A 56399-nucleotide genomic window follows, 5' to 3' on the forward strand; every position below is an offset into this window, starting at 1 on the left:
GAGCGTCCGGCTGATAACCGGGAGGTCACAAGTTCGAATCTTGTCAGGTCCACCACTTTCTTTCGCAATAAACACCCCAGCGAGAGCCGAGTCGCCGCTGGGGTGTTTATTACTGTCTCCGTGGGGGTTTAGCTCAGCTGGGAGAGCGCGGGCTTTGCAAGCCTGAGGTCAGGGGTTCGATCCCCCTAACCTCCACCATGATGGACCTGTAGCTCAGTTGGTTAGAGCGTCCGGCTGATAACCGGGAGGTCACAAGTTCGAATCTTGTCAGGTCCACCATCAAAACTGTGAAGAGCCCCGGGGCGTTGCCTCGGGGCTTTTTTCTTGTCTGCGATAAATCTCATTTTGGTTTTGTGTGCTGGGCGAAAGATTGGGTAGTATAGCTATTCAATGCGGCGGGCTGCCGCGTGTTAACCGCTACGTACCGGAGGTGTTCCATGGTTCGTGTCGACATAGAGACCATCGTCATGGCCGCCGGTCCCGTGCCATCGCTTATCGTACTTCGTGAGCGCAGCAGCAAATCGGACTCGCCCGCGCCGCTGCGTTCCCTTTCCATTCAGACTGGTTCGTTTGAAGCTGCTGCCATCAGCCGCGGCATCGATAGCGGCCGCGCCGAGCGCCCGATTACCCATGACCTGCTGCTCGATACCGTTGACGCCCTGGGCGCCAAGCTCGAGCGCATCGAGATCGTTCGCGCCGAGCCGCCGGTGTTCTACGCGACGATCGTCGTACTGGCCGATGGCGAGGAGCGCAAGATCGACGCCCGCCCCAGTGACGCCATTGCCCTGGCCGTGCGCAGCAATGCCCCCATGTTTGTGGAGGACGACATCATGAATCGCCTGGGCACTGTTTCCACCCACGCCGAGGATGTCGACGACGAGCAGGAGTTCGAGAAGTTCGACGAGTTCGTCCATACGCTCTCCCCCGATGATTTCTAAATGTCTGGCACGCGAGCGGAGAGGTCGCTGATGGGTACCCGCGTATCGGCTGAGGCGGCTGCGATCGCCCGCGAGGCCCAGATGCGCTCGGAGGCATCCGAGGCGGCACGCATTGCCTATGTGACGCAGGCCCGCACGCTTCGCGAGCGCCGCGGCTCGTTTATCAAGATGGTTGTCGTCTCCGCCCTTGTCGCGGCAATCTGCTCGCGCCTTCGTGGTACAGTTGGTGCGCTTGGGTTTTCGATTTCAACAGGCTTGGTAATCTGGGGTGTGGTCGATGCAGTAATGCTGACCAACCAGATCAAGGTACTCGACAAGCGCGCGATGGATATGATGCGCGCCCGCGACGCTGCCGCCAAGATCGCTGCCGAGGCACAAGAACTGTAACGACGCCAGACTCGATGGGAAGGTCTAAAGATGGCACAGGATATGCAGGACGCCGGTAACGTCTCCGCCGAGCTCGACGCCATGGTGTGTGACCTGATTGGTGCGTTCTTGGACGACCTTGCCGCCGGCGAGAACCCGGGCGTAGTTGTGGCGATCGAGGACGCTGCTTCCAACCGATATCTGGCGGCGCTCGACGAGGACGGCGAAGAGGCATGCCTCGAGGCGGCCACCAACTTTATCTCCGAGCACAAGATGGGTCTTAAGGACGAGGGCCTGGGCCGCATCGCCCGCTATGCCATCGGCTACACCGGTTGTGTCGAAATTGACGGCGGCTATCACGACGCCCTGCTCGTGAGCTTCTTCGAAACCACGCTCGAGAGCGGTTTTTCGGCATACGTGCTGTATGAGGGCATGGGTGCCGGCGATGGTTTTATGTGGAGCGACCCTGAACCTGCAGGTGAGGAAACCCCTCTTATCTAAAATCGCTAAAATAAACGAGTTTTCGGTAAAAGGCTCAATATTCCCGCTGAGCGTTGTATCGCTGGGCGGGCCGCATACGCGTGCCGTTTGTATATGGATAGAAGATAGGGGAACTACATGCGCGTAGACAATCTGAGGAACATCGCCATCATCGCCCACGTCGACCACGGCAAGACGACGATGGTCGACAAGCTCCTGCGTGCCACGGACGCCTTCCGTGCCAACCAGCAGGTCGAGGACCGCGTCCTGGACTCTAACGACCAGGAGCGCGAGCGCGGCATTACGATTCTCGCCAAGAACATCTCTATCGAGTACAAGGACGTCAAGATCAACGTCATCGACACCCCGGGCCACGCCGACTTTGGCGGTGAGGTCGAGCGCGTGCTGCGTATGGCCGACGGCGCCCTGCTGCTGGTCGACGCTTTTGAGGGCCCCATGCCCCAGACCCGCTTCGTGCTGCGTCACGCTATCGACACCGGCCTTAAGATCATGATCGTTATCAACAAGATCGATCGTCCGGGCGCCAACCCCGAGAAGGCCTACAACGACTGCCTGGACCTCATGGCCGACTTGGGTGCCACCGACGACCAGCTCGAGTTTGCCATGGAGCACGTGGTCTACGCCAGCGCCATGAATGGCTTTGCCCGCCTTGACCCCAACGACGGCAACATGGACATGTATCCGCTGCTCGACATGATCATCGACGACATGCCCGCGCCCGAGGTTGACGAGAACGCCCCGCTGGCCATGCAGTGCGTGACCATCGACCACTCCAACTTCGTTGGCCGTATCGGCATCGGTCGCGTGTACTCCGGCACCATCCATCAGGGCGATCAGATCCTGGTCGTCAAGAACGACGGCTCCAGCGCCACCGCTACCGTCAAGCAGCTCTTTACCTTCGACTACCTGGGCCGCACCGAATGCCAGGAAGTCGGCGCCGGCGACATCGCCGCCGTCGTGGGCATCGACCGCACCGATATCGGCGATGTCTACACCGATCCCGAGAACCCCGTCGAGCTCGAGCCCATCGAGATCGACCCGCCGACTCTGTCCATCGTCTTTGAGGCTTCGACCTCCCCGCTCGTCGGTCGCGACGGCGACATCGTGGGCGCCCGTCAGCTCAAGGAGCGCCTGTTCAACGAGGCCGAGAACAACGTGACCATGAAGATCGAGGAGCTCGAGGACAAGAGCGGCGTCGAGGTCTCGGGTCGCGGCATCCTGCACCTGTCCGTTCTGATGGAGTCCATGCGTCGCGAGGGCTTTGAGTTCCAGGTTGGCCGTCCCCGCGTTCTGTTTAAGAAGGACGAGAACGGCAACAAGATGGAGCCCGTCGAGCAGGCCGTCGTCGAGTGCCCGGACGAGTACTCGGGCAAGGTCGTTGAGGTCTTCGGTACCTCCGGCGGCATCATGACGAGCATGGATACCTCGGGCATCGTGACGCACCTCGAGTTTAAGATCCCGACCCGCGGCATCATGGGCCTTAAGAACCGCATCATGAACGTCACCCACGGCGAGGGCGTGTTCTACCACACCTTCTTGGAGTATGGCCCCTACGCCGGCGAGATCGGCAACCGTCAGAACGGCGCCATGATCTCCATGACCACCGAGAAGGCCGTTGCCTACGCTCTGGGTACGCTGCAGGAGCGCGGCCAGCTGTTTGTTGAGCCGGGCACCGAGTGCTACGAGGGCATGATCGTGGGCGAGCGCAGCAAGGCTGGCGACATGGTCGTCAACATCGCCCGCACCAAGAACCTGGGCAACCAGCGTTCCTCGACCTCCGATATCTCCGTCCAGCTGGTGCCGCCTCGCACCTTCTCGCTGGAGGAGGCGCTGGAGTACATCGCCGACGACGAGCTGGTCGAGATCACCCCCAAGAACATTCGCCTGCGCAAGCGTCTGCTCAACGCCACCGACCGCAAGAAGGCTGCCGTCCGCGCCGGCCAGGTCAACAAATAAGCGCTGGGGCTTATAACCGCCAATAAGAAAGGGCGTCGACCGCGATGGTCGGCGCCCTTTTTGGTGCAAGGGGGACAGGTTCGCTTGCACCACCACAAAGGTGCCTGTCCCCTTTGTGGTGGTTGGCGGCTAGGCGGTGGGGAGTTCCGGCGTATTAGCCGGCTGTTGCGACTTGAGGTGAGCGTTGCGCCAGATGATCTGGATAACATAGCCGAGCGTGAAGACAAAGGCCACGCCGCTGATGAAATCGCCTACGAGGGGGATTGCCGTAAGTGCACCTGCGATCACGCCGCCGGCGGCCGCCATGGCGTAGCGGTTCTGGCTGTGTCCGACCATGCGCGCGATCGCGCACCCTGCAAAGGCACTCGACACCAACGCGATGCCGATGACGCCGCACAAGAGGGCTCCGGCAAGCGACAGGCCAGCGATAGAGATAATCAGCAGCAGGACGGTGGGGACGACAGCAATCGTACCCAGAAGACCGCTCACCCACAGTGGCGTGGGGCGCTGGTGGAGCATGCCGGCGGCACTGGCGGTCGCACGCGGAAAGACGAGCTCGAGCAGCAGAGCGACAAAGCAGGTCGAGAGTGCCGCGGCGACGATGCCGCCGATGACATCGTTAACGGTGGAGGTGTCCTCGTTCTCGGTGCGGTCGATCTTGAGCGCGCCGACCTCGGCTCCCGCGGCGCGTTCGGGGTCCTCGGAGACGTGCGCGTTCACGGTGCCGGTGATGTGGGCGTTCTTGCCCAGGATGAGCTTATCGGCCCAAACCTCGACATCGCCCTCGACGGTGCCATCGATGGTCACCGTATCGCCCGCAAGCGCTGCCGACTTGGTAGAGCCGCGCAGGGCAACCGTCTCGCCTATCGCGTAAAAACAGTTGGCAGAGCTGTCGGTGTTGAGCACAACGTGCTGACCGACGACCGTGACGCTGCCATCAACCGTGGTCTTGGCGATATCGATAGTGCGTGCCGCCAAGCGGACGGCGCCGCCCACCGTGCAGTCGCGGATGGAGAGGCTCTCGCCTGCTGCAATTATGTCGCGGCCGATGGACGCATCATCCAAGTTGAGGGCCTGTCCGGCCCAGTACAGGTCACCCTCGACGCCAGACGGATTGGCGTCATTGTCGGTCGCAAGGACATTGCCTGCGGTGTCCGTGCCGGCGAACGACGCCGTGGGAAGAGCGGTGAGCGCGAGCGCGATGAGCGCGAATGCCATAAGCAGGCAGCGACGCATCTTGTGTGACGGCGCCGTCGCGGTTTGATTGAAAGCCATGGTTGATCCTTTTGTTAGGTGTTCGGCATATATCTAACAGGGTACCCAACGTGCGAGCGCTCTAAAAGAACCTCTCGGTTGCATTTCGAAGGGTCGTGCCGTGCTGTCTACTTTTTACGGTGCAAGAAGCGCGCGATATCTTCTTCGGTGGGGCTTTTGATGTCAAAGCGCAGCGAGAGCCAGCGCAGACCCATGGTCACGACAACGCATACGACCAGCGCGGCGACATTGCTCATGATACCGCTCATAACGAGACACACATAGCTTGTCGATCCGGCGATGGCGGCGATGGCATAAAAGTTAGTACGTTGGAAAATGCCCGGAACCACGCCCATAAAGCCGTCGCGCAACATGCCGCCGCCCACCGCGGTGAAAAAGCCCATCATGATGCACACCGCCGGCGCAAAGCCGTAGACTAGCGCCTTGTCTGCTCCAGTGGCGGAGTAGATGCCGACCGAGATGATGTCGAGCAGGGGAATGAGTTTTTCGGGTTTGTCGACGATTGCCGGGAAAATATAGATGATGGCTGCCGTGGCAATGGAAAGCGGCAGCGCCATCGGCTGGTTGAGGATGTAGACGTTGCCCACCTGCAGCGTCATGTCGCGCAAAAGACCGCCGCCCAGACCGCAGACCACCGCGAGCGCGACCGCGCCCACCAGGTCGAGCTTGTGCTCGCGCGCAACCAGCACACCCGAGATCGATGCAGCGACAACAGCGAACATCTCGAGCCAAAACGGAATAGCGACCATGGCATCCGATGCATGCGAGGTAATGGTCATAGCGGCGACGACGGGCAAGATGGGGTCCTTTTGGTTGCGGGTTTAGACAATGCCCGTACATAGTACATGGTTGGCGGGCGTGGTGACCCTATTGCTCGGTAAACGGTCGGGGCTGGATGCTGACATGGCATTGCTGGAATGCCAGGGATCCAAAACATGTACGTCACCCTCCAAAAACGGCATTTTTCGACATCTTTGGAGGCGGACGTACATGTTTGGATTGAGCTCACAGCATGAGTGAGTTGATTTACTCACATCCGGTATATTTCCCCACTTCAACGGACATAAGAGTTGGATACCGGCTCAGAGCGAGAGGCCCTCAATGGATACCCCTGTTCTCATTTCGCATAAAACCGCATGGCTTGTCCATCATGCACCCCAGAATTTGGTTCAGTCTCTTGCGCGGCACGACTACCAGATAGGCGCACAAGGCATCTCCACCCAGCAACGTGTTGCACGCATACGACAGGCTCTTACCGACTGCGGCATTCCGTCCGATATGCTTAAGACTATCGATATCGCGGTTGTATTCGAATTCGAGCGAATTCGTACCAAAGGCGTCGTTTGTCACATTCTTGGACAAAATCTTCCCTACGAGCATATTAACGAGTTGACGCCCGGAATCTTCATCACCGACGAAGCCTTCACCTTTGTGCTCGCTGCCGAGTGGATGGATAGGATCGAATATCTCGAATATGGCTATGAAGTTTGCGGCGATTATCGCATGAGGCTCAATCCCGCCGACCCTTATACCGGGCAACCAGCCACTACCTCCAAGGATGAAATAACCAAACTGCTCGATCGGCACCCCGGCAAACCCGGTGCCACACGTGCACGGCTCGCGCTCAGGCACATCTACGATCACTCGGCCTCGCCTATGGAGACCGCTTCGGCAATCGCCCTCTCGCTCCCAACAAGCGAAGGCGGCGTTGGTATCCGAGGTATCGAACTCAACAAACCGCTCGAGATCCCTCAACGTCTCTGGCATTGCACAAAAGCCCGAACACTCAAAATCGATGCCCTCATTACCTATAAGCGCAGGGAGCTCGGTATCGAATATAAGGGCGGTTTTCACGATGAGTTCGAGCGCAAGGGGGCAGATGCGGAACGAGAGGCCGTTCTCTCCCAAATGGGATATCGAATCGTTACGCTCACTTCGGCTCAGTTCGGCAGCCAGCTCGCCTTTCACCGCGCCATGAACAACATTCGCGAAGCACTCGGCATGCCTCGCTGTACCGACACCGGGTACCAGCGAGAGCAAAACGAACTACGCAAGGCGCTTATCCGCAACTGGAAGGGCATGCGAGACGAAGAGGCACCTTCCGAATAGTGCCACTCCCGTGAACTCAATCCAAACGTGTACGTCAGCCTTCAAAGATGTCGAAAAATGTCGGTTTTGGAGGGTGACGCACATGTTTGGGGAAGCGTGGGATCGAGACGTATTTCGATAACAAAAAAGCCCCATTGCTGGGGCTCATACCATCTAATGGCGGAGGAGGAGGGATTCGAACCCTCGTGACCTTATACAGGCCAAACGGTTTTCGAGACCGCCGCATTCAACCACTCTGCCACCCCTCCGCGTGGGGTAAAAACAAAGCAGGCTCGAAGGCCTGCTTTGGAATTAACTGGCGGAGAGTCAGGGATTTGAACCCTGGAGACGCTTTTGACGCCTACACGATTTCCAATCGTGCTCCTTCGGCCACTCGGACAACTCTCCGTTAAATGCGAAAGTCAGTATACACGAGGAATCGCAAAGTGCAAACAGAAAAGTTGGCATTTTTTAAAACGCTTGGCCGCGCTTGGCGTTGCAGTGGGGTTTGAGGTGCCAAAAAACGGCTTCCGACCAGCGTGGTTGATCAACTCAATTGTTCAAAAGGGGTATTCATAAGCGACTTGGCAATGAATTTAAAAATCTTTGGGTGGTGCTGTGGACCACTGGTATGCATTTTGCGACCACAACCTTGTGCCCGTTGACCTGCGGATTGGCTTTGCTTGTCCCAGCAGCACCGTATCTTGTCCACAAATCCGTCAAGCTCTTGGTCGGCATTTGGTTGGAATGCGCATGAAACGTGGTGCGAGCATGGACATATGTGGAGGTCATGAGGTTGTAGCTGCATATTCTTGCAGCCTAGGAGGTTGAAAGATATTATTACCAAGTCTTTTCCTGCTTCAGGCGCACCTTCACGACCTGAAGCCACATTTGCCCAGAGGAGGTGACAATATGAAGGCTTATGAACTGCTGTTCTTTGTTGACCCGTCGCTCGACCCCGAGACTCGTCTCGCTGTTATGAAGCGTATCGATACCACGATCGCTGAGGGCGCTGGCAAGGTCGACTCCGTTGACGAGTGGGGCAAGCGCAAGCTCGCCTACGAGATCAACGACCTCACCGATGGTGACTACACCCTCATCAACTTCCACGCAGATCCTACCCAGATCGCCGAGCTTGATCGCGTCCTGCGCATCACCGACGCTGTGGTCCGCCACATGATCGTCCGTCGCGACGACCAGGAGTAAGACTGTCGTTTTGGACTGGGCTTGTGCCCCAAGAGGAAGTAGTGAGTTATGAGCATCAATCGAGTGAACATCACCGGTAACCTCACCCGCGATCCCGAGCTGCGCGCCACCGCCGGCGGAACCCAGGTTCTGTCCTTTGGCGTCGCCGTGAACGATCGTCGCCGCAACCCGCAGACTGGCGAGTGGGAGGACTATCCCAACTTTGTCGACTGCACCATGTTCGGCACCCGCGCCGAGGCCGTGAGCCGTTTCCTGGCAAAGGGAAACAAGGTCGCGATCGAGGGCAAGCTGCGCTACAGCTCTTGGGAGCGCGACGGCCAGCGCCGGAGCAAGCTTGAGGTCATCGTCGATGAGATCGAGTTTATGAGCTCCCGTGGTGGCCAGGGTGGCTACGATCAGGGCGGTTACGCCCCCGCAGCTCCCGCGCCCGCAGCACGTCCCGCCGCGCCGGTGGCTACGCCGCCTGCGGTCGACGTCTACGATGAGGACATCCCGTTCTAGGGGTTGTTCACCTATTTTTGAGTGAGAGGCGGCTTCGGTTCGCCGAAGTTGCCAAATGAAAGGTATTTTGACATGGCTAATGATTTTTCTGCACGTCAGCCGCGTCGTAAGTACTGCCAGTTCTGCAAGGAGAACACTGAGTTCATTGACTATAAGGACACTCAGCTTCTCCGTAAGTACATGACCGACCGTGGCAAGATCAAGCCCCGTCGCGTCACTGGCGCTTGCACGCAGCATCAGCATGACATCGCCAACGCCATCAAGCGCGCCCGCGAGATGGCTCTCCTGCCGTACACCGTCCCCGTGGTTTCCTCTCGTGGCAACCGCGACCGCGGCTAAGAAGGGAGACGCATCATGAAGGTTATTCTTCTCGATGAGATCAAGGGCAAGGGCGGCGAGGGTGACGTCGTAGAGGTCGCTCAGGGTTACGCTGAGAACTTCCTGTTCCCCAAGAAGCTCGCTGTTGCCGCCACCAAGGGCAACCTCAAGCAGCTTGACGAGCGTCGCAACAACATCGCCAAGCGCGAGGCCGTCCGTCTGGCTACCGCCAACGAGACCAAGGCTGCCTTCGAGGGCAAGACGGTCACCGTTGACGTCAAGGTCGGCGACGAGGGCATCCTCTTTGGCTCCGTTACCGCCGCTATGATCGCTGATGCTATCAAGGCTCAGCTCGGTATGGACATCGACCGCAAGCGCGTCGAGCTCGGTAAGCCCATCAAGGTTGCCGGTGCCCACACCGTTGCCATCTCGCTGTACCGCGAGATCAAGGCCGAGGTTGTCGTTCTCGTCGGCGTTACCGCCGAGGAGCTCGCTGCCGAGGCTGAGGTCGAGGAGGCCGCTGAGGTCGCCGAGGCCGAGACCGCCGAGGTCGAGACTGAGGCTGCTGCCGAGTAGCATTTGCTGCAACGCAACAATCTTGTTCTAAGAAGGGCGCTCTGGGAAACCGGGGCGCCCTTTTGTTTTTTGCGCTGAGTGGGTGTCATGGTGAACGTTGCGTCGACGTCCTATATGCAGGACCGTTCATCCGTTTGGTTCGGTGATGATTGGCGGCGCGCGGCGCGTTTTGGGACCGTGGCTGATACTATGGATGCTCGCAAGCGATATGAATGAGGATGCTCATGGCATATGACGATAGGGAGACCGGGCTGACGGTTGAGGACCGCGGCTCAAAGTTGGGTCTTCCCCAAAACCAAGATGCAGAGGCCAATGTACTGGCCGCTATGCTGCTATCGCCCGAGGTGGTCGAAGAGGCCCAGGTCGAGCTGCAGCCCGATGACTTCTACCGGCCCATTCATAAGACCATCTATACCGCGATGGTCGATATGTACAACAGCCGCATTCCCATCGACTCCATCTCGCTGATTGATTACCTGCGAAGCATCAACAAGCTCGATGCCGTGGGTGGCGAAGCGTACATTTTGGAGTTGATGGGTCAGACCCTGTCGCTCGTGAACTGGCAGCACCATGCCGCCATCGTCCGTCGCGACTCGATGCTGCGCGAGCTGATCGGCGCCACCAACGAGATTAACGCGCTGGCCTATAACGCCCCCACCGACACCAAAGAGGTCGTGGAGCTGGCCGAGAGCAAACTGCTCAAGGTTACGGCACGCGAGGTCAAGTCGAGCTACAAGACACTGACCGAGTTTATGGTCGAGGCCTATAACGAGGCCGAGGAAGTGTGCCAGGCCGGTGGTCAGGCTGCGGGCGTGCCCACCGGCTTCCCGTCACTCGACCGCATGCTCATGGGTTTTCGCGAGGGTCAGCTCATCATCATCGGCGCCCGCCCTGCTGTGGGTAAGACGTCGTTCGCCCTGAACCTGGCACTTAACGCTGCCGCTGCTGGTTATACCGTCGGCTTCTTCTCGCTGGAGATGTCGGGTAAGGAAATTGCCCAGCGTCTGATTTGCGCCTATGCCATGATCTCAATCAGTGACTTCCGCATGGGTCGCATTAGCCCCGAGCAGTGGGCCAATATCAACGAGGCCACGCAGACCTTGTCCAAGCTGGATATTCTGATTGACGATACGCCCGGCACCACAGTGACCGAGATTCGCGCCAAGAGCCGCCGTATGCTCCATAACAAGGAGAAGGCAATCATCATCCTGGACTACCTGCAGCTGGTGAGTCCTCCGCCGGGACGCCGCTCCGAGAGCCGTACCGTCGAGGTTTCGGAGATGTCGCGTGGTCTGAAGATCATGGCCAAGGAGCTCAAGATCCCGCTCATCGCGCTGTCGCAGCTCTCGCGTCAGGTCGAATCCCGTACCGGCAAGCGCCCGCAGCTTTCCGACCTTCGTGAATCGGGCTCTATCGAGCAGGACGCCGATATCGTTATGTTCTTGGACCGCTCCGCCGACGAGGCCGAAGCCTCACGCGACGATCGACCCGACGAGGGCGTTACGCGTATCGTCGTGGCCAAGAACCGTTCGGGCCCGATCGGCGACGTCGACCTGATGTTCCTGCCGGCATCCACCAAGTTCTATGAGCTTGATGGGGCACATGCCGAGGAGTAGGACAGGCACCCGTTGCACGGGTATACTGGGAATGTTTTGTGCTTCTGCGTGCCGGCGTGGCGCGTAGACAGTCCATGAATGTAAGGAGTAAACATGCCGTCAACCGTTTTGGTCGGTGCCCAGTGGGGCGATGAGGGCAAGGGTAAGATTTGCGACCTGGTCGCCGGCGACTTCGATGCCGTCGTGCGCTACTCGGGCGGCAACAACGCCGGTCACACCATCGTCGTCAACGGCAAGAAGTACGGCCTGCACCAGGTGCCTTCCGGCATCATGTATTCCGACCACGTGTCGGTGATCGGTAACGGCTGCGTCGTCAACCCCAAGGTTGTCCTTGAGGAGATCGACATGTTCGAGGCCGACGGCATCACCACCAAGAACCTCAAGATTAGCGGCAACGCGCATGTCATCATGCCGTACCACATTGATCTGGATGGCGCCTTTGAGCAGAAGCTCGGCAAGAAGAACATCGGTACCACCAAGCGCGGTATCGGTCCGTGCTATCAGGACAAGATGGCCCGCATTGGTCTGCGCATGCAGGACATGCTGGACGAGACGCTGTTCCGCGACAAGCTGGAGACCGCTCTCGCCCGCGTGAACCCCGAGCTCGAGCTCATCTACAATCTGCCCACCTACACCGTGGACCAGATTTGCGACGAGTACCTGCCGATGGCCGAGCGCCTGCGTCCCTACATCACCGAGACGAGTCTGCTGCTCAACAACATGATTGACGAGGGCAAGGACCTGCTGTTTGAGGGCGCCCAGGCGACGCTGCTCGACATCGACCACGGTACCTATCCGTACGTGACGTCTTCCAACTGCACCGCCGGCGGCGCCATCACCGGCTCCGGCGTCGGTATGAAGAACGTCGACCGCGTACTGGGCGTCATGAAGGCCTATATCACCCGCGTCGGTTCGGGCCCCATGCCCACCGAGCTTTCCTATGAGTCCGAGGCCGGTCACACGCTGACCGAGGAGGGCTACGAGTACGGCGTGACCACCGGTCGCCGTCGTCGCTGCGGCTGGTTCGACGGCCCCATCGCCAACTACGCCTCGCGCGTCAACGGCCTCACCGATATCGCCATGACCAAGCTCGACGTGCTTTCGGCTTTCGACACCATCAAGGTGTGCGTGGCCTACGACGTCGATGGTGAGCGCTATACCAGCGTGCCCGAGCATCAGGTTCGCTTTGAGCACGCCAAGCCCATCTACGAGGAGCTTCCTGGCTGGAAGTGCGATATCACCGGCTGCCGCAGCTTTGAGGAGCTGCCGCAGGAGGCTCAGGACTACGTGGCGTTTATCGAGGATCTGGCACACACCCGCGTGACGTTCATTGGCGTTGGCGCTGGTCGCGAGCAGATCATCAACCGATTCTGGAAGTAATCGGGACTATTTGGTTATTGCGATATACCCCTTTGCAGCCCGGACGGGCGGCCGAGGGGTATATTTGCTTGCAAAGGGCTCGCGCGGAGCGGGCCGTTCATCCATAGAGGAGGCACCCTTGAAGGCGGACACTCAAACCATCGACATCCTGTTGTTGGGCAGCGGCGGCCGTGAGCATGCTTTGGCAGCTAAGCTCGCAGCATCACCGCGCGCCGGCAAGCTCTACATCGCGCCGGGTAACGGCGGCACCGCGAGCTGCGGCGAGAACGTTGTTCTCGACGACTGCGATCCTGCGGCCGTGGCGGCGTTTGCGCAGAGCCACGGATGCGGACTCGTGGTAATTGGCCCCGAGGCTCCGCTCGTGGCGGGCGTGGCCGACGCCGTGCGCGCGGCGGGTATTCCCTGCTTTGGCCCGGGTGCCGAGGGCGCCCAGATGGAGGGCTCCAAGCTGTTCTCCAAGCAGCTCATGGAGCGTGCGGGCATTCCGACGGCAGCCTATGGTTCGTTTACCGACGAGGCTTCGGCTCTCGCCTACGTGCGCGAGCAGGGCGCCCCGCTGGTCGTGAAGGCCGACGGCCTTGCCGCGGGCAAGGGCGTTATCGTGGCGACCGAACTTGAGCAGGCCGAGGAGGCCGTGCGCGAGTGCTTTGGCGGCACCTTTGGCGATGCCGGCAATACCGTGGTCATCGAGGAGATGCTCGTTGGTCCCGAGTGCTCGCTGCTGGCCTTTACCGACGGCAAGACCGTGCGCCCCATGGCCACCTCGCAGGACCACAAGCGTGCGCTCGAGGGCGACAAGGGCCCCAACACCGGTGGCATGGGCGTCTACAGCCCGGTGCCCATCGTGACCGATGAGGAGCACGCCACCATGGTGAAGGTCATGGAGCAGACCGTGGCCGAGCTCGCTGCCGAGGGTATCGACTACCGCGGCTGCCTGTACGGCGGCTTTATGCTCACGCCTGCCGGCCCCAAGGTGCTGGAGTTCAATGCCCGCTTTGGCGACCCCGAGACGCAGGTCGTTCTGCCGCGCCTTAAGAACGACCTGGTCGAGGTCATGTTGGCTTGTGCCAACTGCGAGCTCGACCAGATTGAACTCGACTGGCGTGACGAGTGGGCCGTGGCCGTTGTCCTGACGAGTGCGGGTTATCCCGGCAGCTACGAGAAAGGCAAGGTCATTACCGGTATCGCCGATGCCGAGGCCATGGAGAACGTGACCGTGTACCACGCGGGCACTGCCGTGGTGGACGGCCAGCTCGTGACCAATGGTGGCCGCGTGCTTGCCGTGACCGCTCTGGGCGACACGTTCGAGAACGCTCGCAACCTTGCCTACGAGGCCTGCGAGAAGATTGATTTTGAGGGCAAGACCCTGCGTCACGATATCGGCCTGCGCGCGCTGCGCGGCCGCGACGCCTGGGATGCCTAAAATCCGAGAGGAATGAGACGGATGGACGAGAAGAACGAAGAGCTCGTGGACGCGCAGATCGTCGAAGAGGACAGCCGCATGTATGGGCACGCCGAGGGCGAGCCTGGTGGCGAGGTCGCTGACGAGCCGGCGCTGGTGCTGGGCGACGACGACCCGCACGATGCCGAGCTGCACGAGAAGATTCTTTCGGAGGAGTGCGCCTGGAAGGGCAAGATCCTCGACGTCCACCGTCTTGAGGTTGAGCTGCCCAACGGTCGCCGCAGCGCCCGCGATATCGTTCGCCATCCGGGTGCGGCGGCTGTTGTGGCACTGACCGAGAGCGGCAAGATCGTACTGGTGCGTCAGTACCGCACCGCCATCGACCGCGTGACGGTCGAGATTCCCGCCGGCAAGCTCGATCCAGGTGAGGACCCGCTCGATTGCGCCAAGCGCGAGCTGCATGAGGAGACGGGCTTTAGGGCTGGTCGCATTCGCTTTTTGACGTCGATTGTCACGTCCTGTGGTTTTTGCGATGAGATCATCCACATCTACTTGGCTACCAAGCTCGAGTTTGATGCGCCCAACCCCGATGATGACGAGTTTGTCAACGTGGACCTGGTGCCGCTGCACGAGCTGATTGACGCCGTGCTCGACGGCAAGATCGAAGACGCCAAGACCGTCGTAGGCGCCTTGGCCTGCGACAGCATCGCTCACCGCCTTGGGGGCACGGAGCTCTAGGTTACGCGGTTTTACCAAACCGCGTAACGAGTCGACGCTGCAAACGCCCCTAAGCGGCAATCTGCCTTTCAATCGTCGCTCGCGTACCGAAGTACGCGTCGCTCCTCTTTCAAGGCACCTTGCTCGCTTAGGGACGTTTTCGCTGACGTTGCTAGAACATCGGCGTTATGTTTGTTGGGACGCTTTGTTTTCAGCCCGACCGGCTTAACCGGATTTATCACGCTATTTATTTCTCTTCGAGGACTGCATGTTTAAGAGGTTTCTTTCGTATTACGAGCCCCAGATGGGGCTTTTTGTTGCTGATACTGTTTGCGCTCTGGTGCTTGCTGCCATTGACCTTGCGTTTCCTATTATTCTGCGCAATTTGACCGGTGGGCTGTTTACTCAGGGTCAGGCTGCCATTATGCAGGCGCTCGGCATGATCGCGGTGGGCTTGGTGCTGATGTATGCCGTCCGCTGCGCTTGCCGCTACTTTGTGAGCTATTGGGGTCACGTGATGGGCGCGCGCATGGAGTCCAAGATGCGCGAGGACCTGTTTGACCAGTATGAGCGCTTTAGCTTTGCATACTTCGACCGCAACAGCTCGGGCGACATGATGAGCCGCGTGGTCAACGACCTGTTCGATATCTGCGAGGCGGCGCATCACGTGCCCGAGTGGATCATCATCTGCGGCATCGAGATCATCGGCTCGTTTGTGATCCTCTTTACCATCGCCCCGGTGCTGGCGCTTGCCATGGCCGTGGTGACGGCGGCGTTTGCGGTCATCATGTTTTGGCAGAACATGCGCATGCGCGAGGTCTTTAGCGACAACCGCAAAAAGATCAGCGGCATCAATGCGCAGCTGCAGGATTCGCTGGCGGGCATGCGCGTGGTCAAGAGCTTTGCCAATGAGGAGACCGAACGCTTCAAGTTCCGCGCCTCCAACAATCGCTATCTTTCGTCCAAGGAGAACATGTATCACGCCATGGGCGTCTATACCGCGACGTATGGCCTGCTCTCGGGTGTGCTCTATGTGATCGTAGTGCTGCTGGGCGGATGGCTGGTCGCCCAGGGACAGCTGCAGGCGGTCGATATGGCGACCTTCGCACTCTATATTTCGCTGTTCTGCACGCCGCTCGAGACGCTCGTCAATTCGGCCGAAACGTATCAGAAGGCTATCGCCGGCTTTAAGCGCATGGACGAGGTGCTCTCGACCGCGCCGGATATCCAGGACAAGCCGGGCGCCACGGATCTGCAGGTGACTGCCGGCGCCGTGGAGTATCACGACGTGTGCTTTAACTACGAGGACGTTGAGCTGGGTGAGGGCGATGCCGACGAGCGTCCCGTTATCGACCATATGGATCTGTCCATCAAGCCCGGGCAGACCATCGCTTTGGTTGGTCCTTCGGGCGGTGGCAAGTCCACGACCTGTTCGCTGTTGCCGCGCTTTTATGACGTGGCTGCCGGATCCATTAGCATCGACGGCCAGGACGTGCGTGATGTGACGCAGCAGAGCCTGCGTCGCGCCATCGGCCTGGTGCAGCAGGATGTCTATCTGTTTGACGGTACGATTGGCGAGAACATCGCCTACGGCAAGCCGGGCGCTACGGCGGAAGAGATCGCCGAGGCGGCCCGTCGCGCCAACATCGATGCCTTTATCGAGTCGCTTCCACAGGGCTATGACACGGTCGTGGGCGAGCGCGGCAGCCGTCTTTCGGGCGGACAGAAGCAGCGCGTTGCCATCGCGCGCGTGTTTCTCAAGAATCCCAAAATCTTGATCTTGGACGAGGCGACGAGTGCTTTGGATAACGAGAGCGAGGAGGCGGTCCAGGAGTCACTCGAAGAGCTGGCACGCGGCCGCACCACGATTATCATTGCCCACCGTCTTTCGACCATTAAGCATGCTGACGAGATTGCGACTGTTGAGCATGGTCGCGTTGTGGAGCGTGGCACGCACGAGGAGCTTCTCGCCCGTGGCGGCACCTATGCCCGTTACTATCGAATGCAGTTCGAAGGTGCGCGTGCGCACGAGCTCGACTGATTGATATGACAGGAAGTTTATGGCTGACAAGAACCCTTTGACTCCGGAAGAAGTGACGGAGTTATTCTCCGAAATCGATGCATCCGGTGTCTTGGATCCCACGCTTGCCAAAAAGCGAACCGAGCGCATGCGTGAGAAGGAGGCCGCGGCCAAGCGCGGTGACAAAGCGGCGCTAGCGCAGCTGCGCAGCGAGGACCGCGCGAGCCAGGCAAAACATATCGACCCGCTGTCCGAGGACGATCCTTCGGGCTCGCAGGTGAGCCATACCATTACGAAGACCGCGATGGCCGTGGTCATCGGTATTTTGGTGCTGATCGTGGGCATGCAGATTGGCTACGGCGTGATGCGTCGTCTGAACACCGCCAACCTGTCCGAGAGCGTTTCGGTCGATACCGTTTCGACGGCGCTGAAGGGTGGACTTGAATGGGGCAACGGCTTTACGCAGTTCCCGCTCGACTTTACCGTCGATGAAGCCGATGAACGCACGGGCACGGTCGAGGTGACGGTGTTGGACACATCGTCTGCCAACGAGCTCGAGCTGCTGTCCAACGGGCAGATTCAGGCCGCGGCGCTTGCGACCAACGCGTTGCTCAACGATAAGATCGACCGCGTGGTGTATAACGTTCACGCCTATATCGACGAGGATAGCAACATTCAGCACGATTCCTTCTTTGGCATGTTCCCCGCGCGCGGCCACCAGAGCGCCATTTTGACGTTCGTGTGGACCAAGAGCTCATCCAACGCCACGAGTATCGACTGGAAGATGCGCATCGTGAGTATGGATGACACCATCGCCGAGCGCATTCAGAAGCAGGTGAACTCGGTGTCGTCGTTGATTGAGGACCCGGTGGTGAGCCAGACCAAGATTGACGAGGAAAAAGCCGAGCGCGATCTGGAGCATCGTTTGCATGGCCGCGAGATTTTCCGTGGCGGCAAGCACGATCGCACACCGTCCGAACTGCTGGAGCAGGACAAGAAAAAATAAGACGCCATCATCCCGCGTGAGCCACAAGCCCCGCGGGATGATTTTTCTGGGACGGGGATTAAAAAACATTATGCATAGAAAGTCATAATTATCATTTCGTAAACATTTCGATGAAATTAACGCCATGAGGCATGCTTGCGGTTACAATACCGCGAGGCCTAACTACACACCTTTAAGCCGGTCCTGTGAGACCGGGAAGGAGAATTATGGCGAACAACCATACCGCGGGCGCTGCCGCCCGCACCTTCGCGCCCAGCGAGCTTTGCCAGCGTATGCTGGCCAAAACCAGCAAGGGCACCTGCGGTCCCTGCATCCTGTATCTTGAGGATGGGACCATTTTTTATGGACGTGCATGCGGCGCCGAGGGCACCGCGACCGGCGAAGTCTGCTTCAACACCTCGCTCGAGGGCTACTTTGAGGTCATGACCGACCCGAGTTATGCCGGCCAAATCGTAACCATGACCTATCCGCAGATCGGCAACTACGGTATCGACGAGACCGACGTCCAGTCGGCCTTCCCCGGCGACGCCGTGCGCCCTGCGAGCGCTCCGGCCATGTGCGGCATGATCGTTCGCGACATGTGCGCCACGCCTTCTAACTGGCGCTCGGCCGTCAGCGTGCCGGAGTACCTGCGCGCTCACGGCATCGTCGCTATCGAGGGTGTCGACACCCGCGCTCTGGTGCGCCATCTGCGCGACAATGGTTCCAAGATGGGCATTATCTCGACCGAGATCTTCGACGTCGACGAGCTTGCCGAGCGTCTGGCCGCAGCGCCTACGCTGGTAGGCGAGAACCTGGTCAAGACCGTAAGTTGCCCCGCACCTCATGAGTTTGTGGCCGCCGACCTGCCTGCCACGCATGACTTTGCGCTTTCGGCTGCCGCTCCTGCCCGTCACAAAGTGGTCGCCTACGACTGCGGTGTGAAGCGCGGCATTCTGGAGGGTCTGGTCCGCGCCGGCTGCGACCTTACCGTCGTGCCGTGGGATACGCCCGCCCAGCAGGTGATCGACATGAATCCCGACGGTGTCTTTTTGTCCAATGGTCCCGGCGACCCCGACGCCGTGGTGGAGACCTACGAGCAGGTGCAGCAGCTGATCGGCAAGGTGCCGGTCTTTGGTATTTGTCTTGGTCACCAGATGATCAACCTGGCCTGCGGCGCCCAGATGGAAAAGCTTAAGTTCGGTCACCGCGGTGGCAACCAGCCGGTCATGAACCTGGTAAGCCGTCGCGTGGAGATTACCGCGCAAAACCATGGCTTTGGTCTGCTGTTCCCCAGCTTGGGCAAGCTTGTCCCCGAGCTTTCGGGCGGCGAGACCGAGCATGCGGCCGATGGGGATCTGCGCGTCTGGGTGCGCCGCGGCATCGCGCCAGTCGTGATGAACGAGCGCTTCGGCCGCATTCGCCTGACGCATGTGAACCTCAACGACGGCACCGCCGAGGGCATCCAGCTGCTCGACGCGCCGTGCTTCTCGGTGCAGTACCACCCCGAGGCCTCGCCCGGACCCACCGATGCCCACTATCTCTTTACTGCCTTTACGCGACTCATGGACGGCGAGGAGAACTACCTGGACATCGACACCGCGAAGGACCGCCTGCAGGGCTGGAACTTTGCCGACAATGGTTCCGCTGCGACCGAGACCGAGGAGAACTAACATGCCGAAACGTACTGACATCAAGCGTATCCTCGTCATTGGCTCGGGCCCCATTGTCATTGGCCAGGCCTGTGAGTTTGACTACTCCGGCGCCCAGGCCTGCAAGGTGCTCAAGGAGGATGGCTTTGAGGTCATCCTGGTCAACTCCAACCCGGCGACCATCATGACCGACCCGGGCTTGGCCGACCGCACCTATGTCGAGCCCATCACTGCCGAGTTTATCGAGCGCGTGATCAAGAAGGAGCGCCCGGACGCGCTGCTGCCCACGCTGGGCGGCCAGACCGGTCTGAACGCCGCCGTCGAACTGGCAAAGGACGGCACGCTCGACAAGTACGGCGTCGAGATGATCGGCTGCGACCTTGCCGCCATCGAGCGCGGCGAGGACCGCAAGCTCTTTAACGAGGCCATGGCCGAGATCGGCCTGGAGGTCGCGCGCTCGGGCTATGCCTACAGCGTGGCCGACGCCGAGGCCATCGCCGAGCGCGTGGGATATCCCTGCGTGCTGCGTCCGAGCTTTACCCTCGGCGGCGCCGGTGGTGGCATCGCGCATACTCACGAGGAGCTCGTCTCCATCGTGAGCCAGGGCCTGGAGCTCTCACCTGCCCACGAGGTATTGGTCGAGGAGTCCATCGAGGGCTGGAAAGAGTATGAGATGGAGGTCATGCGTGACCACGCCGGCAACGGCATCATCGTGTGCTCCATCGAGAACCTCGACCCCATGGGCGTGCATACCGGCGACTCCATCACCGTGGCGCCGGCGCAGACGCTCTCCGACCTTGAGTATCAGCGCATGCGTGTCGCCTCGCTCGCCATCTTGGAGAAGATCGGCGTCGAGACCGGCGGCTCCAACGTACAGTTTGCCGTGAACCCCCAGACCGGCCGCCTGATCGTCATCGAGATGAACCCGCGCGTGAGCCGTTCGTCCGCGCTGGCCTCCAAGGCCACGGGTTTCCCCATCGCCAAGGCCGCCGCGCGCCTTGCCGTGGGCTACACGCTCGACGAGATCGTCAACGACATCACCAAGGCTACACCCGCCTGCTTTGAACCCACGATTGACTACTGCGTCGTCAAGGTGCCGCGCTTTGCCTTCGAGAAGTTCAAGGGCACTGATCCTACGCTCACCACGCGCATGAAGGCCGTGGGCGAGATCATGGCGATCGGTCGCACCTTTGAGGAGGCCTTTGGCAAGGCCATGCGCTCGCTGGAGGATGGACACCAGGGTATTTGCGCCGGTGGCAAGGAGGGCGCCGACAAGCTGAGCGACGATAAGCTCGCCCAGGCCGTGGCAACCCCGACCGAGCACCGCATCTTCTTTGTGGTCGATGCCCTGCGCCGCGGCTGGGATGTTGCGCGCATCCACACCATTTGCGGTATCGATCCGTGGTACCTCAACCGCATCAACGATATGGTGCAGGTCCAGGAAAGCATCCGCGGCCTGCGCGTGGAAGACATTGACGCCGACGCGATGCGCCTGCTCAAGCAGTATGGCACGAGCGATGCCGAGATTGCCGCGCTGACTGGCTCGGACGAGCGTTTTGTTCGCGCTTACCGCAAGGGTCTGGGCGTGGTTCCCAGCATGAAGACGGTCGATACCTGCGCCGCCGAGTTCTCGAGCGCCACGGAATACCATTACAAGACCTACGAGAATATCTACCGTACGAGCCCGGCCGCCAAGAAGTGCGTTGCCCCCGACGAGACCACGCCGGCAGATAAGCCCAAGGCGATGATTCTGGGTGCCGGTCCCAACCGTATTGGCCAGGGTATCGAGTTCGACTACTGCTGCGTGCATGCGAGCTATGCGCTGGCGGCCCGCGGTTTTGAGACCATCATGGTTAACTGCAATCCCGAGACCGTCTCGACCGACTATGACACGTCCGACCGTCTGTACTTTGAGCCGCTCACCTACGAGGACGTCATGGACGTTATCGACGTTGAGCGCCCCGATGGCGTCGTGGTGACGCTCGGCGGCCAGACCCCGCTTAAGCTGGCGCGCATGCTCGAGGAGAGCGGCGTGAACATCATGGGCACCAAGCCCGATGCCATCGACTTTGCCGAGGACCGCGAGCGCTTCGCCGCTCTGCTCGACAAGCTGGGTATCATGTACCCGCCGGCGGGCCAGGCCACCTCGTTTGAGGAGGCCGAGGCCGTGGCCGCGCACATCGGCTACCCACTGCTGGTGCGTCCGAGCTACGTGCTGGGCGGCCGCGGCATGATGATCGCCTACGATGCCGAGCATCTGCGCGATTACATGGCCGAGGCCGCGCGCATTAGCCCCGACTACCCGGTGTACCTCGATCGCTTCCTGGAGGGTGCGATCGAGTCCGATGTCGACGCCCTGTGCGATGGCGAAGAGGTCTACATCGGCGGCATTCTGGAGCATATCGAGGAGGCCGGTATTCACTCCGGCGACTCTGCGACCTGCATTCCGCCGTTCAGCTTTAGCGAGAGCCTGCAGGCGAAGCTCCGCGAGACCACGCGCCGCATCGCGATGGCGCTGGGAGTCAGCGGCCTGGTTAACGTGCAGTACGCCATCAAGGGCGAGACCGTTTACGTGATCGAGGCCAACCCGCGCGCAAGCCGTACCGTCCCGTTTATCTCCAAGGCCACCGGTGTGCCGCTGGCCAAGTGCGCGGCGCGCATCATGGCGGGCGATTCCATCGCGAGCTTGGGCCTGCCGAGCGACGAGCGTCAGCTGGACTGGTTCTGCATGAAGGAAGCCGTTATGCCCTGGGGTCGTTTCCCGGGAGCCGACGTTATCCTGGGGCCCGAGATGAAGTCGACGGGCGAGGTCATGGGTATCGCCAAGAGCTATCCCGAGGCATACGCCAAGACGCAGCTGGCGATCGACTACAAGCTGCCCGACCCGAGCGCCGGCAAGGTGTTCATTAGCGTGTGCGACCGCGACAAGCGCCATATCCTTTCGGTCGCCCGTATCCTGCGCTATCTGGGCTTTGACATCTGCTCTACCGAGGGTACGGCACGCGTGCTGCGCGGCGGCAACGTGACGTGCGAGGTCGTGGAGAAGATTAGCGGCCCGCACGACGGCGAGCGTCCCAACATCGGCGACCTCATCGCCGATGGCAAGATTGCGGTGATCATCAATACGCCGTACGGTCCGGGCTCGCGTGGCGATGGCTACCTGCTACGTACCGAGGCCGTGCGTCGCGGCGTGACCTGCGTGACCGCGATGTCTGCCGCCAACACGTACGTGAGCGCCATCGAGGCGGTGCGCGAGGACCAGCAGGGTCACGGCAGTGCCAACGACATGGGCATGGACGTCATCGCCCTGCAGGACCTGCCGCAGTACACGGTGTAGTTGACCTGGCCGGCCGGGGCGGCAGCCGGACACTTTCTCTCGGAAACTGGGCTTCGCGAAGTTTTCCGAGAGAAAGGTCCGCCTCCCGCCCCGGCCTGCGGTGACTCGGTTGCACCGTGTGCTGCCGAAGGGGCTTTGCGCGATGACTAGGGCTGAATAAAAAGTGAGTGTGGGATCCGCCGTTCGTTCGAACGGCGGATCCCACGTTAATATTTCAGCCAACGTACGTCATGGCAATCCCCGGTAGGTCGCAGGGCGGCGGCTGAGCCTTTCCCTCGGGAAACTTCGCGAAGCCCAGTTCCCGAGGGAAAGGCTCAGCCGCCGCCACAAAGACCGCAGGGACGGGAGCAGCTATACTACTCTCAGTAGTTAAGGGTCGCGGATCCGCCGCGTCGCCGCTCTCAACAGGAGGTCTTTGTTTATGGCAGGTCAGAAGCCGGTTGTCGGGATCATCATGGGCTCCAAGTCCGATCTGGGCGTTATGGAAGGTTGCACCGCCGAGCTCGAGGCGCTCGGCGTGCCCTATGAGCTCGTCATTGCGAGCGCACACCGCACGCCGGCGAAGGTCCATGAGTGGGCCTCGACTGCTTCCGATCGCGGTATCAAAGTGATTATTGCCGCCGCCGGCAAGGCCGCTCACCTGGGTGGTGTCGTGGCTGCCTTCACGCCGCTGCCGGTTATCGGCGTGCCTATGAAGACGAGTGACCTGGGCGGTATGGATTCGCTGCTGTCGATGGTGCAGATGCCTTCGGGTGTGCCTGTGGCCTGCGTTGCCATCAACGGCGCCAAGAACGCCGCCATCTACGCCACGCAGATTCTAGGCGCTTGCGACCCCGAGTACCGCAAGGTTATCGAGAAGATGAAGCAGGAGATGGCCGACGCCTAGGCGTTCCGCCGTTTCACCGCAGTATAAGGAGAGCCATGTCCGACTATCAGGGAAAACGATTCAAGGCTTCTCAGATTCCCGATCCGTCGAAGCCGGGTGCTGCCCATGCGGCACAGCAGGGTCGGACATCCTCTCCTCAGCAGCCGCGCGCGCCGCGCCCCGTGATGCCGGCGACGCATCGTCGACAGGACGCGCCAGCCGCATATCGACCTTCATCTTATAGCAACGCTAAGAAGCCGCCCCGGTCTTCATCGCATGCCGCGCCGTCGGATTACACCGAGCCGCCGCGCAAAAAGCGCCGCTCCATTATTCCCATTCTGCTCATCATCATCGGCATCGGCCTGATTGTCGCCGCCGCCGCTATCTTTATCAATGCTCAGATTGGCTATAAACAGGCAAGCGATTCGTACCAGAAAATCGAGAAGCAATATGTAAGCGATAAGGACGCCAGCGGCGTGCCGATTATCGACTTCGATGCACTTGCCCAGACAAATCCCGAGGTTGTGGGTTGGATTTACGCGCCGGGAACCAACATCAACTATCCCGTGGTGCAGACCAACAACAACTCCAAATACCTCAACACGCTGTTCGACGGTACGGCCAATGCATCCGGGGCCATTTTCCTGGATAGCAATGACACCGCGCCGGGCATGGTGGATCAGCAGACCACGATCTACGGCCACCACATGAATGACGGGTCGATGTTCAACGTGATTTCGGACACCACTGATCAGGCAACGTTCGATAGCATCGAGTTCGTGTATTACATCACACGGGATGCTACGTATAAACTGCGACCACTGGCGACCAAAGTTGTCGAGGACACGTATGCCAAGGCGCGCACGACCAATTTTGAGGGCGACGACGGGCTCAAGAACTACCTGTCCGAGATGCTCGACGGTGCCTCTGCCGTGGCGAGCGATGCCATCGATCGTGCCGCTTCGGCAACCAAGGTCGTAACGCTTGTGACCTGTCGTTCGTTATCGCTGAGCAACACACGTGCCGTCATGGTGCTCACGCCGGTCGAGGAATAGATTATGGGCTACTCAATGACGGTGAAAGGAGAAATGATGCTTGAGAACGGCAAATCGATGCCTTCGGTTGATGCTTGGCTGCGCGAAGCCAAGGCCGATGTTTCGGCGGCTGATTGTGGGATGTACCTGACACACAACGGCGTGGTGCGCGCGACGCCCAAGGCCGAAGTGCGCGGAGTCGAGACCGATGGCGTGGCGCCAGGCCACAAGGTGGGCGGCATGGTGTTTGGCTTCGATGCCGAAAAGGTGCAGGCCGCTATCGAGGCGACGCGCACGATGCCGGGTATCGGCTATGTGCGCATGTGGCTGGCGAGCGGCGAGCTTACCGTGGGCGACGACATCATGCTCGTGCTCATTGGCGGAGACATTCGCCCGCATGTGGTCGATGCGCTGCAGTCGCTCGTCGGCACCATCAAGAACGAGTGCGTGAGCGAGGTCGAGCGCGAGGCGTAAGGCCTCGTCGGCAATCCGAGTCTGTCTATAGCGAAAGCCCGCCGGCAGTTCATGTAGATTGAACTGCCTCCCATTTCTTGGACATGAGAAATGGGAGGCTTTCTTTATGCGCGTTGATTTGAGGGTGAAGCATGATGTCGAGGCCAGGAAGGCGGCCATAGGGCTCTTCGAGCTCGGGCACGGGTATAAATCTGCCGCGATTGCCCTTTCGCTTCCCGCGGAAGCCGTGAGAAGATGGCAGGAGATATACCGCGCGTTCGGGAGCGAGGTGCTGCTGCGCATGGACGGAAAGCAGGGCAGGTGCACATACGAGCAGAAGGTCGCCGCCGCCTCCGCCGTCGTCGACGGCGGCATGACGAAGACCGAGGCGATGGCGGCGTTCGGCATAATGTCGATGTCGCCGCTCAAGAAGTGGTGCGCGCTATACCGCCGGGGCGGCGCGGAGGCCCTGCGCCCGAGGCCCAAGGGCCGGCCGAGCGGTTCCAGGGCGAGGCCGCGGACCCGCGAGGAGGAGCTCGAGGAGCGGTGCCGTGGACTCGAGGCCGAGGTGGCCTACCTAAAAAAATTACGCGCCCTGGTCGAGAGGGACGGGCTCTGACCAGGGCGAAGGCCGAAGCGGTCGCGGCCCTGCGCGCCGAGGGGCACGCGCGCCGAGCTCTGGGAGGCGGCCGCCGAGATCTTCTCGCGCACCGCCAACGGCTGCGGGCACCGGCAGATAGCGATGTGCCTCAGGGCGGAAGAGGGGGCCGTGATAGCCGACAAGACCGTGCTCAAGATGATGCGCGAGATGGGGATCCGCTGCGGCATCAGGCGCGAGACGGCCTACCACAGGTACAACTCGTACAGGGGCGTCGTCGGCAGGACGTTCGAGAACGTGATCGCGAGGGATTTCGACGCCGGGGCCCCGTGGCAGAAGCTGGGGACGGACGTCACCGAGTTCAAGGTGGCCGGCGGCAAGGCCTACTGGGCCCCGACGCTGGACTTCTGCACCAAGGAGATCGTGGCGAGCGACATATCGACCACGCCCGACATGGCCCAGCAGGCGAGGATGCTCGACGAGCTGCTGCCCAAGATCCCCGAGGGCGCCGCCCCGACCATGCACTCGGACCGGGGCTGGCAGTACCAGCACGCCTCGTACACATCCAGGCTCGAGGCCGCCGGCATCGTCCAGAGCATGTCCAGGAAGGCGAACTGCATCGACAATGCCGCCACCGAGCAGCTCTTCGGCCACGTCAAGGACGAGTTCTACAGGGGCCGCGAGTGGAAGACGTTCGAGGATTTCAAACGCGACCTGGAGGAATACATAGTCCACTGGAACACGAGCCGGAGGCAGGTAAGATTGAAGGGCCTGACCCCGGAGGAGTTCCGGAATCAGGCCCTTGCGGCCTAGTCGCTATTTAGGGCGTCCAAGATTTGGGGCGCAGTTCAGATCTGCCAGCGGGCTTTGATGTGTTGGAGCTATTTTGCTCTGGCGTTTGCTACACGCGTGTGGCGTCCTTGGGGCTCATGGTCATACTCTGAAAACGGTTCTCCATATATTCGTTATCGAAATGCTTGTCATAGAACTGTGCGACGGGAATATTTCGAACGGTTCCGTTGACGCGCTGATACCAATAGTCGAGCGATTGCAACGTCATGACGCCGTCGATCAACATGACGGCGGTCAGGATGACGGTAGCAGAGTAGCGGCGTTTCCATGGAATCATATTGATGAGCTTAAGCAGGCGCGGCAGCAAGACCTTGATCCAGATGAGGCCACCCAGGCCCCACATGCAGGCAAACGGCGTGCATGTGCGTCCCCCGGTTAATACCGCGATGGGATCGGGCATGCCGAATAGCCTAATGTGTGAATAGCTCCACGACACCACGCCAAATGAGGTCTGCATAAACCAGCCTACAAACACCTCGAAAGCGCCGCCGATCAGGGCACTTACCAGGAAAATGATCAGAGGATTCTTTTTATAGAAGCGGTTGAGCGCCATGGTCATGAGCACCGCGCCAAATCCGTAGATGGGGCTAAAGGGGCCAAATAGCATACCGGCACGGTCCTGATAGACGCCGGGATCGACGACGACCATATGCCAGACTTCCTCGAGAATGAGACCTAACACGCTGCAGACGAAGAATACCCAGAACAGGTTGAAGTAGTTGAGCTTGATGTAGCCCTCGCCGGTTTCGTCGCGGCCGAGCATCCCCTCGGCGGCGGCATCGCGGTCGAGCATCTCTTGCAGACGGCGCTGCAGTTCGCGCTCCTGGCGTAGCGTGGGGTCGACGGTGGCCGACAGCGCAATGAGGATGACAAGCTGGACGGCGGGGCGCAGCAGGAAGGGTCCGATGCCCTGGAGCATCACGTCAACTAAAAGCTCCACGACGGTAAATGCGATGAGGACGTAAGACAGGCGGGCGGCATTGCGCCGCTGGTCCTTGATGAGGTCCAGGCCAAAGACGATCAAGATGATCGCGCTTGCCGCCGAGAGCATAATGCCGGCGACGATAAGGCCAACCGCGACCAGGGTGTTATCACCGAGCTTAGCGGCGACGTTGCCGTTAATGAGTGCGGTGATGACCTGCCACATAAAGACGGCGACTGACGGGAGCGTGCCCACGCCAGATAGGGTGCACAGGACTGCGTAGACCTTGATGATAAGGGGGATCTTCTTGGCCTCCGTGGTGCTGGGGACACTGGGGTCGAGTTGATTTCGATCCATACGCTACCTTTCTCGTCTTGTAGTAGCCTACAAGGATACGCCGACGACCAGCTAAAAGACAGGACGAACGTCCCAATTGCAACAATGTAGCCCCTAGCGCGGGCGAGACACGGCGCACGGGAAGTCTTCGAGGCCGTTGCCCCTGAGAGTGGACTACCCAATAAAATGTTTGGTCGCAAAACGGATAATAAGCTCGGTGGGCTTTTAAAAAGCGCTGCTCATGCGCGGGGGAGCGCGTCGCGCCGTGCGTATAATAAGGCGGGTAACGCCAAAATACGAGGCTCTGAGGGGATGCCATGTCTCAAGAAACCATCCGCGCGGCCGAGCGTGCCGCGGGACAGGTGAACGCCATGTCGACGTATGATCCGGACTCTGACCAGCTGCATGAGGAATGCGGCGTTTTTGGTGTCTGGGCGCCCGATCGCGACGTGGCTCGACTGACGTACTTTGGCCTGCGTGCACTGCAGCATCGCGGCCAAGAATCGGCGGGAATCGCCGTTGGTGACGGCGGTACGGTTATGGTCCGCAAGGATCTGGGCCTGCTCGACCGCGTGTTCTCCAATGCCGACTTGTCGACGCTCTCCGGTCAGCTGGCCGTGGGTCATGTGCGCTACGGCACCGCCGGCGCCAAGAGCTGGGAAGCCTCTCAGCCGCACCTCTCTACCATCAATAGCGTCATTATCGCGCTCGCGCACAACGGCACCCTCGTCAACACCGACGAGCTGCGTCGCCAGCTGATCGAGCTGGGCGTACCGTTCCTCTCCAACTCGGATTCCGAGGTCGCGACCAAACTCATCGGCTACTTTACTCAGCGTACTGGCCATCTGCGCGAGGGCATTCGCAAGACCATGGAGCTCGTGCGCGGCGGCTACGCCATGACGCTCATCAACGAGCAGGCGCTCTACGCATTCCGCGATCCGCACGGCATTCGCCCGCTCGTGCTGGGCAAGCTGGTGGATGAGGGCCTGGACCAGGCCGATGCCGCATCCGTTTCGCAGCTGCCGTCGCAGGACGGCGCCGCGACGGTCGACGCCACCACCCATGTCACGCGCGCCGGCGGCTGGGTCGTTGCCTCCGAGACCTGCGCGCTCGATATCGTGGGCGCCGAGTACGTCCGCGACGTCCGTCCCGGTGAGATTTTGCGCATCAGCGCCGAGGGCCTTGTGTCCGAGCAGGGCGTGCCTGCCGCCGAAGAGCCTGCTAACTGCATTTTTGAGCAGGTCTACTTTGCTCGCCCCGATTCCATCATGAACGGCAAGAGCGTCTACGCCTGCCGTTATGACATGGGTCGTCAGCTGGCACATGAGGAGCCCGTCGAGGCCGACCTGGTCATCGGCGTGCCCGACTCCGGCCTGCCGCCCGCGGAGGGCTATTCGCACGAGAGTGGCATTCCCTTTGGCGAGGGCCTCATCAAGAACCGCTATGTGGGCCGTACGTTTATCGAGCCTACGCAGGAGCTGCGCGCCATGGGCGTGCGCATGAAACTCAACCCGCTGCGCGACAACATCGAGGGCAAGCGCCTGGTCGTCATCGACGACTCCATCGTGCGCGGCACCACCATGGTGCAGCTCGTCAAGATGCTGCGCAACGCTGGCGCCAAGGAGATTCATATCCGCATCAACTCGCCCGAGGTCATCTGGCCGTGTTTCTACGGTATCGATACCGACGTGCAGTCGCAGCTTATCAGCGCCAACAAGACGGTCGACGAGATTTGCGAGTATATCGGCGCCGATTCGCTGGCCTTCCTTTCGGTCGAGGGCCTGCTGAAGGTCATGCCCAAGGGCGGCTACTGCGATGCGTGCTTTACCGGCCGCTACCCCGTGGCGATTCCCGAGAGCTTTGGCCGCGACAAGTTTATGGAGGGCTTTAAGCCCCGAAACCTGGATAAGCCGCTGCATTTTGACGACGACGCCGTGGTCGAGAAATACGACGACCGCAGCTGGGAAGAGAAGCACGGCGAGGCCTAAAACCTGCCATGTAGGAACAGGTTCATTTTGGTAGGTTTTACCTGCTGTTTTGTTGATATGACGGCGCGTGCTGTTATGGCGCGCGCCGAAATGAACGCAACTATGAGCACCGTTTGGCGCCCGGGCGGCGCCACGGTAGTGGGAGAGGAAGGCTCAGATGAGCGACAGCAAGCATGTGACGTATGAGGATGCCGGCGTCGATACCGCCGAGGGCGGCCGAGCCGTCGACGCTATTAAGCAAATGGTTAAGGACACCAATCGTCCCGAGGTCATCGGCGGTATCGGTGGCTTTGGTGGCTTATTCTCGGCCGCCGCGCTTAAGGATATGGAGGACCCGATTCTGATCAGCGGTACCGACGGCGTGGGCACCAAACTTGTGCTCGCCCAGATCATGGATCGTCACGAGACGGTGGGCCAGGACCTGGTCGCCATGTGCGTCAACGACATTTTGGCTTCGGGCGCCGAGCCGCTGTTCTTCCTGGACTACGTTGCCATCGGCCACATTGAGGCCGAGCACATGGCAAAGATCATCAAGGGTGTGGCCGACGGCTGCAAGCTCGCGGGCTGCGCGCTCGTGGGCGGTGAGATGGCCGAGCACCCCGGCGTCATGGCTCCGGCCGACTACGACCTTGCCGGCTTTACCGTGGGCGTCGTCGACCGTCCCAAGATGCTCGACCCCGCGAACGTCCGCCCCGGCGACGTGATTCTGGGCCTGCCTTCCACCGGCGTGCACTCCAACGGCTACTCGCTCGTGCGTAAGGTCATCGGCGTCGACGGTATTAAGCCGGGCACGCCCGAGGCCGCCGCTAAGGCCGAGGAGCTGAGCCGTCCGCTCGAGGAGCTCGGCGGCGCATCGCTGGCAGACGCCCTGTTGGCCCCCACGCGCATCTATGTCAAGCCGATTCTTGAGTTGCTGCGCGGCGGCGCCAACGTGCACGCTATCGCCCACATCACTGGCGGCGGTATTACCGAGAACCTCAACCGCGCGCTCGCCGACGACGTCGACGCCGTGGTCACCCGCAACGGTGCCGAGATGGGTTGGGACGTTCCGCCCGTCATCACCTATGTGTCGTGCCAGGCCGAGCTTGCGCCCAACGAGGCGTGCAAGACCTTCAACATGGGCGTTGGCCTGTGCCTGATCGTCGCCCCCGAGGACGAGGCCGCGGTTACCGAGGCCCTGGTCGCGCTGGGCGAGAAGCCGTTCCGCGTGGGCGAGTGCGTCGAGGGTTCCGGTAAGGTCGTGTACTCCGATGAGCGCTAACGAGCAGATGGCTGCTGCCGAGGGCCTGGGCTTTGTGCCCTACACCCGTCCGACCGGCACCGATACGGCCGAGCCGCTCAAGATCGGTGTGCTCATCAGCGGTTCGGGTACCAACCTGCAGGCGTTGATCGATCTGATCGCCGCCGGCAAGCTCAACGCTTCGATTGAGCTTGTGGTGTCGAGCCGTCCTTCGGCTAAGGGTTTGCAGCGCGCTGAGCGCGCGGGCATCCAGACGCTCACGCTGTCCAAGGATGTCTATGCCGACCCTATTGCCGCCGACGAGATCATGGCGCACGAGCTTCTCGAGCGCGGCTGCGAGTATGTGGTCATGGCCGGCTACATGCGCATGGTGCACACGCCGCTGCTGGCGGCGTTTCCCAACCGCGTGGTCAACTTGCATCCGGCGCTGCTGCCGAGCTTTACCGGTGCGCATGCGATCGACGATGCCTTTGCGCGCGGTGTCAAGGTGACTGGCGTGACCGTGCATATTGCCAACGAGATCTACGACAACGGCCCCATCATCGCCCAGCGCGCGCTGGCTGTTGAGGAGGGCTGGGATGTCGACACGCTCGAGGAGCACATCCATGCGATTGAGCACGTGCTGTATCCCGAGGTTGTTCAGATGCTCGCCGACGGCCGTGTCCACGTGCTGGAGAGCGGCAAGGTCGCAATTGATGCGCCCCGCGGCTAGCGGTGCACAGTACAATTTAGCCGAGTAGTCAGGGTGGTCATTGGCGCCAAGGCGCGCGTGGCCACCTTTTGTTTTGGGTAGTCATCGGGGACGGTCTTTAACGACTAGTCATTCAAGAACGCCTCCGATGACTAGGTGAGAGAGGTGAGCGCATGGCGGATAACGAAGCGCTGTTTACGCCTGAGTTGGTGTTTTTTGATTGGGAGTGTGCGACGCCGGATGAGGTGTTCGCGCGGCTTGAGGGCGAGCTTGCACCACATGGCTACATTGCATCCGGTTGGCTCGATGCCGTCCGCACGCGCGAGGATGCCTATCCCACGGGTCTCGCTATGCCGGCGGCAAACATTGCCATTCCGCATACCGATCCGGGGTTTGTGACCAAGCCCTATATCGCGGTGGTGAAGCCCGCCGCGCCCGTGACATTTAACGCTATGGCTGGCATGGGCGCTCCGGTGCCGGCGCAGATCGTCATCAATCTTGGCATCGCCGAGCCGGGCGGCCAGGTCGAGGCCCTGCAGGCACTCATGAACATCTTTATGGGCGCCGATGCCGCAGCCGACGTGCTCGGCCAGACCACGCCCCAGGGCATGGTCGACGCCATCCGCCGCCACTTCTAAGGTGGGGCTGAGTCGGCACTTGGGGACTGTCCCTAACTGCCGGCTGCCAGAGCTGTCCCCTTTGCACCAAAATGGTGCAGATTAATCTGTCCCCAATGCACCAAGCGTGCCGCGGGGGCTGCGTTGTGACACAATGGCGTTTGTTCGATTCGTTATGCGAAAGGCCAACTATGGCAAATAAGAAAAAGAACTCCGAGGCCGCGCCGACGCCCGAGCAGCAGGCCCGCGCTGCCTCCAGCTCTCGCAAGAAGCAGCGCAAGACGTACGTGTCTAAGACCGTCAAGATCGTTCTGGTGGTCATCGGCGTGCTGGCGATGCTGCTTTCCGTCTCGGCGATGGCGTGCTCCGGCCTTATGTCGCAGGCTGAGGACACCTCGGGCTACAAGCTGACCGGCGGTGTTGCTGCCACTATCAACGGCACCAACCTTACCGAGGACACCGTGACCAAGCAGATCATGAGCATGCGCACGTCCTACGGCTACACCAAGGATGAGGATTGGGCGCAGTATCTGGTTGGCAACGACCTCACGCCCAAGAAGTACCGCAAGCAACTCATCGACTCCTACACGCAGCAGATTCTGCTTCAACAGGCACAGAAGGAGAACGGCGTGACGGTGTCGGACGAGGAGGTCGAGAAGGCTTGGAAGGACGCGTGCAAGAGCGCGGGCGGAGCCAAGGCCTTTAAGAAGACCCTCAAGACCTACGGCTATACCGAGGACACCTACAAGGACTCGCTCAAGGAGAGTCTGGCGCAACAGAAACTCAAGGATGCCGTCGCGCCCACGAGCAAGCCCAAGGACAGCGAGATTGTCGATTACATCAACGAAAATCTGTCCAGCTACAACGACGCCCGCCGCTCGTCGAACATCCTGATCAAGGTTGATTCCGACGCTTCCGACGAGGACAAGGCTGCCGCCAAGGCCAAGGCGCAGGAGTGCCTGGACAAGATCAACTCCGGTGAGCTGAGCTTTGAGGACGCCGTTGAGCAGTACTCCGAGGACACCGGTTCCAAGGAGAAGAAGGGCGATGTGGGCTGGGATAAGCTCACCACCTTTGTCGACAGCTACCAGACGGCGCTCGAGGGACTCAACAAGGGCGACGTGAGCGAAGTCGTCGAGTCGACCTATGGCTACCACATCATCAAGTGCACCGACTACTTCCATGTCGATAATCAGGTTGATGACATCAACCAGGTGCCCAAGGACATCAAAAAGTACGTCTCCAACGTGGTGAAGACGCAAGCGGCCAGCACCGCGTACAGCGAGTGGCTGGAGCAGTACAAGAAGGATGCCGACATCACCGTCAACCCCATGCCCAAAGACGTACCCTATAACGTGAGTCTGAAGGGTGTCACCAAGAGTTCGACCGACGATTCGTCGACGACTGAGTAATCATGGGGCGGTGCTCGCGCGAGTGCCGCCCACACTATTGAGGAGGATTTGCAGATGACCAACGAAGAGCTGCAGAAGGAAATGATTGCGGCCATGAAGGCCAAGGACAAGGTTCGCCTGTCCATCATTCGCCAGGTTAAGGCCGAGGTGAAGAATATCGAGGTCAATGAGCGCCGCGATGTGACCGAGGAAGACGTCAACAGCATGATCAAGCGTCTGATCAAGCAGACGAGCGAGACGCTGGAGATGTCCATCAAGGCCGGCACCGACCAGGAGCGTACCGACAACCTGACCGAGCAGGTCAAGATTCTGGAGAGCCTGCTGCCCGCGCAGGTTTCGGGCGAGGAGCTCGAGGCCCTGATCGAGCAGGTTATCGCCGAGCTGGGCGCCACGTCCAAGAAGCAGATGGGCCAGGTTATGGGCGCACTCGGCAAGGCCACCGGTGGCAACTTCGATAAGCCGGCCGCGGCAAAGATCGTCGGAGCCAAACTCGCGTAGGGGCCGAGCGGTACATAGTTGATGTTTAGGGGGGCGTGGCCGTCATGGTCGCGCCCCTTTTTGCTGGGCTGGGCACTCATTGGGGACAGGCTTAAATGAGTGCCCAATGAGCAGGTACTCATTTAAGTCTGTCCCCAATGACTAGGTGGAAGGTTGCGGGTTCTTTACGGGAATGTAGTGTGGGCTGCGGAAACGTGATTCTTTCCGTACAATAGTTCAACTCGTGTAAACGCAGGGAAGGGACATTCATGGCAGACATGATCGAGATCAAGCATCTCAACAAGTACTTTGGCGACCTGCATGTGCTCAAAGATATCAACCTCACCGTCAAACGCGGCGAGAAGCTCGTAATGATCGGGCCTTCCGGCTCGGGTAAATCGACGCTCATCCGTTGCGTCGATTATCTGGAGGAGCCCACGTCGGGCGAGGTTGTCATCGACGGTACGCCGCTCACCAAAAAGAATCACCTGGAGATGGCTCGCAAGTATAGTTCCATGGTGTTTCAGCAGTTCAACCTGTATCCCAACATGACGGTGCTGGGCAACCTGACGCTCGCGCCCATCAAACTGCAAAAGAAGAGCAAGGAGGAGGCGACCGAGATCGCCATCGCTGCGCTCAAGCGCGTCGGCATGGCACATAAGGCCGGCGAGTATCCGCAGAATCTCTCGGGTGGTCAGCAGCAGCGCATCGCCATCGCCCGTGCCCTGTGCACCAAGCAACCCATCATCCTGTTTGACGAGCCGACCTCGGCGCTCGACCCCGAGATGGTCCAGGAGGTTCTGGACGTTATGATTGAGCTCGCGCAGGAGGACATCACCATGATCTGCGTGACGCACGAGATGGGCTTTGCGCGCCAGGTGGCCGACCGCGTCATCTTTATGGAGGACGGTCGCATTCTGGAGGAGGGCACGCCCGAGCACTTCTTCGACAACCCCGAGAACCCGCGCTGCCGCGAGTTCCTGTCCAAGATTCTGCACTAGGCGCGGTGATGGACATGACGGATATGACGAGGGCGGCCGTGTCGCGCCGTCATTTTTTGCAGCTGGCGGGTGCCGGCATGCTTGCGCTGACGGGGACCGCGCTTACCGGTTGCGGCAACTCCACCAGCGGCGAGGGCTCCGACAAGGGGTCCAAGCTTGCGGCCATCAAGTCGCGTGGCCATCTGAACGCCGGCGTTAAGAAGGACGTTCCCGGCTACGGCTATTACGACACCGCCAAGGGTCGCTTTGAGGGCATGGAAGTCGATTTGTGCTACCAGATCGCCGCTGCCGTCTTTGGCGTGAGCTACAAGGAGGCCCGTGCCCAGGAGCTTGTCGAGTTTACCGACGTAACGCCCAAGACGCGCGGCCCGCTGATCGATAACGGCCAACTCGACGTGGTCGCGGCGACCTACACCATCACCGACGAGCGCAAGAAGAGCTGGGATTTCTCGACGCCGTACCGCACCGACTACGTGGGACTCATGGTCAAGAAGCGTTCGGGCTTTACCTCGATCGAGGATCTGGACGGCAAGGTCATTGGCGTGAGCCAGGGCGCTACCACGCAGAGCCTGATCGAGCAGATGATCAAGGACAACGGCTTTAGCTGTAAGCCCGAGTTTAGGGCCTTTAGCGGCTACCCCATCATCAAGAGCTCGCTCGATGCCGGCAATATCGACGTCTTTGCCATGGACCGCTCCACGCTGGCCGGTTACATGAACGAGACCGTTGAGCTGTTGCAGCCCGAGGTCAAGTTTGGCGAGCAGGGCTACGGCGTGGCGACCAAGAAGGGCTGCGACCTTTCGGCCGTGGTCGACCAGGTGATTTGCGATCGCCTGGCCGACGGCTGGCTCGACCAAGAGGTCAAGACCTGGGGTCTTGTATAGGCGCATCGTCCAAGGAAGGAATCAAATGCTCGAAGGATTATTTGACGCCGACCGCTGGTCGACGACATTTCAAAACATGGGGCCCTTCTGGGAGGGCTTTGGCGTGACACTGCAGGTGGTCGTTGCCGGTCTGCTGCTGTCGCTGGTGCTGGGCACGCTGCTGGGCGTGTTCTCTACCACTCGTTCGCGCGTGCTGCGCGCCATAAGCCGCGTGTACGTGGAGTTTTACCAGAACACCCCGTTGCCCGTGCAGGTGCTCTTTATGTACATGGCCGGTCCGCAGTTTTTGCAGGCCATAACCGGTGCCGACCAGCCGGTGCGCATCGCGCCGTTCGTGCTGGGCTTCTTGGGCGTGGGCCTGTATCACGCGGCCTACATTTCGGAGGTCATCCGCACCGGTATCGAGGCGGTCCCGCGCGGTCAGATGGAAGCGGCCCAGAGCCAGGGCTTCACCCGTGCGCAGGCGTACTGGTACATCGTGCTGCCCCAGACGTTCAAGATCATTCTGCCGCCGCTGTGTAACCAGGCGCTCAATCTGGTCAAGAACACGTCGGTGCTGGCGCTTGTGGCCGGCGGCGACCTTATGTACCGTTCCGACAACTTTGTGAGTCTGTACGGTTACCTGCAGGGATACATCGTCTGCTGTCTTATGTACTTCATCATCTGCTTTCCGCTCGCCATGCTGGTGCAGTGGCTCGAGCGCCGCTCCAAGGAGCGTCCGCGCGGCGTGAGCCTGGCCGAGCTGGGGCTCGACAACGTAGAGGAGGCCTAGCGCATGGAAATCTTCAACGCGACCAACCTGCTCTACATTTGGGGCGGCTTTGTTAAGACAATCGAGATCTCGGCGCTGTCGATTTTTTTCTCGCTCATCTTTGGCACGGTGCTGGCGCTCGTTAAAAGCTATGCGCCCCGCCCGTTCCGTATTTTGGTGAGCGCCTATATCGAGCTGTTCCGCTGCACGCCGAACCTGCTGTGGATCCTGTTTATCTACTTTACGGTGCAGGGTTTGGACATTGTGATTTCGACCATCGCCTTCACGCTGTTTACCAGCGCTGTTATGGCCGAGATTGTGCGCGGCGGCCTCAACTCGATTCCGCGCGGTCAGTTTGAGGCAGCGCAGAGCCAGGGCTTCGGCTTCTTTGCCACCATGCGCTACATCATTCTGCCGCAGACATTTAAGACGATCATTCCGGCGCTGTTTAGCCAGTGCACGACCGTCATCAAGGACAGCTCGTATCTTTCGGGCATTAACGTGGCCGAGCTCATGTACGCGGCAAACGTCGTGATGGCCCACGCGATCGATCTGTCGCAGGTGCTTATGCTCTACGGCCTGGTGTTTGCGATGTACTTTGTGCTCAACTTTGGTATCTCGCTGCTGGTGAGGGCATATCAACGCCGCATCGTAGCCGCATAGCCTGGCTTTCCCTGGCACCCAACCTTGGCCTTCAAACCGTCGCTCGCGTACCAAAGTACGCGTCGCTCCTCTTTCAGGTCAATCTTGGGCACCAGGAAAACCCAGGTACGCTATCGTGGAAAAGGCGATAAACAGCCTATTTCTCATTTGTTAGAAAGGAATCGCGATGAGCGATCTGGAGAATAAGAAGAATCCTGTGGTCATTACCATCGCGCGCGACTTTGGCGCCGAGGGCCACGAGATTGGTCGCATGCTTGCCGACGAGTTGGGGATTCCACTGTACGATAACGAGCTGCTGGTGCGTGCGTCGCTGCGCGCGGGCGAGTCGCTCGACAAGATGGCCGCCTACGACGAGCGTCTGGCCGTGGAGAACATGGCGTTTCTGCCCGACCGCTACGATGCGCGTTCGTACTCGGATAAGTTGTTCCAAAAGATGAGTCAGGTGATTTTGGATCTGGGCGAGACCGAGAGCTGCATTATCGAAGGCCGCCTGTCCGATTACCTGCTTCGCAACAATCCCAACCACATTGCCGTGCTGGTGACCGCTCCCTTTGAGGATCGCGTCGAGATCGTGCGCAAGAAGCGTGGCCTTAACAAAAAGAAGGGCGCCAAGCTGGTCAAACAGCAGCAGAAGGCGCGCGAGGCGTTCTATAAGCGCTATAGCGCCGGCAAGTGGAAGATGACGAGCGGTAAAGACATCGTCGTCAACCGCGCCAAGCTGGGCCGCGAAGGCTGCAAGGACGTCATCGCCGCGGCCTACCGCTACAAAGTAGCGCAGCTCGAAGGCTAACCGACCAAAACCACCACAAAGGTGCCTGTCCCCTTTGTGGTGGTGGGACGGTCAGCATAGAAAAAGTCCCCGCCGGGCGTGTGCTCGACGGGGACTTTGCCGTTTGGTGGCTAGCGCTGTAGGTGATTACTCGCCCAGCAGGCTCTTGGTGATGGAAGCGGCGGCCTTCTTGCCGGCGCCCATCGCCAGAATGACCGTAGCGGCACCGGTGACGATGTCGCCGCCGGCCCAGATGCGGGGATCGGTGGTCTGGCCGGTCTCCTCGTCGGCGATGATGTAGCCCCACTTGTTGAGCTCCATCTTGCCGCCGATCTTCTTTGCGAAGGGGTTGGCGTTGGTACCGATAGCCGAGATTGCGACGTCGCAGGGAATCTCCTCGATGGCGCCCTCGATGGGCACCGGGCGACGACGGCCGGACTCGTCGGGCTCGCCGAGCTCCATCTTCTGGACCTTGACGGCGCACACGGAGCCGTCCTCGCCAGCGACAAACTCGAGCGGGGAAACGAGCGGCAGAACCTCGACGCCCTCGGCCTTGGCATGGTGCAGCTCGGCGCGACGGCAGGGCATCTCGTCCTCGGTACGACGATAGGCGATGATGGCGTGCTCGGCGCCCAGGCGCTTGGCGGTACGGACGGCGTCCATAGCCACGTTGCCGCCACCAAAGACGACGACGTTCTTGCCGTGCTTGGTGGGGGTGTCGTACTCGGGGAACTTGTTGGCCTTCATCAGGTTCACGCGGGTGAGATACTCGTTTGCGAAGAAGACGTTGGGCAGGTTCTCGCCGGGGACGTTGAGGAACTTGGGCAGGCCAGCGCCGGTCGCCACGTAGATGGCGTCGAAGCCCTGCTCGAACAGCTCCTCGGCCGTGGCCATGTTGCCCACGACGGAGTTGTACTCAAACTTGACGCCCATGTCCTCCAGGCCGTCGATCTCGCGCTTGACGACTGCCTTGGGCAGACGGAACTCGGGGATGCCGTAGACCAGCACGCCGCCGCCGGTGAAGAAGGCCTCAAAGACGGTGACGTCAAAGCCGTTGCGGGCGAGCTCGCCGGCGCAGGTGATGCCGGACGGGCCAGAGCCGACGACGGCGACCTTCTTGCCGTTCTTGGGGGCCATCTTGGGCGTGGAGGCGAGCTCGGGGCGGTCACCCAGGAAGCGCTCGAGCTGGCCGATGGCCACGGGCTCGGACTTCTTACCACGGATGCACTTGCCCTCGCACTGGTTCTCCTGCGGGCAGACGCGACCGCAGATAGCGGGAAGCATGGAGTCCTCGCGGATGGTATCGAGAGCGCCGCCGAAGTCCTTCGCGCGGATCTGCTCGATAAAGCGGGGGATGTTGATGTTGACGGGGCAGCCCTCAACACAGAACGGCTTCTTGCAGTTGAGGCAGCGCTCGGCCTCGGCCAGCGCCATCTCCTCGGTGAAGCCCTTGTCGACGGGGCGGAAGTCGCAGGCGCGCTCGGCAGCCGGCTCCTCGTTATCGGGGGTACGGGGCGACTTCATATCGGCAACGAAACGACCGTTAACTAGTGGCATGCGCAGCTCTTTTCCTCATAGGCCTTGAGGGACTCGCCCTCTTCGGAACGGTAAGCGGCCTGGCGGGCACGAAGGTCATCCCAGTCGACCAGGGTGGCATCGAAGTCGGGGCCGTCGACGCAAGCGAACTTGGTCACGCCGCCCACCTCGACGCGGCAGCAGCCGCACATGCCGGTGCCGTCAACCATGATGGGGTTGAGGGACGCGGTGATGGGGGTGTCGTACTTCTGGGCGGTGAGGGTCGAGAACTTCATCATCGGAACGGGGCCGACGCAGAAGACCTGGCTCACGGCCTTGTCCTGCAGCAGGCGCTCCAGCGGAGCGGTAACAACGCCCTGCTCGCCGTAGGAGCCGTCGTCGGTGGTGATGTGGATGTGGCCCTCGTCGAGGAGCTCGCGGAACTGGTCCTCCATGAGCAGGAGGTCCTTGGTGCGGGCGCCCATGATGGCGTGAACTTCGTGACCGGTCTCGACCAGGTGCTTGGCGACCGGGAAGGCAATTGCCAAGCCGACGCCGCCGCCAATGACGGCGCAGGGGCCCTCGGCCATCTCGGTGGGAACGCCCAGCGGGCCCACGACGTCGCGCAGTGACTCGCCGGCCTCGTAGGTGGAAAGCATCTCGGTGGTCTTGCCGATCACCATGAAGATGAACTCGACCCAGCCCTCGTCACCGTTCCAGCCGGCCAGGGTAAACGGGACACGCTCGCCCGTCTCGTTGGCGCGAACCATGAGGAACTGTCCAGCGTGCGCATGCTTGGCGATTGCGGGCGCCTCGATGCGGAACTTGAACACCTTCTCCGAGAACTGCGTCTTCTCCAGGATCTTATACATAGAACCCCTCTCTTGTTAGGGCCGCCGAACCGTGCCTCCACGGAAATGGACGGTGGCCCGAATAAAACCGTACGCGCACAGGCGTTGTGCAGACATACGGTGCAAATTATACCCTCATGGCAATGTCGCTTACGTGTGTCTTCGGCGGTTGGGAGCAGGGTTTATCCACTTTGGCCTACCAAAGGGGGAGAGGTTTATTTTGGTCGGTTTTATCAGGTAAAACGGCAAAGGGGGCCGGCCTCGGGTTGTGATGAGGTCGGCCCCCTTGGGGCGCTATGTGTGTATGGCAGTGCGGGGTTTATTGCGATGCAGCCACCACGGCATTTCCGTAGATAAAACCTGCCAAAATAAACCTGTCCCTAAATAGTAGGTTTTAGTGCTTGCCGTTGGCGGAAGCGGCGCCGTTTACGTGATCGCGGGCGTAGATTACGCCGTGGACGATGGCCAGACCGGCGGCATCTGCGGCGCGGGCGCAGGTGTTCTGGAAGTCCTCGGCCTCGCGGGCGCGCAGCTGCTTGAGCACGTAATCTGCCACGGCCATCTTGCCGGGAGGGTTGCCGATACCGGTGCGGATGCGGCTGAAGTCGCGGCTGCCCATCTTGTCGATGATGGAGCGCAGGCCGTTGTGGCCGGCGTGGCCGCCGCCCACCTTAACACGTACGTCGCCGGCGGGAATGTCGAGCTCGTCGTGGATGACGAGCAGCTCCTCGGCCTTGATCTTGTACTCGCGGCAGAGCTTGGAGATGGGTCCGCCCGAGGTGTTCATGTACGACTGCGGCTTGACCAGTACAATCTGGCGCTTGCCGTTCTCTTCCTCGGCATCGTTGATGTTGATGAGCGCGACCTCGGCGCCTGCTTGGTTTTTCCAGTACGTGACGCCGGCCTGACGGGCCAGCTCGTCGATCGCCTTAAAACCGGCGTTGTGGCGGGTCTCGGCATACTCATCGCCAGGGTTGCCAAGTCCGGCAACCATGCGAATCTTAAGCGGCTGTGCAGCTGCCATGTTCATCCTTTCGTTACACAAAAGTTCAATCAACGACAAAGGCTACCACGCCCGCTGAAGGCGAGGAAAGGTTGCAGCAAAGTCATTTCAGAAAACAGCTGCCCCGAGACAGCAGGAAGCCCCGGACACGCCGGGAGGGGTTATCAAAGCGAACATCCCGCAGCCGCAAAGCGGCGAGGACGTTCGCGTGATAACCCCGCAGGCGTGTCCGGGGCTTCCGGAGGGATGCGAGGGTCGAGCGACTACAGTGCGAAGTCGCCGCCGACGAGCGTGGAGACGGGCTCCTCGTGGTAAACGGCGGAGATGGCCTGAGCGAACTCCTCGGCGACCGAGATGGTCTTGATCTTGCCGCCGACCTCGACGGGAATGGCGTCGGTGACGAGGCACTCGACGATCGGGGCGTCGTTCAGACGCTCGATGGCCGGACCGGAGAAGATGCCGTGGGTGGCGCAGACGTAGATGTCGCCAGCGCCCATAGCCTTGAGCTCCTTGACGTTGGCGCACAGGGTGCCAGCGGTGTCGATCATGTCGTCGTTGATGATGCAGGTCTTGCCCTTGATGTCACCGATGATGCCCATGACCTCGGCGGCGTTGTGGCGCGGACGGCCCTTGTGGGCGATGGCCAGGTCGCAGCCGAGCATGTCGGACAGCTTCTTGGCGGCCTTGGCGCGGCCCACGTCGGGGGAGACGACAACCAGGTTGTCGGTGTCGAAGTTCATGGCGTTGTAGTACTGGCCAAACAGCGGCAGTGCGGACAGGTGGTTGACCGGGATATCAAAGAAGCCCTGGATCTGACCCTGGTGCAGGTCGAGGGTGATGATGCGGTCGACGCCGGCGCGCTCGAGCAGGTTGGCGACGAGGCGGGCGGTGATGGGCTCGCGCGGGCCGGCCTTGCGGTCCTGGCGGGCATAGCCGTAGTGGGTGATGACGGCGGTGATGGAGCGGGCGGATGCGCGCTTGGCAGCGTCGGTGGCGATGAGCAGCTCCATGAGCATGTCGTTGACGTTGCCGCCGGCCACGGACTGAATCAGGAAGACGTCGGCGCCGCGGACGGTCTCGTCGTAGCGGGCGTAAATCTCACCGTTGGCGAACTGCTTTAGCGTAAGGCCCGAAAGCTCGACCCCAAGGTACTCAGCGATCTTCTGAGCGAGGGGACGGTTGGAGGAACCGGAATACACGCGGATGGACTTGCGCATATTCTCCGACTTCTCGGGATCATTAATCGGCATTACCCTTCTCCTTTATATCGAATGCCATATAGATGCCTTGTTGCATTGTAACCGCGCGGCGGGGTTAATCGGGTCTTGATAACGTCTTTACCGTCAACGGACACGAACCGACCACTCATCCGGTTGCGCAGGTCACGATAGAAAAAGGAGCCGCCCCCATGGGAACAGCTCCTTAGATGCTTGGTAAAACGTTATACCTCGTCGTCCTCGTGCAGACGGCGGCGATAATCGGCGGCCCAGCCCTCAATATTTATCTGGCGGGCACGACCCAGGCCAAGTGCGTCTGCCGGGACCGGCTCGGTGATGACGGAGCCGGCGGCCACGAGCGCGCCGTCGCCAATCTGGGCGGGCGCGACCATCATGGTGTCGGAGCCGATGAAGGCATCCTTGCCGATGACGGTCTTGTGCTTGTGCACGCCGTCGTAGTTGCAGGTGATGGAGCCCGCGCCCACGTTGACGCCGGAGCCCATGGTGGTGTCGCCGATGTAGGACAGGTGCGGCACCTTAGAGCCCTCGCCGATCGTGGACTTCTTGATCTCCACGTGCGTGCCGGCCTTGGAGCCGTCGAGCATATGGGTGCCCGGGCGCAGGTAGGCGCGCGGGCCGCAGTCGACGCCGTTCTCGATGACGGCCTCGACGGCGATGGTTTCATCGATGGTGCAGCCGCTGCCGACGGTGGTGTCGGTGAGGCGGCTGTTGGGGCCGAGCTGGCACTCCTCGCCCACGGTGACGTGGCCGATCAGGTGCGTCTGCGGCCACACGACGGTGTCGCGGCCGATGACGGCATCGGGACCGATCCAGGCCTGCGTGGGATCGATGAACGTGACGCCCTCGGCCATCCAGTGCTCGTTGATGCGGTCGCGCGCGATGGCGGTGAGCTGCGCGAGCTGAATGCGGCTGTTGACGCCCAGGCCGTCGCGGTAGTCGTCGCAGTGGAAGATGGAGACCACCTGGCCGTGACCCTTGAGGATTTCGAGCATGTCGGGCAGGTAGTACTCGGACTGCGCGTTGTCGTTGCCGATCTCGTTAATGTGGGCGGCGAGCTGCGCGCCGTCAAAGGCGTAGCAGCCGGCGTTGCACTCCAGCAGCGTGGCGGCTTGCTCGGGCGTGCAGTCCTTCTGCTCGATGATGCGCTCGATCTGGCCGTCGGCGCCCAGCTTGATGCGGCCGTAGCCAAAGGGGTCGGGCGGGGTCATGGTCATGACGGTGCAGGCGAGCTCGCCGGTGGCGACGGTCTGCGCGAACTTGGCGACGGTGTCGGCGGTGATGAGCGGCAAGTCGCCGTTGAGCACGACGACGGGGCCTTGCGTGATGCCGCAGGCCTCGAGCGCGACCTTCACGGCGTGGCCGGTGCCCAGGCGCTCGGTCTGCTCGACGCACTCGACCTTGGTGGCGCTGTTGGCGTAGGCGCCGTCGATGAGGGCGCGCATCTCGTCGGCGTGGCTGCCGATGACGACCACGACGCGGCTGCAGCCGGCCTTGATGGTGGCGTCGACGATCCACTGAACCATGGGCTTGCCCAGGATCTTGTGCGAAACCTTGCAGTGGTTCGACTTCATGCGGGTGCCCTCGCCGGCGGCGAGGATAATTGCGGTTGCGTCCATGTGATCTCCTGTTACGTTATAGAGACGTGTGCTTGGAAACGATACACGGCGCAATATGATACCGCAGGCATATGTTGAGCGCGTAACGATTGATGCGCGGCAGCTGAGGCTTGGGCCGGCGGTACGGCGTTTGCGCTGGTTGTGTATGGTGGCGGCGCTGCGGCGTTGACGTTTGAGCGAGGGGATGGGGATGCCCGTGGACACCATGCGAGAGGAATCGGGCAACGAACCCGTCGTGGCATTTTCGATGTCGCATCCGGCGGTGCCGGCGCTCTACATGGTGCTGACGTTGGGGCTCACCATGTTCTCGATGCAACCGGTGCTGATTGCGCTATCGCTTGCGGGCGGGTTGGCGTACGGGCTTGCGACGCGCGGTGTTGCGCGCACGTTGGGCGCGCTTCGCTGGCAGCTGCCGGTGATTTTGATCATTGCGGTGCTCAATCCGCTGTTTAGTGCATCGGGCTCGACGGAGCTGTTTCGTATTGGCATGCGTGCGGTGTATCTAGAGAGCATGGTTTACGGCCTGTGCATGGGCGGGCTGTTCGTGGCGAGCGTGCTGTGGTTTGAGGCCGCGGCGTCGATGCTCGAATACGACAAGGTACTTGCGCTTTTGGGCAACGCCGCGCCGGTGCTCGCGCTCATGATCTCGATGTGCACGCGGCTTATCCCGCAGTTTTTACGCCGCGGTCGTACGGTACTGGCGGTGCAGGATGCGATTGATGTGCCGGGTCGCGCGCCGGCCGATCCCGTGCGTTCGCGCCTACGGGCATCGAGCGTGTTGATGGGCTGGGGCATGGAAGATTCGCTGGAGCGCGCGGACGCCATGCGCTCCCGTGGATGGGGCGCCGCGACACGTCGCACGACGTACGCGCGGTATCGGCTGGGTCGCGGCGATGTTGCCGCGCTGGTTGGGCTTGCGGTGTTTGGTGCCGCTGCGGTGGCGGTGGCATGGACCGCGACAACGCAGTATTCGTTTTACCCGCAACTATCGGTGCCGGCGCCGTGGCTGGGCTATGTCGTGTACGCTGCCTGGATGATGCTGCCCTGCGTGTTGCATGCGATCGATGAGAAGAGGTTCGGCTGATGGCTCGGTTGGATAGGGGACCGGTGTCGGGCGCGGCATACGGCCCGGATATGCCGGCGATTGAGGTGCGGAGCCTGAGCTTTGCCTACCCCGATGCGGATGCTGCGGTGCTCGAGGGACTCGACTGGTCTGTTCCCCAAGGTGCATTTGCGCTGCTTGTCGGCGGTACCGGATCGGGTAAGTCGACGTTGCTGTCGCTACTCAAGCCCGAGATCGCTCCGGCGGGCGAGCGCACTGGCGAACTGCTCGTGCTGGGCGAGAACGTCGCCGACATGGATGTGCGGGCATCGGCGGAGCGCGTGGGCTATGTGTTCCAGGATCCCGAGAACCAGATCGTGTGCGAAACCGTGTGGCACGAGATGGCGTTTGGCCTGGAAAACTTGGGGCTAGCGCGTGATGAGATGCGCCGTCGCGTAGCTGAGACCAGCTATTTCTTTGGGCTGGAAGATTGGCTTCACCGCGATACTGACACGCTTTCGGGCGGTCGCAAACAGTTGCTGTCGTTGGCGGCCGTTCTGACGCTGCGCCCGCGCGTGCTGCTGCTCGACGAGCCCACGTCTCAGCTTGATCCGGTTGCGGAGAAGAATTTTCTGCACGCGCTGTTTCGCGTGAACCGTGAGCTGGGCTGCACGGTTGTTGTGGCTACGCATCAACCGCGGCCGATGCTCGAGTATGCGACGCGTGCGTACCGGATTGAGGGCGGTCGCGTGCGCGAGGTGGCGGATATGGCTTCTTTGGGACGCCGAGAATCGCTGTTTTCCGATGAGATGTTGGGGTGGGGTGCCATCCGATGTGCAAAAAACGGAGTATTCAGCAGGCGTGAGGACAATTTGGGCTCTCTGGAGCCGCCCGGGGACGTATCGAGCGCGAAAAAAAGTTCAGAATTGGACAAATCGTCCGAATTTGTGGCGCAAACGTCGCTCGAGAACGGCTCGGAAGCCTTCCCGCGCACGGATGGAAGCAGAATACTCCAAAAAATGCACGGCGGGTCGGCTACCACCCTGTCGGAAGGCTGGTTTCGCTACGATCGCGCGGGCGGTTGGGTGCTGCGCGGGCTCGACGTTGCGTTTTCGGCCAGTGCGGTGCATGCGATCGTGGGCGGCAACGGATGCGGTAAGTCGACGATGCTCTCGGTGCTGGCGAAGACCGCCAAGCTGCAGCGCGGCCGCATGGTGCGCGGAGCGGCCTCGGCGGCGCTGCTGCCTCAGAATCCCAAAGCATTGCTGGTTGCCGAGACGGTGCGCGACGAGCTGATGGAATGGGCCTCGACCTGCGGATATGACGAGAACTTGGCGCGGGAGCGTGCGGCGCAACTGGGATTGGACGGCCTGGAGACGCGCCACCCTTACGACCTCTCGGGCGGACAGCGCCAGCTGCTTGCGCTGGCAAAGCTGCTGCTGATCGGCCCCGAGCTGCTGCTGCTTGACGAGCCCACGAAGGGCCTTGACCTGGAGAGCCGCCGCATCATCGCCCGCGCCCTGCGTGACCATGCGAAGGCTGGCGGCACCGTCATCATGGCTACGCACGATTTGGACTTTGCCGAGCAGGTAGCCGACGACGTCGCCATGATGTTTGACGGCGAGATTGCCTGCATGGAGCCCCCGGCCGACTTCTTTGCCGACAACGTGTTCTATAGGGCGTGATGGGATGACGGACTGTCGTTTCTCGCGTTTACTCACAAAACTGGAGATCCCGCTGTTGTTGGCGGTGCCGGCGGTGATGGCAGCGGCGTTGCTGGCGGGCGTTGAGCAGGCGGCGCTTGCCATGCTTGTCGTGGTGGCGCTGGTGCTTGCACTGTTCTTTGCGGGTTACGAGGCATCTCGTCCGGGTTTGCGCCAGATTATGCCCACGCTGGTGCTGGCGGCGCTGGCGGCGGCGGGGCGCATCCTGTTTGGGCCCATTCCCGACTTTAAACCGGTGAGCGCCATCGCCATTATCGCGGGGGCGACGCTTGGTCGCCGCAATGGTTTTATGGTTGGCGCGCTGGCGGCGCTGACCAGCAATTTCTTTTTTGGGCAGGGCATGTGGACGCCATGGCAGATGTATGCCTGGGGCCTGGTTGGCTATGTTGGCGGTGCGCTGGCGCATGCCGGTGCGTTCGACCGTGCGGATGGAACCGTGCGCATGCCGGCGCTGATGGCGTACGGCTTTGCTTCGGGTCTGCTGTACGGCGTGGTGATCAACGCGTACGACATTATCGGTTTTGTACAACCGCTCACGTGGGCGGGCGTCGTGGCGCGTCTTGCCACGGCAGTGCCGTTCGATATCACACACGGCCTCGCGACCTGCGTGTTCTTGGCCGCCCTCTACAAGCCTTGGTGTCGACGGATCAACCGCGTTGTCGTGAAATACGGGCTGTAGGGCTGGTTGCGCCGGGGCGTGAATCAATACTTCCGAAGTACCATTTCAAAACTATGCCGGTTTACGGGGCTAGATTAGCGTAGGCCGACCATACCGGCTTTTTTCAAAATAGAGCAAGCCGTTTACCTGAGGTTTTATTATTTCGGAATTGCGTATGGTTGGGGGTTCGCGATTCAGCCCCGTAAACCGGCATAGTTTTGGAATGGCCGGCTGATATGACGGGCATCGTGGCCCTCAGAGAGCCAAATCGATCCGTTTTCCTCCGTCCCCAGACGTCCCCGGGGAATCAGTTGGCGGCGCTTGCCACGAAACTGGCCCATCTACTACGTTTAGCTTGATACCCCCGACCATGACCGCGTTTTACGAAAAACCGCAGGCTTTCTACCTGCGGTTTTCTTTTTGCGTTGTTCGCTGTGGTTGAGGGTAGTGGCTTAAACGTAGTAGATGGGTCAGTTCCGTGGCGGGAGGGCCGCGTGGGTTCCCTCGCGAGGTGAAAATGATCCCTTTTCCTCCGTCCCCAGGGGATCAATTGGGGCTAGAGTTCTAGCGTGAGGGTGACGGGGCAGTGGTCGCTGCCGAAGATGTCGCCGCGGATGCCGGTGTCGCGAACGTTGGCGGCGATTGCGTCGCTTACCAGGAAGTAGTCGATGCGCCAGCCGGCGTTGTTCTTGCGGGCATTAAAGCGATAGCTCCACCAGCTGTAGACGCCCTCAACGTCCGGATTAGCCGTGCGCCAGGTATCGGTAAAGCCGGCGTTGAGCAGCTCGGTAAACTTACCGCGCTCTTCGTCCGAAAAGCCTGCGTTGCCGCGGTTGGACTTGGGGTTCTTAAGGTCGATCTCTTCGTGCGCCACGTTAAAGTCGCCGCAGGTTACGACGGGCTTGCCGGTTTCGTGCTCAAGCGCGCCCAAAAAGCCGCGATAGGCATCGTCCCAGGCCATACGCACGTCGATGCGCGCGAGCTCATTTTGCGCGTTGGGCGTATAGACGTCGACAAACCAAAACTTGTCGAACTCGAGCGCACAGACGCGGCCCTCGGTCGCGGCTTGGGCGACGAGCTCGGCCGCCTCGCCCTCGCCGGCGTAGGGCAGCAGCGCATCGGCGCGCAGTACGCGCAGCGGTTCCTGGCGGCTAAAGACCGCGGTGCCCGAGTAGCCCTTGCGCTCGGCGTAGCTCCAGGTTTGGTGATAGCCGGGCAGGTCGATATCGACCTGGCCCTCCTGCAGCTTGGTCTCTTGCAGCGCCAGGATATCGACGTCGAGTTCTTGCGCGATCTGGATAAAGCTCGGGTCCTTTTTGAGCACGGCGCGCAGGCCGTTGACGTTCCACGAGGCGAAAGTGTAAGTCTGAGGCATGGTGTCCTTTCGACGGGGTTGGCAGGCTTAAGATTAACGCAACAAGAGCGGGGCGGAGTCCGCGAGTGATAGTGCGAACGCCGCCGTCTCGGAGACACGGACGGAGGACTCATATGACGCAGGCAATATCGGACCCCAGGCAGGCCTCCGCCGCGCTGGCGGATCTGTTTGACACCCACAAGCGCGTGGTCTTCTTTGGCGGCGCTGGTGTTTCCACGGCAAGTGGCATCCCCGATTTCCGCAGCGTGGACGGCCTGTATCACCAGCAGTTTGCCTATCCGCCCGAGACCATGCTGTCGCATAGCTTTTACGAGGCGCATCCGGCCGAGTTCTTCGACTTCTACCGCACCAAGATGATCGCGCTTGGCGCCAAGCCCAATCGCTGCCACACCAAGCTGGCCGAGCTGGAGCGCGCCGGCAAGCTAAATGCCGTGGTGACGCAAAATATCGACGGCCTGCATCAGATGGCCGGCTCACGGCGCGTGTTTGAGCTGCACGGATCGGTCCATCGCAACATTTGCCAGTCGTGTAGCGCGGTCTATAGCGCCGAGTGGATTTGCTCGCGCGAGCACGAGGACGCCGCGGGCGTGCCTGCGTGCCCCGCGTGCGGCGGCCGCATCAAGCCCGATGTAGTGCTCTACGAGGAGCCGCTCGACGAGCACGTGCTGACCGGTGCCGTTGCCGCCATCGCCGCGGCCGATGCCCTTATTGTGGGCGGGACCTCGCTCGTGGTGTATCCGGCGGCAGGCCTTACGCGTTACTTTACCGGCGATACGCTGGCTATATGCAACCTTGCTCCCACCGATCAGGATGCAAATGCCGACCTGCTGATTTCTTGCGACATCGCGGCCGCGTTTGCGTTCTAGCCCGCGCGCGCGGATACAATAGAAAGAATGAGTGCAAAGCGACCCCGCCGCCAGCTCCCCAAGCTCGGCGGCGTGGGCATTTTAGGAGGATGTTCATGGCGAACGACAGCAAGACATGGCGGTGCGGAAAGTACGAGCTCAGCTTTGACCGTCCGCGCATCATGGGCGTCCTCAACGTGACGCCCGATTCGTTTAGCGATGGCGGGGAGCACTTCGACCCGGACGCCGCCATCGAGTACGGCCTAGCGATGCTCGACGCCGGCGCCGACATCATCGACGTGGGCGGCGAGTCCACGCGCCCTGGTTTTACCCCGGTCAACCCCGACGAGGAGGCTCGCCGCGCGCTGCCCGTGGTTCGCGCGCTGGCCAAGGAGGGCGCCATCGTCTCGATCGACACGCGTCATGTGGCGGTTGCCAAGGCGGCCGTGCGCTGCGGCGCCTCGATCGTCAACGACGTGACCGGCTTCACCGATCCCAAGATGGTCGAGTTTGTTAAGACGAGCACCTGCGGCGTCATCGTGATGCATGCCGGCGAGGTCGCCGCGCCCACCCGCACGCACGCAACGGTGCAGCTCGATACCTCGGCAGCGGCGTTTGTTGCCGAGAAGGCGCGCGAGGCGGCTGCCGAGGCCGCGCGTGAGGCCGAGAAGCCGGCTCGCCGCCGTCGCGGCAAGTTGCTGGGTGAGCCTAAGTCGGAGGCCAAGCTTCCGGGCGGCGTGGTGCAGCCCTCGTTGCCGTTTGGCGAACCGGAGCCCACGTCCGAGCCTGCAAGTGAGCAGGAGACGCCGGCCGCCGAGCAGGCTGCTGCCGCCGAGACCGTCGTGCCCGCGCCCGAGGCCGCGCCCGCAGCCACCGAGGCCGCATTGGAGCCCAATGACCGCCTGGCCGCCATGATGCGCCGCAGCGCCCGCCGCGAGGAAGCCTACGTGCCCACCTCGCAGCTCCGCCGCTTCACCCTGCCCGATTCGGCGCCCATCATGCGCCGCGTCATGGGCTTTCTGTCCGACCAGGCCCGCACGCTCATCCATGCCGGCGTGTCGCGCGACCGCATCTGCATCGATCCTGGCCCGGGCTTTGGTAAGTCGGCTAACGAGGATATCGTCATCCAGCGCGAGACTGCCAAGATGGCGTCACTGGGCTATCCGCTCATGTGCGCCGTGTCGCGCAAGCGCTTTGTGGGCGCCGTCTCGGGCGTGAACGAGGCCGCCGAGCGCGATGCCGCTACGTTTGGCGTGTGCCTGGGCGCTATCCAGGCCGGTGCCAACATCGTGCGCGTGCACGACGCCGCGGGTTTTGCGCAGTTCCTGAACGGCTACTGGGCGGTTGCCAAGCCGCAGCCGCGCCGCGCGTTTGTGGCCGTGGGCTCCAACCTGGGGCATCGCTGCGACAACATCCGCGCCGCACGCGAGATGATCGCCGAGATTCCACTCACCTGCGTGTCCAACTCCTCAAAGATTTACGAGAGCGAGCCGGCCTACGAGACGCGCCAGGACGCGTTTGCCAACGCCGTCATCGAGATCAAGACCGAGCTGGCGCCGTTGGTGCTGCTCGACGAGCTCATGAAAATCGAGGCCGAGCTGGGGCGCGACCGCTCCAAGAAGGCCAAGGTCAACGGCCCGCGCACCATCGACCTGGACCTGTTGTGGATGGACGGCGAGACCCACGGCGGCAAAAAGCTGCGCCTGCCGCATCCGCTCATTGGCGAGCGCGATTTTGTGCTGGTGCCGCTCGAGGACCTGATGCACGATCCGGCGCGGTTCTTCCGCTACAACGGCGTCGAGGTCAAGGAGCCCGAGGACCGCGTGGGTCATATCGTGGGCGAATTGGGGCGTATGTAGATGATCGAGATGAATGCTGTTGCCGCCGGCACCGAGCTCGACGCGGCGCGTGACGCGGGCCGCGAGGGCGTGTCCGCGGGCTGGTGTGCGTGGAGCGCGGGCGATGCTTCGCTGACGTTTTCGCTGGTTGTGCGTCCGGATGTGAATATGCATGCCTTCCACGGTCTGCCGTTTGTGGCCGCGATGGGCATGATGGACGCGCTCGTGGGCACGGCTTCGACGCCGGGGTTGGGCCTTGCCGGTAAGGTGGGTATCCAGTGGCCGAGCGACATTGTGTGCGGCGCGCCCGCGTTTGAGACGTCGTTCGCGCGCGTCGCCGTCAACGGTGGTGCCGGTGCTGCGGGCATGTTCGGTGCCGTGACGGTGGATATTGAGCATTCGGCGTTGAGCGAGCTTGGTGTGGACGTAGCTGACGAAGCGCTGGTCGAGGCGTTGGCCGTCGCCGTGCTGACCCGTGTGGACACCTGGGCGGTTGTTGCCAACACGCCGCAAGGCGCCGCAGGGCCGCTGGCTCCCGTGCTGGGCGAGTATTTCGACATGGTACCGCTGCTGGGCCGCCAAGTTGCGGCGGTGTCGCCCAACGGCTTGCCGCTTGCGGTCGGTGTGTTTGCGGGCCTGGACATCTGGGGCCGCGCGACCATCAAGACCGATGCCGGCGAGCAGGAGTTTCCGCCCGAGGCCGTACGAATTCGCGGGCTGTAGCGCGAGGCACCAGCGCTCAAAGACAACGATGACAACAAGACCCTCCTCGGCCTGCGCCGGGGAGGGTTTCGCCTATCTGGGGAATGGGTTGCCAGCGCCCTATTCCTCAAAACTGAAAATTTTTCGATTTTGAGGAATAGGCTTGGCGAGCCTTTGCGGGGACTGTGGCATCGGGCGTGCTCGACTTAAGCCCCTGCTCTATCCCAGCTCCTGCATGCGGCGGTAGATTTCGCAGATACCCTTGATGGTGAGCTGTCCGTCGACCACGTCGAAGGCATCGGTCGAATCGGCGACGATACTGGCGAGACCGCCCGTGGCGATAACGGTGGCATCGTCGCGGCCCAGCTCGCGCTTCATGCGCGCGACCAGGCCTTCGGCCATGGCGGCGGCGCCCATCACGGCGCCGACCTTGATGCATTCCTCGGTGTCACGGCCGATGGCGTGCTCGGGCGCCTCGAGCGGAACGCTGGCGAGCTTGGCAGCGCGGGCAGCTAGCGCGTCCATGGAGATGCGGATGCCCGGCGCGATCGCTCCGCCAATGTAATAGCCGTCCTCATCGATGACGTCGATATTGGTCGCGGTACCAAAGTCCACCACGATCGCTGGCGCGCCGTAGAAAGCTTCGGCTGCGACGGCGTTAGCTACGCGGTCGGCGCCCACGGCCTGGGGTCGCGCCGCACGCAGCTTGGTCACGGCGGCCGTCTGCGGCCCGATGACGATGGCGTCTGCGGCAATGCGGTCGGCCACGGCGTGCCATTCGCGCGAGAGCTGCGGCACCACGCCGGCAAAGGCGATCGCGTCGACCGCGCCGAGCGAGAGGTCGTACATCTTAAAGAAGCCCATCAGGCGCACGTGGATCTCGTCGGCGGTATAGGAGCGGTCGGTGGGCATGCGCCACGACTGCACCAGCTCGTCTCCGTCAAACAGGCCCATGGCCGTCTGCGTATTTCCCATATCGATAGCGAGCAGCATGTCTACTCCCAGTGTCGGCATAAAAGGACGCGCACCATTGTATACGTGCCGTCGACGGCGCTCGGCTGCGATTCGTTTACGGTGATAGGGGCTGAGGGGTTTAAATATGAAGGAATTATGCTCTACGAGATTTTCCTTGCCGCTTACCGAACTCCCGCGTAATATTCTTTCTAGCGCACATGAGGCGCCCAGACATTGCGGGGTGGAGCAGTCTGGTAGCTCGCCGGGCTCATAACCCGGAGGTCGTAGGTTCAAATCCTGCCCCCGCGACCAAGACTTTTAGCAGCTCAGAGGCATTGTTTCTCTGGGCTGTTTCTTTTTTGACTTTCAATCTTGGTCGAATTTTGGTCGAAATCAATTAATAACGGCATTTTTCGAACAGGATGCCTGCTTGAACCATCTCCACACTGGTTGACGCCGGTTGGCGACGAGTTCAGCAGGACCGTTCGGCGCTCCTCCACACTTTCTGCGCTTTATTTGAGAGTTACCAGACAAGAATGACGAAGTCCCTCTAGCTCTGGCGGGCCTATGCCGTGGGCATGGGTGGGGCCCCACCGGGGGCGGGCCTTATTTGGAAAGAGGCAGTTACAAGACCGTAGATTGCTCTTGGTCGAATTGGCCTGAAATGAGATTCGGGTCGCTACGCCCATTATCTAAAATGGTGACATCTGAGCTGTAACAAAGGCGCCGCTATATGAATACGGTCTACGATGCTCTTGACCCTATCGTTAACGGGTTGGTATCGAACAATCTGGCGCGATGTTGGGGATGAACTGCGGCAGTACGACGCTTTTGGCCGACCGGCTGATAAGTGGGCTGATAGGCCCTCTCGTCTCTACGCTATCTGCCACGAGTTTTCGGGAGCGCGCGAGATGCCGATGACGTTCGAGGAGGCCGAGGAGGAGCAGGAGCGCGAGCCTTGGGAAGATGAGCTCATCAGTTTCGTCTTCACGGACAGCGACATAATCGCCGCGGCGTTGACGAACGGCACCTGATAGCGCCTCTCCGCGGATCGAGTGGTTCGTTTTTCAAGGGAAGGGAAACCGCATGGCTAAGAAGAGATATACTTTGCTATTCGTGTACCCGTACGAGCTGAAGGACGTCGACGAACGTCGTGGGCTCCTGCTACGGTCGTTTGATGGCGAGAGGCTCTACAATGGTGCCAGATTATCGGTCGAGAGGGTGACGGATGAAGACTTATAACCTGGACACCATTCAGAAGGTTCCCCTGCGCGAGGTGTGGCCGCATGAGGCCCACGACTTCACCAAGTGGCTGGCCGAGGAGCAGAATCTCGCAACCCTCGGGATGGCGGTCGGAATCGAGCTCGAGCTAATAGAGACGGAGTCGTCGGTCGGCTCGTTCAACGTGGATATCTACGCGCAGGAGTCCGGTACGGGCCGCAAGGTGATCATCGAGAACCAGCTCGAGGACACCAACCACGACCATCTCGGCAAGGTGATCACGTATGCCGCCGGCAAGGGCGCCGAGGTCGTCATCTGGGTCGTGGCGCACGCCCGCGACGAGCATCGCCAGGCCATCGAGTGGCTCAACCAGCACACCGACAGCGACTTCGGGTTCTTCCTGGTCGAGGTCGAGCTCTGGAAGATCGGGGGCTCCCTGCCCGCCCCGCGCTTCGGCGTGGTCGAGCGGCCGAACGAGTGGACCAAGACCGTGAAGCTCTCCGAGGGGCTCAGCGAGACCGAAAAGGTCAAGCTGGCGTACTGGACGGCCTACCGCGATGTGGCAGGCGGCCATCCGGAGTTCCTCAAGGAGTTCAGCCCGCAGAAGCCCAGCAAGGACCATTGGTCGACGCTTCGCCTGGGGGTCTCGGCATACCATCTCGCCCTGCTCATCGATACGCAAAAGGGTCGCACGGGCATCGAGCTGTACGTGGACGACGACAAGGAGATCGGGCACCGCGCCATCGCCAACAGCGGGGTCTTCGAGGATCACCTCGGGCTGACGGCGGTGACCTTCGATGCGAAAAAGGCATCGGGGCTGCGCTTCTACAAGGCGGGCCACCCCATCAAGGGCCACCAGGACGCATGGCCGGGGTACATCGAGGAACAGCTCGGATGGGCCCTCGAGATGAAAAAAATAATCGCGGAGATCGAGCTCTAAAAAACGCCCCGGTAGTAAAATGCAGGGGCGTTTTCTATTGACGGGATTCAGCGCCGGCCCGTTTCGGTCCGGATGCGCCGCTCGGCCTCTTCGAGGTCCCTGACAATCCTTCCCAGCGCCATGTAGTAATGCGCGAAGACCGGGTCCTCCTTGCCGGACCGGTTCTCGCAGCAAAAGAGCATCGACTCATGAAGGCAGGCGAGCTCGTAGACGATGTCTTCGAGTTCCATATGGCTCCTCTCGAAAAGTGAATAGCGGTTCAGATGGTATCGATGTTGGGCGTGGGCTGCCGGCGTCCGCCGTGAATCGGCCACGGCTCCGCGGCCGGGTGGCACCTCCGCTACGCCGCGTCAAGGGGGCCCATGAGACCCCGCACAAACCTCCGCTCCGCTCCGGTTGGTGGAGGTCGTCATGGACCTCCCTTGACCCGTCTTCGCTCCGGTGCGGCTTTGCAGGGAGCAAAGCCGACGACGACGCACGGCGTCGCCAT

The 56399-nt window shown here is 61.2% G+C and carries 52 protein-coding genes, 5 tRNA genes and 1 pseudogene; 45 read left to right on the forward strand and 13 right to left on the reverse strand.

Annotated features, from left to right (window positions below):
• The first annotated feature begins 122 nt into the window (after nucleotides 1–122).
• From LK493_RS07305 to typA, 6 genes are all read left to right on the forward strand, one after another.
• A tRNA-Ala gene (locus LK493_RS07305) sits at nucleotides 123–198 on the forward strand.
• 4 nt (nucleotides 199–202) lie between these two features.
• Nucleotides 203–279 (forward strand) — tRNA-Ile (locus tag LK493_RS07310).
• Nucleotides 280–437: 158 nt separating this feature from the next.
• A complete protein-coding gene (locus tag LK493_RS07315) occupies nucleotides 438–938 on the forward strand; it encodes a bifunctional nuclease family protein (RefSeq protein WP_117756926.1) in 501 nt (166 codons plus the stop codon).
• A 30-nt stretch (nucleotides 939–968) separates the two neighbouring features.
• Complete coding sequence (locus tag LK493_RS07320) at nucleotides 969–1325, forward strand: hypothetical protein (RefSeq protein WP_055251342.1); 357 nt, start codon at nucleotides 969–971, stop codon at nucleotides 1323–1325.
• A 30-nt stretch (nucleotides 1326–1355) separates the two neighbouring features.
• Nucleotides 1356–1805: a hypothetical protein gene (locus LK493_RS07325; RefSeq protein WP_089572580.1), complete on the forward strand. Its 450-nt coding sequence runs from the start codon at nucleotides 1356–1358 to the stop codon at nucleotides 1803–1805.
• 117 nt (nucleotides 1806–1922) lie between these two features.
• The gene (gene typA, locus LK493_RS07330) at nucleotides 1923–3761 is read left to right on the forward strand and encodes a translational GTPase TypA (RefSeq protein ID WP_006235837.1); all 1839 of its coding nucleotides are present in this window, start codon (nucleotides 1923–1925) and stop codon (nucleotides 3759–3761) included.
• Nucleotides 3762–3890: 129 nt separating this feature from the next.
• Here typA and LK493_RS07335 read toward each other — a convergent pair whose 3' ends face one another.
• Nucleotides 3891–5036 carry a bactofilin family protein gene (locus LK493_RS07335; protein ID WP_227790601.1) on the reverse strand — a complete coding sequence of 382 codons (1146 nt, stop codon included), beginning with the start codon at nucleotides 5034–5036 and terminating at the stop codon, nucleotides 3891–3893.
• A gap of 107 nt (nucleotides 5037–5143) precedes the next feature.
• Nucleotides 5144–5833, reverse strand: coding sequence for a trimeric intracellular cation channel family protein (locus LK493_RS07340; RefSeq protein ID WP_227790602.1), 690 nt, complete (start codon nucleotides 5831–5833; stop codon nucleotides 5144–5146).
• A gap of 304 nt (nucleotides 5834–6137) precedes the next feature.
• Here LK493_RS07340 and LK493_RS07345 point away from each other — a divergent pair, with 304 nt between their 5' ends.
• Nucleotides 6138–7145, forward strand: coding sequence for an endonuclease domain-containing protein (locus tag LK493_RS07345; RefSeq protein WP_215693837.1), 1008 nt, complete (start codon nucleotides 6138–6140; stop codon nucleotides 7143–7145).
• 157 nt (nucleotides 7146–7302) lie between these two features.
• Here the strand turns inward: LK493_RS07345 and LK493_RS07350 are convergent.
• Together LK493_RS07350 and LK493_RS07355 are read right to left on the reverse strand one after the other, a co-directional pair.
• Nucleotides 7303–7393, reverse strand: a tRNA-Ser gene (locus LK493_RS07350).
• A gap of 48 nt (nucleotides 7394–7441) precedes the next feature.
• A tRNA-Ser gene (locus LK493_RS07355) sits at nucleotides 7442–7532 on the reverse strand.
• A gap of 504 nt (nucleotides 7533–8036) precedes the next feature.
• Between LK493_RS07355 and rpsF the strand changes: the two genes are divergently transcribed.
• The 17 genes and pseudogenes from rpsF to LK493_RS07440 all read left to right on the forward strand — a co-directional run.
• Nucleotides 8037–8330: a 30S ribosomal protein S6 gene (gene rpsF, locus LK493_RS07360; protein ID WP_006235831.1), complete on the forward strand. Its 294-nt coding sequence runs from the start codon at nucleotides 8037–8039 to the stop codon at nucleotides 8328–8330.
• Nucleotides 8331–8378: 48 nt separating this feature from the next.
• Nucleotides 8379–8831, forward strand: a complete 453-nt coding sequence (locus LK493_RS07365) for a single-stranded DNA-binding protein (protein ID WP_055310294.1) — start codon at nucleotides 8379–8381, stop codon at nucleotides 8829–8831.
• 72 nt (nucleotides 8832–8903) lie between these two features.
• Nucleotides 8904–9170 (forward strand): 30S ribosomal protein S18, encoded by a 267-nt coding sequence (gene rpsR / locus LK493_RS07370; protein ID WP_006235829.1) that lies wholly within the window; start codon nucleotides 8904–8906, stop codon nucleotides 9168–9170.
• Nucleotides 9171–9185: 15 nt separating this feature from the next.
• Nucleotides 9186–9725, forward strand: coding sequence for a 50S ribosomal protein L9 (gene rplI / locus LK493_RS07375; RefSeq protein WP_022094073.1), 540 nt, complete (start codon nucleotides 9186–9188; stop codon nucleotides 9723–9725).
• 218 nt (nucleotides 9726–9943) lie between these two features.
• Nucleotides 9944–11341 carry a replicative DNA helicase gene (gene dnaB / locus LK493_RS07380; RefSeq protein ID WP_006235827.1) on the forward strand — a complete coding sequence of 466 codons (1398 nt, stop codon included), beginning with the start codon at nucleotides 9944–9946 and terminating at the stop codon, nucleotides 11339–11341.
• A 93-nt stretch (nucleotides 11342–11434) separates the two neighbouring features.
• Nucleotides 11435–12721, forward strand: a complete 1287-nt coding sequence (locus LK493_RS07385; protein WP_161115595.1) for an adenylosuccinate synthase — start codon at nucleotides 11435–11437, stop codon at nucleotides 12719–12721.
• A 118-nt stretch (nucleotides 12722–12839) separates the two neighbouring features.
• Nucleotides 12840–14144: a phosphoribosylamine--glycine ligase gene (gene purD, locus LK493_RS07390; RefSeq protein WP_161160905.1), complete on the forward strand. Its 1305-nt coding sequence runs from the start codon at nucleotides 12840–12842 to the stop codon at nucleotides 14142–14144.
• Between the two features lie 21 nt (nucleotides 14145–14165).
• Entirely contained in the window at nucleotides 14166–14861 is a 696-nt protein-coding gene (locus LK493_RS07395) for an NUDIX domain-containing protein (protein WP_227790603.1), read from the forward strand.
• 247 nt (nucleotides 14862–15108) lie between these two features.
• Complete coding sequence (locus LK493_RS07400) at nucleotides 15109–16881, forward strand: ABC transporter ATP-binding protein (protein WP_227790604.1); 1773 nt, start codon at nucleotides 15109–15111, stop codon at nucleotides 16879–16881.
• A 19-nt stretch (nucleotides 16882–16900) separates the two neighbouring features.
• On the forward strand, nucleotides 16901–17866 hold the full coding sequence (locus LK493_RS07405; protein WP_227790605.1) for a hypothetical protein: 966 nt from the start codon (nucleotides 16901–16903) through the stop codon (nucleotides 17864–17866).
• A gap of 206 nt (nucleotides 17867–18072) precedes the next feature.
• The gene (gene carA, locus LK493_RS07410) at nucleotides 18073–19518 is read left to right on the forward strand and encodes a glutamine-hydrolyzing carbamoyl-phosphate synthase small subunit (protein ID WP_227790606.1); all 1446 of its coding nucleotides are present in this window, start codon (nucleotides 18073–18075) and stop codon (nucleotides 19516–19518) included.
• A 1-nt stretch (nucleotide 19519) separates the two neighbouring features.
• Nucleotides 19520–22834, forward strand: coding sequence for a carbamoyl-phosphate synthase large subunit (carB, locus tag LK493_RS07415; RefSeq protein WP_227790607.1), 3315 nt, complete (start codon nucleotides 19520–19522; stop codon nucleotides 22832–22834).
• Between the two features lie 421 nt (nucleotides 22835–23255).
• Nucleotides 23256–23720: a 5-(carboxyamino)imidazole ribonucleotide mutase gene (purE, locus tag LK493_RS07420; protein ID WP_227790608.1), complete on the forward strand. Its 465-nt coding sequence runs from the start codon at nucleotides 23256–23258 to the stop codon at nucleotides 23718–23720.
• A 35-nt stretch (nucleotides 23721–23755) separates the two neighbouring features.
• Nucleotides 23756–24754: a class B sortase gene (locus LK493_RS07425; protein WP_227790609.1), complete on the forward strand. Its 999-nt coding sequence runs from the start codon at nucleotides 23756–23758 to the stop codon at nucleotides 24752–24754.
• Nucleotides 24755–24790: 36 nt separating this feature from the next.
• Nucleotides 24791–25207, forward strand: coding sequence for a molybdenum cofactor biosynthesis protein MoaE (locus LK493_RS07430; protein WP_227790610.1), 417 nt, complete (start codon nucleotides 24791–24793; stop codon nucleotides 25205–25207).
• Nucleotides 25208–25313: 106 nt separating this feature from the next.
• On the forward strand, nucleotides 25314–25805 hold the full coding sequence (locus tag LK493_RS07435) for a helix-turn-helix domain-containing protein (protein ID WP_227790611.1): 492 nt from the start codon (nucleotides 25314–25316) through the stop codon (nucleotides 25803–25805).
• Between the two features lie 36 nt (nucleotides 25806–25841).
• Nucleotides 25842–26597, forward strand: a pseudogene (locus LK493_RS07440) (IS3 family transposase); the annotation flags it as partial.
• An 88-nt stretch (nucleotides 26598–26685) separates the two neighbouring features.
• Here the strand turns inward: LK493_RS07440 and LK493_RS07445 are convergent.
• Nucleotides 26686–27915 (reverse strand): putative ABC transporter permease, encoded by a 1230-nt coding sequence (locus LK493_RS07445; RefSeq protein WP_148331752.1) that lies wholly within the window; start codon nucleotides 27913–27915, stop codon nucleotides 26686–26688.
• A gap of 296 nt (nucleotides 27916–28211) precedes the next feature.
• Between LK493_RS07445 and LK493_RS07450 the strand changes: the two genes are divergently transcribed.
• From LK493_RS07450 to LK493_RS07500, 11 genes are all read left to right on the forward strand, one after another.
• The gene (locus tag LK493_RS07450; RefSeq protein ID WP_225094067.1) at nucleotides 28212–29882 is read left to right on the forward strand and encodes an amidophosphoribosyltransferase; all 1671 of its coding nucleotides are present in this window, start codon (nucleotides 28212–28214) and stop codon (nucleotides 29880–29882) included.
• Nucleotides 29883–30039: 157 nt separating this feature from the next.
• The gene (gene purM, locus LK493_RS07455) at nucleotides 30040–31143 is read left to right on the forward strand and encodes a phosphoribosylformylglycinamidine cyclo-ligase (protein WP_227790612.1); all 1104 of its coding nucleotides are present in this window, start codon (nucleotides 30040–30042) and stop codon (nucleotides 31141–31143) included.
• Nucleotides 31133–31834, forward strand: coding sequence for a phosphoribosylglycinamide formyltransferase (gene purN / locus LK493_RS07460; RefSeq protein WP_227790613.1), 702 nt, complete (start codon nucleotides 31133–31135; stop codon nucleotides 31832–31834). Before purM ends, purN begins: the two co-directional genes overlap by 11 nt.
• Before the next feature lie 152 nt (nucleotides 31835–31986).
• Nucleotides 31987–32451, forward strand: a complete 465-nt coding sequence (locus LK493_RS07465; protein WP_227790614.1) for a PTS sugar transporter subunit IIA — start codon at nucleotides 31987–31989, stop codon at nucleotides 32449–32451.
• A gap of 170 nt (nucleotides 32452–32621) precedes the next feature.
• A complete protein-coding gene (locus tag LK493_RS07470) occupies nucleotides 32622–33842 on the forward strand; it encodes a peptidylprolyl isomerase (protein WP_227790615.1) in 1221 nt (406 codons plus the stop codon).
• A 54-nt stretch (nucleotides 33843–33896) separates the two neighbouring features.
• The gene (locus tag LK493_RS07475; RefSeq protein WP_006235801.1) at nucleotides 33897–34340 is read left to right on the forward strand and encodes a GatB/YqeY domain-containing protein; all 444 of its coding nucleotides are present in this window, start codon (nucleotides 33897–33899) and stop codon (nucleotides 34338–34340) included.
• 248 nt (nucleotides 34341–34588) lie between these two features.
• A complete protein-coding gene (locus LK493_RS07480) occupies nucleotides 34589–35320 on the forward strand; it encodes an amino acid ABC transporter ATP-binding protein (protein ID WP_022094215.1) in 732 nt (243 codons plus the stop codon).
• A gap of 8 nt (nucleotides 35321–35328) precedes the next feature.
• Nucleotides 35329–36204, forward strand: coding sequence for a transporter substrate-binding domain-containing protein (locus tag LK493_RS07485; protein ID WP_195246385.1), 876 nt, complete (start codon nucleotides 35329–35331; stop codon nucleotides 36202–36204).
• 25 nt (nucleotides 36205–36229) lie between these two features.
• On the forward strand, nucleotides 36230–36976 hold the full coding sequence (locus tag LK493_RS07490; protein WP_035136546.1) for an amino acid ABC transporter permease: 747 nt from the start codon (nucleotides 36230–36232) through the stop codon (nucleotides 36974–36976).
• Nucleotides 36977–36979: 3 nt separating this feature from the next.
• Nucleotides 36980–37618, forward strand: a complete 639-nt coding sequence (locus LK493_RS07495) for an amino acid ABC transporter permease (RefSeq protein WP_195246387.1) — start codon at nucleotides 36980–36982, stop codon at nucleotides 37616–37618.
• Nucleotides 37619–37784: 166 nt separating this feature from the next.
• Nucleotides 37785–38408, forward strand: a complete 624-nt coding sequence (locus tag LK493_RS07500) for a cytidylate kinase-like family protein (RefSeq protein ID WP_055251542.1) — start codon at nucleotides 37785–37787, stop codon at nucleotides 38406–38408.
• A 126-nt stretch (nucleotides 38409–38534) separates the two neighbouring features.
• Here LK493_RS07500 and gltA read toward each other — a convergent pair whose 3' ends face one another.
• From gltA to glmU, 5 genes are all read right to left on the reverse strand, one after another.
• On the reverse strand, nucleotides 38535–39944 hold the full coding sequence (gene gltA, locus LK493_RS07505; protein WP_227790616.1) for an NADPH-dependent glutamate synthase: 1410 nt from the start codon (nucleotides 39942–39944) through the stop codon (nucleotides 38535–38537).
• Nucleotides 39935–40774, reverse strand: coding sequence for a sulfide/dihydroorotate dehydrogenase-like FAD/NAD-binding protein (locus LK493_RS07510; protein ID WP_117629804.1), 840 nt, complete (start codon nucleotides 40772–40774; stop codon nucleotides 39935–39937). Before LK493_RS07510 ends, gltA begins: the two co-directional genes overlap by 10 nt.
• Before the next feature lie 373 nt (nucleotides 40775–41147).
• A complete protein-coding gene (gene pth, locus LK493_RS07515; protein WP_227790617.1) occupies nucleotides 41148–41777 on the reverse strand; it encodes an aminoacyl-tRNA hydrolase in 630 nt (209 codons plus the stop codon).
• 242 nt (nucleotides 41778–42019) lie between these two features.
• On the reverse strand, nucleotides 42020–43006 hold the full coding sequence (locus tag LK493_RS07520; RefSeq protein WP_055285377.1) for a ribose-phosphate diphosphokinase: 987 nt from the start codon (nucleotides 43004–43006) through the stop codon (nucleotides 42020–42022).
• Nucleotides 43007–43197: 191 nt separating this feature from the next.
• On the reverse strand, nucleotides 43198–44610 hold the full coding sequence (glmU, locus tag LK493_RS07525; RefSeq protein WP_215673695.1) for a bifunctional UDP-N-acetylglucosamine diphosphorylase/glucosamine-1-phosphate N-acetyltransferase GlmU: 1413 nt from the start codon (nucleotides 44608–44610) through the stop codon (nucleotides 43198–43200).
• Between the two features lie 205 nt (nucleotides 44611–44815).
• Between glmU and LK493_RS07530 the strand changes: the two genes are divergently transcribed.
• From LK493_RS07530 to LK493_RS07540, 3 genes are read left to right on the forward strand one after another with little or no spacing between them, the layout of a single operon-like run.
• Nucleotides 44816–45694 (forward strand): energy-coupling factor transporter transmembrane component T, encoded by an 879-nt coding sequence (locus LK493_RS07530; RefSeq protein WP_227790627.1) that lies wholly within the window; start codon nucleotides 44816–44818, stop codon nucleotides 45692–45694.
• The gene (locus LK493_RS07535) at nucleotides 45694–47337 is read left to right on the forward strand and encodes an ABC transporter ATP-binding protein (protein WP_227790618.1); all 1644 of its coding nucleotides are present in this window, start codon (nucleotides 45694–45696) and stop codon (nucleotides 47335–47337) included. The genes LK493_RS07530 and LK493_RS07535 overlap by 1 nt, the downstream gene beginning before the upstream one ends.
• A gap of 4 nt (nucleotides 47338–47341) precedes the next feature.
• Complete coding sequence (locus LK493_RS07540; RefSeq protein ID WP_195568410.1) at nucleotides 47342–48055, forward strand: DUF6580 family putative transport protein; 714 nt, start codon at nucleotides 47342–47344, stop codon at nucleotides 48053–48055.
• A 535-nt stretch (nucleotides 48056–48590) separates the two neighbouring features.
• Here LK493_RS07540 and LK493_RS07545 read toward each other — a convergent pair.
• Nucleotides 48591–49409, reverse strand: coding sequence for an exodeoxyribonuclease III (locus LK493_RS07545; RefSeq protein ID WP_138113647.1), 819 nt, complete (start codon nucleotides 49407–49409; stop codon nucleotides 48591–48593).
• Nucleotides 49410–49522: 113 nt separating this feature from the next.
• Between LK493_RS07545 and LK493_RS07550 the strand changes: the two genes are divergently transcribed.
• The 3 genes from LK493_RS07550 (at nucleotide 49523) to LK493_RS07560 (ending at nucleotide 52815) form a co-directional block, all read left to right on the forward strand.
• The gene (locus LK493_RS07550) at nucleotides 49523–50275 is read left to right on the forward strand and encodes an NAD-dependent protein deacylase (RefSeq protein ID WP_161115243.1); all 753 of its coding nucleotides are present in this window, start codon (nucleotides 49523–49525) and stop codon (nucleotides 50273–50275) included.
• Between the two features lie 95 nt (nucleotides 50276–50370).
• On the forward strand, nucleotides 50371–52113 hold the full coding sequence (folK, locus tag LK493_RS07555) for a 2-amino-4-hydroxy-6-hydroxymethyldihydropteridine diphosphokinase (RefSeq protein ID WP_227790619.1): 1743 nt from the start codon (nucleotides 50371–50373) through the stop codon (nucleotides 52111–52113).
• The gene (locus LK493_RS07560) at nucleotides 52114–52815 is read left to right on the forward strand and encodes a hypothetical protein (RefSeq protein WP_227790620.1); all 702 of its coding nucleotides are present in this window, start codon (nucleotides 52114–52116) and stop codon (nucleotides 52813–52815) included.
• 198 nt (nucleotides 52816–53013) lie between these two features.
• Here the strand turns inward: LK493_RS07560 and LK493_RS07565 are convergent, their stop codons facing one another.
• Nucleotides 53014–53787 carry a type III pantothenate kinase gene (locus tag LK493_RS07565; protein WP_227790621.1) on the reverse strand — a complete coding sequence of 258 codons (774 nt, stop codon included), beginning with the start codon at nucleotides 53785–53787 and terminating at the stop codon, nucleotides 53014–53016.
• A gap of 196 nt (nucleotides 53788–53983) precedes the next feature.
• On the opposite strand from LK493_RS07565, the gene LK493_RS07570 reads away from it, so the two are divergent.
• The 4 genes from LK493_RS07570 (at nucleotide 53984) to LK493_RS07580 (ending at nucleotide 55909) form a co-directional block, all read left to right on the forward strand.
• Nucleotides 53984–54060 (forward strand) — tRNA-Met (locus LK493_RS07570).
• A gap of 599 nt (nucleotides 54061–54659) precedes the next feature.
• A complete protein-coding gene (locus LK493_RS10240; RefSeq protein ID WP_265333329.1) occupies nucleotides 54660–54782 on the forward strand; it encodes a hypothetical protein in 123 nt (40 codons plus the stop codon).
• Between the two features lie 52 nt (nucleotides 54783–54834).
• Entirely contained in the window at nucleotides 54835–54990 is a 156-nt protein-coding gene (locus LK493_RS07575; RefSeq protein ID WP_227790622.1) for a hypothetical protein, read from the forward strand.
• Nucleotides 54977–55909, forward strand: coding sequence for a DUF4268 domain-containing protein (locus LK493_RS07580; protein WP_227790623.1), 933 nt, complete (start codon nucleotides 54977–54979; stop codon nucleotides 55907–55909). The genes LK493_RS07575 and LK493_RS07580 overlap by 14 nt, the downstream gene beginning before the upstream one ends.
• 47 nt (nucleotides 55910–55956) lie before the next feature.
• On the opposite strand, the gene LK493_RS07585 is transcribed toward LK493_RS07580, so the two are convergent.
• On the reverse strand, nucleotides 55957–56139 hold the full coding sequence (locus LK493_RS07585; RefSeq protein WP_138113659.1) for a hypothetical protein: 183 nt from the start codon (nucleotides 56137–56139) through the stop codon (nucleotides 55957–55959).
• Nucleotides 56140–56399: the final 260 nt, after the last annotated feature.

The sequence above is a fragment of the Collinsella aerofaciens genome, from assembly GCF_020709435.1.
In the GTDB taxonomy this organism is placed as follows: domain Bacteria; phylum Actinomycetota; class Coriobacteriia; order Coriobacteriales; family Coriobacteriaceae; genus Collinsella; species Collinsella aerofaciens_AU.

Coding starts and splice junctions, on each gene's coding strand:
- LK493_RS07445 (WP_148331752.1), bottom strand. CDS start 27,915: ATGGATCGAAATCAACTCGACCCCAGTGTCCCCAGCACCACGGAGGCC.
- LK493_RS07385 (WP_161115595.1), top strand. CDS start 11,435: ATGCCGTCAACCGTTTTGGTCGGTGCCCAGTGGGGCGATGAGGGCAAG.
- LK493_RS07575 (WP_227790622.1), top strand. CDS start 54,835: ATGGCTAAGAAGAGATATACTTTGCTATTCGTGTACCCGTACGAGCTG.
- LK493_RS07580 (WP_227790623.1), top strand. CDS start 54,977: ATGAAGACTTATAACCTGGACACCATTCAGAAGGTTCCCCTGCGCGAG.
- LK493_RS07325 (WP_089572580.1), top strand. CDS start 1,356: ATGGCACAGGATATGCAGGACGCCGGTAACGTCTCCGCCGAGCTCGAC.
- LK493_RS07565 (WP_227790621.1), bottom strand. CDS start 53,787: ATGCTGCTCGCTATCGATATGGGAAATACGCAGACGGCCATGGGCCTG.
- LK493_RS07365 (WP_055310294.1), top strand. CDS start 8,379: ATGAGCATCAATCGAGTGAACATCACCGGTAACCTCACCCGCGATCCC.
- rplI (WP_022094073.1), top strand. CDS start 9,186: ATGAAGGTTATTCTTCTCGATGAGATCAAGGGCAAGGGCGGCGAGGGT.
- LK493_RS07585 (WP_138113659.1), bottom strand. CDS start 56,139: ATGGAACTCGAAGACATCGTCTACGAGCTCGCCTGCCTTCATGAGTCG.
- LK493_RS07395 (WP_227790603.1), top strand. CDS start 14,166: ATGGACGAGAAGAACGAAGAGCTCGTGGACGCGCAGATCGTCGAAGAG.
- rpsR (WP_006235829.1), top strand. CDS start 8,904: ATGGCTAATGATTTTTCTGCACGTCAGCCGCGTCGTAAGTACTGCCAG.
- LK493_RS07540 (WP_195568410.1), top strand. CDS start 47,342: ATGACGGACTGTCGTTTCTCGCGTTTACTCACAAAACTGGAGATCCCG.
- LK493_RS10240 (WP_265333329.1), top strand. CDS start 54,660: ATGCCGATGACGTTCGAGGAGGCCGAGGAGGAGCAGGAGCGCGAGCCT.
- LK493_RS07485 (WP_195246385.1), top strand. CDS start 35,329: ATGGACATGACGGATATGACGAGGGCGGCCGTGTCGCGCCGTCATTTT.
- LK493_RS07490 (WP_035136546.1), top strand. CDS start 36,230: ATGCTCGAAGGATTATTTGACGCCGACCGCTGGTCGACGACATTTCAA.
- dnaB (WP_006235827.1), top strand. CDS start 9,944: ATGCTCATGGCATATGACGATAGGGAGACCGGGCTGACGGTTGAGGAC.
- purE (WP_227790608.1), top strand. CDS start 23,256: ATGGCAGGTCAGAAGCCGGTTGTCGGGATCATCATGGGCTCCAAGTCC.
- LK493_RS07560 (WP_227790620.1), top strand. CDS start 52,114: ATGATCGAGATGAATGCTGTTGCCGCCGGCACCGAGCTCGACGCGGCG.
- LK493_RS07465 (WP_227790614.1), top strand. CDS start 31,987: ATGGCGGATAACGAAGCGCTGTTTACGCCTGAGTTGGTGTTTTTTGAT.
- LK493_RS07500 (WP_055251542.1), top strand. CDS start 37,785: ATGAGCGATCTGGAGAATAAGAAGAATCCTGTGGTCATTACCATCGCG.
- LK493_RS07545 (WP_138113647.1), bottom strand. CDS start 49,409: ATGCCTCAGACTTACACTTTCGCCTCGTGGAACGTCAACGGCCTGCGC.
- LK493_RS07510 (WP_117629804.1), bottom strand. CDS start 40,774: ATGTATAAGATCCTGGAGAAGACGCAGTTCTCGGAGAAGGTGTTCAAG.
- pth (WP_227790617.1), bottom strand. CDS start 41,777: ATGGCAGCTGCACAGCCGCTTAAGATTCGCATGGTTGCCGGACTTGGC.
- purN (WP_227790613.1), top strand. CDS start 31,133: ATGAGCGCTAACGAGCAGATGGCTGCTGCCGAGGGCCTGGGCTTTGTG.
- LK493_RS07435 (WP_227790611.1), top strand. CDS start 25,314: ATGCGCGTTGATTTGAGGGTGAAGCATGATGTCGAGGCCAGGAAGGCG.
- carB (WP_227790607.1), top strand. CDS start 19,520: ATGCCGAAACGTACTGACATCAAGCGTATCCTCGTCATTGGCTCGGGC.
- LK493_RS07345 (WP_215693837.1), top strand. CDS start 6,138: ATGGATACCCCTGTTCTCATTTCGCATAAAACCGCATGGCTTGTCCAT.
- LK493_RS07335 (WP_227790601.1), bottom strand. CDS start 5,036: ATGGCTTTCAATCAAACCGCGACGGCGCCGTCACACAAGATGCGTCGC.
- rpsF (WP_006235831.1), top strand. CDS start 8,037: ATGAAGGCTTATGAACTGCTGTTCTTTGTTGACCCGTCGCTCGACCCC.
- carA (WP_227790606.1), top strand. CDS start 18,073: ATGGCGAACAACCATACCGCGGGCGCTGCCGCCCGCACCTTCGCGCCC.
- LK493_RS07480 (WP_022094215.1), top strand. CDS start 34,589: ATGGCAGACATGATCGAGATCAAGCATCTCAACAAGTACTTTGGCGAC.
- LK493_RS07470 (WP_227790615.1), top strand. CDS start 32,622: ATGGCAAATAAGAAAAAGAACTCCGAGGCCGCGCCGACGCCCGAGCAG.
- LK493_RS07450 (WP_225094067.1), top strand. CDS start 28,212: ATGTCTCAAGAAACCATCCGCGCGGCCGAGCGTGCCGCGGGACAGGTG.
- purM (WP_227790612.1), top strand. CDS start 30,040: ATGAGCGACAGCAAGCATGTGACGTATGAGGATGCCGGCGTCGATACC.
- LK493_RS07430 (WP_227790610.1), top strand. CDS start 24,791: ATGCTTGAGAACGGCAAATCGATGCCTTCGGTTGATGCTTGGCTGCGC.
- folK (WP_227790619.1), top strand. CDS start 50,371: ATGGCGAACGACAGCAAGACATGGCGGTGCGGAAAGTACGAGCTCAGC.
- LK493_RS07475 (WP_006235801.1), top strand. CDS start 33,897: ATGACCAACGAAGAGCTGCAGAAGGAAATGATTGCGGCCATGAAGGCC.
- typA (WP_006235837.1), top strand. CDS start 1,923: ATGCGCGTAGACAATCTGAGGAACATCGCCATCATCGCCCACGTCGAC.
- LK493_RS07405 (WP_227790605.1), top strand. CDS start 16,901: ATGGCTGACAAGAACCCTTTGACTCCGGAAGAAGTGACGGAGTTATTC.
- LK493_RS07495 (WP_195246387.1), top strand. CDS start 36,980: ATGGAAATCTTCAACGCGACCAACCTGCTCTACATTTGGGGCGGCTTT.
- LK493_RS07425 (WP_227790609.1), top strand. CDS start 23,756: ATGTCCGACTATCAGGGAAAACGATTCAAGGCTTCTCAGATTCCCGAT.
- LK493_RS07535 (WP_227790618.1), top strand. CDS start 45,694: ATGGCTCGGTTGGATAGGGGACCGGTGTCGGGCGCGGCATACGGCCCG.
- glmU (WP_215673695.1), bottom strand. CDS start 44,610: ATGGACGCAACCGCAATTATCCTCGCCGCCGGCGAGGGCACCCGCATG.
- gltA (WP_227790616.1), bottom strand. CDS start 39,944: ATGCCACTAGTTAACGGTCGTTTCGTTGCCGATATGAAGTCGCCCCGT.
- LK493_RS07520 (WP_055285377.1), bottom strand. CDS start 43,006: ATGCCGATTAATGATCCCGAGAAGTCGGAGAATATGCGCAAGTCCATC.
- LK493_RS07550 (WP_161115243.1), top strand. CDS start 49,523: ATGACGCAGGCAATATCGGACCCCAGGCAGGCCTCCGCCGCGCTGGCG.
- LK493_RS07530 (WP_227790627.1), top strand. CDS start 44,816: ATGCGAGAGGAATCGGGCAACGAACCCGTCGTGGCATTTTCGATGTCG.
- LK493_RS07400 (WP_227790604.1), top strand. CDS start 15,109: ATGTTTAAGAGGTTTCTTTCGTATTACGAGCCCCAGATGGGGCTTTTT.
- LK493_RS07315 (WP_117756926.1), top strand. CDS start 438: ATGGTTCGTGTCGACATAGAGACCATCGTCATGGCCGCCGGTCCCGTG.
- LK493_RS07320 (WP_055251342.1), top strand. CDS start 969: ATGGGTACCCGCGTATCGGCTGAGGCGGCTGCGATCGCCCGCGAGGCC.